This window comes from Mesorhizobium sp. M0618, from assembly GCF_040320765.1.
Taxonomy (GTDB): Bacteria; Pseudomonadota; Alphaproteobacteria; order Rhizobiales; family Rhizobiaceae; genus Mesorhizobium.
This window is the reverse complement of record NZ_JAMYQH010000011.1, coordinates 115,343-173,013: the sequence shown is the minus strand read 5'-3', so window position 1 is coordinate 173,013 and position 57,671 is coordinate 115,343. Positions and strand designations below refer to the sequence as shown.

Below are 57,671 nucleotides of genomic sequence, written 5' to 3'. Positions count from 1 at the left end.
CAAGGAACAGCTTGAGCGCGGCCTTCACATCGCGGTCAGCGACACAATGCGTATCCCTCCAAGATCCATTGACCCTTCCATCAAGAACTACCATTGGCTCGATCTGGTGAAGGGCCTGTTCGATGCCTATGACCGCGGTGCGGAGACGGCCCTGATCGTCGATACCAACGATAACATTGCCGAAGGCCCAGGTTTCAACGTCTTCACCGTCAAGGATGGCCGACTTCGCACGCCGGCCTACGGTGTCCTCCCCGGCATCACGCGCCAGACGGTGATCGATCTTTGCGACCAGCTCGCCCTCCCCGTTAGTGTCGGTGATGTCACGCATCGCGAACTCAAGGCGGCAGACGAAGTCTTTATCACCTCCACTGCTGGCGGGATCATGCCCGTGACCAAGATCGACGACGCCGCTGTCGGGGATAGTAAAGTCGGCGCAGTCACCCGGCAATTGATGGATCTCTATTGGAAGAAGCACGCCGATCCGACCTGGTCCACCGCTGTAACGTACGGCTGATCCCGACCATCGTTGGCTATGTGCTTTGCTGCCTTGGGGATCGCGCCCCGTTCTTCGGGCAATCGCGGTCACGGACAGGCCCTGACGGCGTAGAGCCAATATCACCAGAAGTTCCCCGGGTTGGAGCACTCGCTCCCGTCCGCAAAGACCGGAACGTTCGCATAGAGCGAAAGCCGTCGCCCCGGGGCCGTGTCCAGGGGCTGGCGGGCAGCAGCGCAAATAGACGAGGCAACGTTCGAATCTTCGGGGCATCGTTATGCGGCAATAAAGGCTCTCGCGTTGATTGCCGCGCCGCGCGCGTGAGCGAGGGGCGTAGGGGTGGGTCATTGATGTTATTAGAGAAGACCCACGACGTATCGTCTGAAGATGCTCTCATTCAGATTTCACAAAGAAGTGCGCTTTTTAGGCCAAATGTGTCTGACAGTGAAATGGGGCACGCAGACAGGAGCGTGATTTGCACTACTAGGATCCTGCCCTGGACTAGACTTAGGGCAGACCGTCTGATCGCCGTCCTCACGGACACGGGCCAGCCTACCCGAACCTCATGGCCAGCAGGCGAGCCTGAAGCAGCTTCGAATTGCGCGACCACCGCTAACCCGAAAGAGATCGCCCCAAAGCTACCATCATCGGCATAGTGATAGGGATATTGCCGGTGCTCGAAGCCACCGGATGAGATGCCAGGCGCGCGACTACCATTTCGAGTTGCGGAGCGACATAGAGCAACTGACCGTGCATCCCACGGGCCACAATTGCACCTAGCTCATCATTTGTTACCCACCATTGGCTGCGATAGCCGTATCCACCGGCGTCCTCGCCAGGGGGAAACTTGGACGGGGCCTTCCTGCTTAGCAGGTCCTCTATAAATGAAGGGGGCACAAGCTGTTTTCCGTTCCACTCTCCATGCTGTCGCATAAGCTCGCCGAAACGAGCTAAGTCGCGAGCAGTCGCCGAGAGACCGGCGCCAGCCATCGGCGTTCCTACTGAATCGATGAAGATATACCCATCCTCTTCGCAGCCAAGTGGCGCCCATAAGCGCTCCTGCAGCAGCCGCTCAAACGAAAGTCCAGTTGTACGGCTCATCACCCAGGCCAAGGTGTCGGTCACAACGGTTTTGTAATCAACAAACTCGCCATGCATCCCTTCCTTGCGGATAGTGCGGATGTATTCGCACAAAGTCTGGGGGCCGTCGTATCCAATCGGCCGCGGCCGCCAGCCGCAGGCCCGAGCATGCTGCCAAAAGCTCGAGAGTTTGTCTTCGTAGACCTCATTGTAGGCAATGCCCAACTGCATATCCATCGCCTGCCGCAACGTTGCGTCCTCAAACGCCGTCCCGCTTAGCTCCGGCAGGTAGTGTGCAAGTTCCTTAGATTCATCAAGTACGCCTTCATATACTAGCGTGGCTGCAAGTGTGCCCGTATATGACTTTGTGACCGAGTGCAGTGCATGGGGCAGATGCGGTTGCAGCGCCCCAAAGTAGCGTTCATATACTATGCGCCCCCGATGCAGAACCACTATCCCATCTGTGTAGGTGTCGTGCAAAGCCTGATCGAATGTGCGAACGCTCCCGTTTGCATCGACAAAGGTGATCGCCTCGATATGGGCCCCTGCGGGATTTCCTTCCAACGGCGTTGGCTGGCCCGGTCCGCGCCAGACCGAGACAGTCGGCAAAAGCTCGCGCATGTGGGAGAGCGACCAGCGTAGCTGCGGAAAATTGAGAAACGCATCACTTGCAAAGGTAATGCACTTTTCTGCCGGCGGCGGCGTGCCGCGCATCCAGCCCAATTCATTGGGGTCGGACGCGAGACCGTCGAGATACTCATGTCCCTCGAATTCAAGTGTCCTCATCGATCGAGCTCCAACATGTTTGCATCGTTTCGTGGGTTCATTTAATCAATGCGCAGTGCCCGGTGAGTTATCGCTTATCTCAGTCCTCTGGTTTACCGGCTGTAGGTGGATCCCGCTTACTTCCTAAAAATCGAGTGCTAACTGCTGGCGTCAGTAACCGACCGCCTGGCCGTCCTTCCGCGGGTCGGAGCCGGCGATGTAACACCCGCGCTTGTGGTCGATTACAATCATCTGAGCGCCACCCCACGGTGTCGACGCTGCATGAACGCGGTGCCCCATTAACTTAAGCGTCTCAAGCACCCCGGCACGGATGCCCGCCTCAAACCCGAGGCTCCCGGAATCATCCCAGAAGAGGCGACCGTGATCAATTGCTTCCTGCGGGTCCATGCCATAATCGGCGAAATTCGCAAAGACATGGGCGTGGCCCATCGGCTGGAAGGCACCGCCCATCACGCCGAACGAGACGGATACCTTACCATCTTCCACCGCCATGGCAGGTATGATCGTGTGCATCGGTCGCTTGCCGGGACCGATGGCGTTTGGATGGCCGACCTCCACGCGGAAAGATCCCCCGCGGTTGTGAAGCAAGATGCCTGAACGTGGAGTCGCGATCTGCGAGCCAAACACGCCAGAAATTGAGCTGATTAATGACACGACCTGCCCATCACGGTCTGCCACCGTCAGATAGACCGTATGGGCGCCCGGCAGAGGGGGCAGTTCAAGATCGGGGTTGCGTCGCAACGGATCGATCTTGCCAGCAAGCCTTTCAGCATAGGCTGGACTTGTCAGTTCTTTGACGCTGACCGACATGCAATCAGGATCGGCGAGCATCGTGTCTCGCACCGCGTAAGCTACGCGTGCAGCTTCGATCTCACAATGATAACGATCGGCACTGTCTGGTGGCATCCGCCGTGTTCCCAAAATCTCCAGAAGGTTGAAGAGAATGAGGGCCACCATGCCGGTTCCGTTCGGCGGCAATTCTAAAACCTTCTGGCCTGCATAGTCAGCACCAATCGGCTGGACCCAGTCGGGCCTAACGGAAGCAAGGTCCTCTTCGGTCAAAACTCCCCCTTGTGCCTGCACTACCTCGACGATTTCGGCCGCGACGGAGCCCTCATAGAGTGCCTTCGACCCGAATTTGGCGATCAGACGCAGAGTTGCCGCAAGTGCCGGGAGCCGGATCTTCTCACCTGCGAGCGGCGTTCGACCGTTTAGAAGGTAGTGCTGGCGCGCACCTGCATCACGACCGAGCCTGACAGCCTCTTTCGCCCAGTCGAAAGCCACTCGCGGCGCGACGGGACAGCCATCCTCGGCGTACGCGATGGCATCAGCGAATAGACGTTCAAACGCTATTGAGCCGAACTGCTCGTGGAGCATCTCCCAGGCTCTCAGCGCGCCGGGCACTGTGACGGAATGGGCCGAATGCTGCGGTATTTCGGAGAACCCCGCATCGATGTACCAGTCGAGTTTCGCCCCTGCCGCAGCGCGACCCGATCCATTGAGTCCATGGACTCTCCCGTTCGGTTCGGCAACAATCGCGAAGGAATCGCCGCCGATGCCCGTCATGTGCGGTTCGACCACCGCGAGTGTGGCCATGGCCGCGATCGCCGCGTCGACAGCATTACCGCGTTCGCGCAGCACACTCAGCGCCGTCGCACTTGCCAGGGGATGCGAAGTGGCTGCAATTCCGTTTGCTGCGATCACAGCAGATCGTCCCGGAAGATCGAATCTGCGCATATTTGCTCCTCCAGCTGCTGAAGCCCCAGACTAGCGGTCACACTTGCTCGAATTCATTCAAAACGCGGAGGTCGCTGAAATAGCGATCTCGTAAGGTGCGTGATTTTCATTGTTGAACTGCCGCCAGCGCCATCCGGATCATGCCGTTCTGGCATGGAGAGAGCGGTCCGCCTCACAGCCATGCGCGATCCATCTCGCTTGCGGGGAACCCGATCGATAAGACTGAAAAAGGGCGCCCGGGAACTGGGCGCCCTTCTCATCGACGAAATGCTCGGATTGGAGGTCCGTGATCAAGCAATCCGCCGAAAACCAAATTGAAGGCTATCAGTTACCGCTTCGAACGCGGGACCCGGCCATTCAATCCTCAGAACGAGCGCTGGAAGCGAAGCAGACCGCCGACGCTGTTCTTCTTGTCGGCAGCAGTCCAGTTGCCGAACGGGGTGCCGTCGTTGAAGTGACCAAAGTGATCGTAGTCAACTTCCGCGGTGACCGTGAGGCCGGGGACGACGTCGTAAGCGACGTTAGCCGCCACGCCATAGTTCTTGTCCTGATCACCCGACACCTGGAGGTTGAACGAGGTCTTTTCGTTGAACTTGTAGGTGCCGCCGGCCCACCAAGCCCAGTGACCGCCCCACTGCTTGTAGAAGTCGCGACCGCTGTCGAAGTCGAGCGAATTCTTGTCGGTGCCGTAGCCGAACATGGCGAACAGTGACAGATCGCTGGTCACATTGAAGTCAGCACGAACCTTGCCGGCCCACTCTTCGTAGTTGCTGTCATAGGCGACAACACCGGTGATGGCACCCCACCCCTGCGTGTACTTCACGCCACCGACGACATGCGGAACAAAGCTATCGATTGTGCCCACGTAGAAGACATTGTTGGTGTCCACCGAACCTTCTTCGAGCGAGACCACGGCCGAGAAGCCGTTGCCGGCGTCGAAGTTGTACTGGATGACGTTGGTGTAGAAATCGCCGTACGGAACGATGGTGTCGTTGAGAACGTTGCCGGCATATCCGATGAACGTATCAAATGCCGAATCATCCAAACCGACGCGGAGCCCACCAAGCTGGATCCAAGCTTTATTCAGCGAAGCACCTTTGTTGTGGGCGGGATTACCGTCTTCGCCAGCGTAGTAGGCGCTGTTGCCGAAGTTGAAACGAGTCTCGGTGTAGGTCTTCAACGTGCCGAGCTCGGTCTCCTGGCCGGTCCAGGTCTTCAGCGAGAAGCGGGCATTCTTGTGCCAGGTGCCCTGGTCCTTGCCGTTGAGAACGTCTGTCGAACGTGCGCCATCGAAGCTGCCGACATCGCCAGCGCTGATGTCGTAACGGACATAGCCACCGATGCGCAGGCAGGTTTCGGTGCCGGGGATGTAGAAGTAGCCCGAGCCGTATACGTCGCAGATCTTGACGTATTCGGCCGGTTCCGGCTCGGCGACGACAACCGCGTCGGCGGCGCATGCGCCGGAAACTGCGATCAGGGCCGCAACGGAGCCGAGAAGAAGGCTCTTGATGTTCATAGTTGATCTCCATTCAAAGATTTGAAAAGGGCGAGGACGTCGACAGACGGACCGCTCCCTGTCCCCACGATCGAAAAAGATGCGCATCGCGATGCATCCTTCCCTGCTCGAACGCTATTCATCGGGGGAATTAGTGCAAGTTCAAATTCCGTTAGCCATCCACATAGATAAGTATCAGTTGCTTTTTTATCACTAAATCGGCCGTATTACTTGTACAAATTGGACAACTATACATTTGCTCAAATCGTACAATTGGTACATATGCTGTTTTCGCACATATAGAATGCGCGGACAGCCATCGGCACCCGGCCAAACGTCAGATAGGTCCAATCAGACAAATAGCCTGGGCGGCCGATGCAACGACTTCTTCGTTCATACCCTCTCTGAGCAATTCGATAGGAACGCGACCCTTGAGAAGGGGCGAGGGACTGATCAGCCACAGCCAAGCCAATCTGGGATCGGAGATCGAGGAAAGGACCTGCCTGATTCCGGGCATAGGCCTGCCGTCGATGAACTGAGCCAAGGGAAATACATGCTTGCGGGAGCCTCTCCGAAAGGCAACCACATCATTATGCCGCTGCCACCAATGCAGCGTGGACCGCGGTATTCCAAAACGTCTCTCGAGATGCGTCGACCCCGCAACTGGACCGGCCCACTCTGCAATGCGCGCGCCTTCTCTCGGACAATCTTTCAGAACCGGATGCCCGAGCGGATGATCGGCCGGCCGGAATCGCGAAGCGATCTCGCCCGCCTGGGCGTTTAGCCGTCGCGCTGCTTCGGCCTCGAGCCTACCAAGAAATTCGGCGGCCACGGCGGTCAAATCCTTGGAAGGAGAACCCGAAGGAGCAACAACCGCCTTGTCACCCTGCCTCGCCTCATCGCATTGGGCAAGAATGCGCTGCACCTCCCTCATGACAAAGCTTGAAAGCTCGGTCTGGCGCTTTTCATCCCCAAGATCACTCGACCCCGACATTGGCTTTCCCAGTAGCGTACCCTCAGCAAGCCGCCGAAAGACATGAAGTTTGAAGGACCGCGATACGTCGCTTTTCGGATACTCGTGACTAGCAGCCGTCTCGCGGCTTTAACTTGGGCCTTTCAGCAAGAAAGGGGAGAACATGGATCACTGACGGTCTCTACCCCACGATCGAAAGAGGCACACATCGCCGTGCATCCTTCGCAGCTTGACGCTATCCGCAAAACGGTCTCTGCAAGCTCAACGCTTAGCTTGCCAGCTTATGTAATTTAGACGTTTCTTTCATGCGACTATGTTCTCGGTCTTACTTGGACATACAAGTTTGGGCGACCTGTTCGTTCGACAGCGAATTTGACGCACGATTAGTCTTATCTGCGCCGCACTTCTTATGGCCGGCGGATAAGCTGCCGCGGCGTCAGCGCAGTGGGAGAGCCTTATTGTAGGCCAATTTTCGCCGGCTCCCTCAATCCCGCGCGGGTGATGATACCCGCGCTGATAGCGGCAGGGCGAGAGAGAAACGAATCTCGACCATTGCCATTGCGGCGATGATCGAGACTACTTATCGCAGGACGTAACGTATTTCCCCTCAGCCCTTCTGCATATTCCACATCGGGAGCCAATTGGGCATGCCTATGAGCCCGGTAAGTTCCTTACGACGAGCGATTGGCGTAGTATATACACCCAAGAAAACCCCGCCAACGAAGTTCCAATACAGACGCTGCATCTTCCGAGCTAGGGCCTTGCGCTCGTCGAGCGTTTCCACATCGGCCCACTTAGCCCGAAGCGCCTCGTATTCGTCATTTTTAGGCCAACCAAACCAAGCGTTTTCCCCATTCGCAGTAAACAGGGGTGACTCGAGTGGAGTTCGGTGGCCAAAGTCGCCGTCGCTGGTGATGTGAATACTCCAACCCCCGTCCTCAACGCTGCCTTTGTTCTGCCGGCGTGCTACGACCCCGCCCCAGTCACTCTGGGCGAGCTCGGCATTGACCCCGATCGTCCGAAGCTCAGCCGCCAAAAACTGCGCGGCATTGCTTCCCTCCCGCCAGTCCGTAGCATCCAGAATGACGACCTTCTCGCCAGCATATCCGGCCTGGTTGAAGAGTTGCTTAGCTTTTTCGGGATTGCCTCCCTTTTTGAACCATCCCGTATTTTCGTCATTAGAGTAGGGCGTCCCATTTCCGAAAATAGAAATGATGGTAGCGAAGTATTCTGGATTGCCAAAGGCCGCGCGCATTACCGCCTCCTGATCGATTAGGTGAAGCAAGGCTTGCCGCGCCTTCACGTTGTCGAAGGGCTTTTGCAGACAGTTCATGCGCAGCCACATGTCCCAGCCTCCCTTATCAAGCACTTGGAGCGCAAGATTAGGATCACTTTCGACAATCGGTAAAAGATCAGTGGGCGGCGTATCGAAATAATCAATTTCCCCTTGCTGAAGAGCTGCCAAAGCAGTATGCTGATCGGCAATATTATTCCAAATGACGCGATCGACGTTAACGACCTTGCCGCCAGCGAACCCATCCGGCGGCTCCTCGCGCGGTACATATTTGTCATTGCGGTCCCACGCGAAGCTCGCACCAGGCTTGGCAAGGGCCTCATTGAACTTGAACGGCCCCGATCCGATATTCGAAGTCACCTGCTCGCTTGGCGGACGATTTGCGTCCTTCTCACGCATAATTGCCAAGAAGAAGCCCGACGCTGCTAGTGTATCGACGAGCACCCCAAGCGGTTCTTTTAGGACGATCATAAAAGTCGTATCGTTCTTTCTGGATATATCTTTTGCTCGTGCCATAATCATCTTACCGGCCTCATCCACCGACGCCCAGCGCCGGATTGAGGCGACGCAGTCCGCCGCAGTTACGGGACTCCCGTCATGAAACCCGAGACCGCCCCTCAACTCGAACGTATAGGTCTTCTTATCGTCGGAGACGCCCCATTTGCCGATCATTTGCGGCTGCGGTTTGAACTTAGAATCTATCGCAAAAAGCGTGTCATAGACAGCCATTGCGTGATCAGTGGTTGGATTGGACGTGGTAACGATCGGATCGAAAATTTGGATGAATCCGCCCTTCACCATGCGGACTGTCCGTGTGACGGTGGGCTCAGTGTCTGCCCGAAGCACGGACGGGGTCGATAAAGCGGCCCCGGCTGCTAGACCCGCTTTAATCAAGTTACGTCGAGAGATCGTCATAGCTATCCTCCCTTGTGCCAAGATTCGGTCGGGCAGCGCCGTTTTTTATCATGATGGGACGGCCATCCGGCCACCCGGCCACCCGCGAAACATAGCACCTCCCAAGGATGGTGTGCGCTATTACCGGATGCCTCATGAAATGCAGGGCTCAAACCGTGGAGGAATTTGAAATAAACCGTATACGCGTTAAATTGATATCAAAGGAGTGGAAACTTAGCCCGGCTTTAGGGTCGGATCGTGTTATAGGAAGATGGTAGTGTAGCTGACGGCGTCGGTCGCCACCTCTCGGGCAGGAAGCCGGGGTGATCAGCGGGCCACGGCTGGCAGGCTCAGGTATGCGAACCAGTGGCTGAGCCCGTCTCCAATCGGCTCGTATCCTTGCGCTCCGGTCGTCTCGTGGACCGCCTGCTCCTGGTCTCCCGGTTTTCGGTTATGTGATCCGGCGCTTCGTGATGGCTACTTCCGCCTCTGGCGTTTGGTGCCGGATTGCTGCCGGTCCGCCAGGCAACGAAGATGTCGAAGGGGAGGCAGAGCCAGGTAGGGCCGCCGGATCGCCTGGCGCCAGCCAGATCGGGAGGAAGGCGAAGAGCCCGACATTTCCATCGCTCAGGCCTCCCGCATGTTCTATAGTGCCACTCCCGGCGCTGGAGAACTGACCATATCCAGCAGGGATATACTCCGTGCGAAGGAGGCTAAGGTTCGGCAAAGGAAGACAAACCCGACCTGATCCCACCAGATACGCTGCATCTCGCGGGCCAGTTCCTGCGCTGGTCAAGCGTTTCGACATCTGCCCATTTGGCCCGGAGCGCCTCGTACTCGTCGCTCTGCGGCCAACCGTACCAACCTTTTTCGCCGTCATTTGCAAGAACGCCGCGCTGATTGGGTCGCCGAACGTGAAATCGGAGGCGCCGGAGATGAAGATGCTCCAGCCACCATCTTCCACCGTCTCTTTCTTGCCCCGCCGCACGGCGAGTTCACTCCACGCCATGTGGGCGAGTTCGGCATTGACGCCGGCCTTTTGCAGCACATCCGCAAGCAACTGCGACGCTAGCTCGCCGTCCCGCCAATCCGTCGGATCAAGGATGAGAACCTTCTCGCCGGCATATCCCGACTCCGCGATGAGCTGCTTCGCTTTCTCAAGATCACCTCCCACCTTGAACCATTTGGGATTGGGAGCCAGAAGGCTCTGGAAAGCCTTCTGGTTGATCAAATGCAGCAAAGCCTGGCGCATCTTGATGTCATTAAAGGGCGGCTGCAGATGGTTCATCACCACAAAGAGGTTCGAACCGTCTTTGCCCAGAGTATCGTTTCGATCGCCGGGAAAATGTCAGCGACCGGCTCCAGCCAGAAATCCATTTCACCCGCCTGCAGCGCCGCGAGCGCGGTCTGCGGATCCGAGATGTTTTCCCAGATGACCTGCTCGGCCTTCACGACCTTGCCGCCGGCAGACCCGCTGGCCGGTTCGCCGCGAGGCACATACTGTTCGTTGCGGTCGTAAACGGTACGCGAACCCGGCCGGGTAAGGTTCTGGTTGAACTTGAAGGGCCCCGAGCCATCTTCGCGGTTACCTGCTCCGTTGCAGGGAGCTTGGCGTCCTCCTCGCGCTTGATGTACAGCGCAGACACGGGAGTTGCCAGCAAATCGAGTAGGAGGCCAGGTGGCTCTTTGAGAGTGATCGTGAAAGTCTTGTCCGCTGTTACAGCGATCTTCGCAGCCCGTTCCAGCAGCAGCCGTCCGGACGGTTTAACCTCGCCCCATCGGCGAATCGAGGCCACACAGTCCCCGCCGTGACGGGCGTGCCGTCATGCCAGCTCAGGCCGTCACGGAGTTCAAATGCATAGCCGTTTCCATTTTTTGATGTTGAGATTCATGGCCGCGTAGAACCCCTCGCACCACGGCCGGGGGTCGATGCCGCCGCTGGGCTTGGTGGCGAAACGGGGCGCATAATCCTGTGGTCTGTCGAAGAGCGTCTCGTTGATCCGGTTGTGGATCCTGGCGACGCTGGCAAACACGGCCTGATCGGTTGCAGATCCTTTGGCCAGGACGTCGGGCCGCAACCCCATGAGCGGGGCACATCCAGTCTTGCGGGTCCGCGAACCGCGGCCCGGTGACCGCCGCCGTTACGAAGCCATCCAGCGCCGACATGGTCCGCACCAGCGGGCGGGGGGCGGGTTTGATGGCCATCCAGGCCTCGAGCTCCTCGTCCGACAGCGCCATGTCATCGATTGCGCTCATGCCGCCAAGGAGAGCGGCATCTCTTCGCGGCGCACCCAGGTCCACGGCATCAGCTCATTCCAGCGCGAAGCTGGCCAGTCGTTCTGGATGCGCTCGGTGACATCGGCCATGTAGGCTTCGGCATCGACGCCGCAGAGCTTGCAGGTCTCGATAATGCTGAGCACGACCGCTGACCGCTCCGCCGCGGCGAAGTTGCCCGAGAAAAGCCAATTGCGCCTGCCAGTTGCCATCGCAGTGTCATTCTGCCCATGTCGGGCAGATGGTGGAGTTTCATTATCGCTGGCATCCATATTACGGCGGTCGTTTTCAGCATGAAGGTCGCGAGGACCGGGCCAATGGCGCGATCATCCGGGTAGAGATCAGGCCGGGTGAGATCATCCAGGTGGCGGAGTGGATGCTGGATCGGGCGTTTTGCGCCGACATGGAGATGGGCGAACCGCGTGTTGCGGTGATTGGGCTTGTAGAGCTTCATAGACTGCTTACCGAGCGCGGTTTCAGGCAGACTTCGAGGGGTGGACTCACGGCCATCCAGGAGGCGCGCCATGAAGGCTTTACCACTACCGCCGACATTACCAGTGCTGACCCAGCAGCTGAGCATGCTGTTTGATACGCCGCAGATGCGAGGCCTGAGCGACGGGGAACGAAGCGTCGTTGTGGCCGGGCTGGCGACCCTCCTGATGGCCGCGGCCGGCGTCGCGACGAAGGAGACGAGCGATGACGGGCAATAATCTCCTTCCAGCCACGGTGCTGAAGCGCAAAGCTGTGGTCTACGTTCGACAGTCGACCCCGGGTCAGGTCCAGAACAACCTGGAGAGCCAGCGGCGACAATATGAACTTGTCGATGTCGCGCGACGCTGGGGTTTCCGTGATGTCGATGTGATCGACGATGACCTTGGTCGTACCGCCAGCGGTGCTGTAGACCGCCCTGGTTTCGAACGACTGGTGAGCGGCCTGTGCACGGGCAAAATTGGCGCAGTGCTCTGCCTCGACGCATCGCGTCTTTCTCGCAATGGCCGGGATTGGCACCATCTCCTGGAACTGTGCGGCCTCGTTGAAGCGCGCGTCATAGATCTCGACGGAGTGTACGATCCTTGTCGGCCTAACGATCGGGCATGAATGGCAGTATCAGCGAGTTTGAGCTCGGCATTTTGCGAACGCGCATGCTTGACGCGGCTCGCGCCAAAGCGCGGCGGGGGGAGCTGCGTCTCAGTGTCCCGATCGGTTATATCTGGCACCGCGACTATGGGCTGGGGCTTGATCCCGATTTGCGGGTACAAGAGTCGATCCGCGTCATCTTTTCGCGCTTCCGCGAGCTTGGCAGCGCCCGCCAGGTGCTGATTTCGCTGACGGCTGATAATTTCCATTTTCCTCGCCCTTCTGACGGGCGCAAAACGGTGTCCTTCGACTGGGTGCCGGTTCGCTATCGAAGCGTTATTTCGATCTTGAAGAACCCCTTCTACGCTGGGGTCTATGTCTATGGTAAAAGCGAGAAGCGAACTGAGATTGTCGATGGCAGGGCGCCTAAAAGCTACGGCCACGGCAAACCCTTTGGAACGTGGGACGTGCTGCTCCAGGATCATCACGAAGGCTATATCGATTGGAGTGAGTTTGAGAGGGTCCAGAGCCACATCGCTGTCAATGCCTTCGGCCAGAAAGGCGGCATCAAGTCTGGTCGTGGCGGCCGCGCGTTGCTCGCGGGCTTGCTCACCTGCGGGCGATGCGGAAGGCGGTTGGGCGTTGTCTACTCGGGGCGGCCTCCCGGGCATCCCTATTACCGCTGCGAACGTATCAATCAGATGCTGGCCAAGCCACGATGCATGACTTTTGGCGCATCTCGCATCGACCCTGCTATCGGCAAAGAGATATTGAGGGCCGTGACGCCGATGGCGATCGAGGCCGCAATGGAAGCTGATCGGGCGCATCGGGATAATCTGGAAGAACGACACCGCATGGTGGAGTTGGACTTGCAGCAAGCCCGATACGAGGCCTCTCTCGCTGAACGTCGCTATGCTGCTTGCGACCCTGACAACCGGCTGATCGCTGCCCAACTGGAGAAGAGCTGGGAGGCAGCGCTCACGCGCGTGGAAGCCTGTGAAGCTGGTTTGGCCCAAGCGCCACAAATCGATCTTGTCACCCCAGTCCCCGAATTTGCTGGCATTGCCACCGATCTGGAGGCCGCCTGGCGCGCACCTAACGTCGACATGCGATGTCGTCAGCAACTCCTTCGTGCTCTCGTGACTGATATCATTGCTGACATCGATGAAGAGCAGCGTGACGTCATTTTGACGATCCACTGGAAAGGCGGCCAGCACTCCCAGCTGCGCATTCGCAAACCCAAAGCTGGCGAACATGGCCAGAGTACTCCGGAGGCCGCCCTTGCCGTCATGCGGTCTATGGCGACCCGGTGGTCCGACACAGACATTGCCGCCACTCTCAACCGGATGGGAATGCAGACCGGGCAAGGCAAAACCTGGACTGGGCGCCGTGTCGGGGCACTGCGCACGGTCCATAAAATCCACGGCTACCGATCCGCCGAAAAGAATGGCGAGTGGCTCACATTGACCGAAGCCGCCAAAAAGCTTGGGGTTACTGCCCATCGGGTCCCGTCGATTGATCAAGGAGGGCGTGCTCCCTACCGAGCAGGTGGTACCCGATGCACCGCACCAAATACGAGCTGCGGACCTGGAAAAGGATCAAGTGATCCAGTTTCCGCGTCACAGAGGGGCATCAAAATGGAAAACCAAAAGTCCCTGTTTCCGGACGTTTGAAGAGGAGGTGCAGTATGAATCGGTCATTGTAAATCCCCGAATGGCGCGCTCCGCGATCAGGTTGTCGGGCTCGAGCTGGCCATCGTAGAGGAGCGATTGAACGCGCGCCATCGCCTGGTGCCGTAGGCGAGGCCTTGGCGATATCGGCATGGAGCGACAAACCCTTGCCTTGGCGCATGAGCTGTCGTCGCAGCGCGCGGATCAGTGGTCGGGTCCGCCTTCGTCGTGCGGCCAATCGCTCGGCGGGCGGGAGCCCCCGTATCCATCCTCGATCGGTAGATCCCCTGGATACCAGCCATCGCCGTCGTGTTGAGCTCGGTCGGCTGACTGTCGTGAACGTCGAATATCTTGCGACGCAGATGGGCCAGGCAGGCTGCTTCTCGAATGGCGCCGCCCTTGTAGAGCTGGTTATAGCCGCTGAATCCGTCGGCCTGGAGGGTGCCAGCAAATCCGGCGAGTTCGCTCATCACGCTCTCGCCGGCGCGGCCCATGGTGGCGCGATACCAGGCGATCGGCGGCTCTTTCGAACCCGAGTTGCGGTCGTCGGCGACGTAGACCCAGAGCGCGCCCTTGTGCGTCTTGCCATTGCCGGGCGCCAGGATCGGAAGCCGCGTGTCGTCGGTGTGAATCTTGCTGCGGGTACGGCCGATCTCACGGATGCGGTTGTAGATCGGATCGAGCAAGGCGGCGGCGTAGCCGGCGCTACGCGCAAGCGTGGATCGCTTGATATCGACGCCCTTGGCGGCCATCATCTGTACCTGACGATAGTAGGGCAGATAATAGCCCACTTGGCCATCATGATATGGGCGAGCGCGGCATAGCTGAGCTTGCCGCGTGCAATGGCCTTGGCTGGTGCCGGCGCGCGCAGATCGCCGCCGCCGCCCGGACAGCATGCGCAAGACGGCTCGCGAACGACCCGCTTGCGCGGCAGGTTGGGGTTGAGCTTACGCAGCGGCAACACCCGGACCTTGTCGCTGTCCGCGACGATAGGCAGTTCGAGATCGGGCACGCTGGCGGCGAAATCGGTCTCGAGATCTTCGAGTTCGAGCTGCATCTGGCCGAGCTTCTCGGAGGAGCGGCCGAAGGCCTTGCGGTGAAGCGATCGATCCGCAGCTGCAGGCGCTGGATGCGAAGCGCGGCCTCGGCGCGCTCTCTTCGCAGCTGCTCATCCCGTTCGGCAATGGCGATGTCACGGCCACAAACCGCCGCCTCCAGAGTGGCGATCCGGGCGAGGAAATCAGCGATTGAGAGAGCTTGTTCCGACACGCCTCCGCGACCTCGGTCACCGACGACCCCGCCGCGCTCGCCAGATCGACCAACGCGCGCTTCTCAGTGCAACTCCACAGCCTTCGTTGCCGCACGCGCCCGCGCACCGTTGCAAGATCTTCGGCCGCCGCGGCGCCGCTTAATTCGGCGACCGTATCGCCCCTTGCATGTTCCAATGTCATGGCTCGAAAACTCCATGTTCATCAGCCTATTGCAAGGCGCCTTGGTGCATCGCTTACGTCGTAGTGTTCGACGGGAGCAGTTTTGCGTCAAAACAACTTCGCCAACGCAACGGAATTTGCAGAGTGCGTCCCAAATGCAATATGCGCTAGGCGATACATCCGGCGCCGGAGCATCGTGAGCCACGACCAGTTGCGTGCGTCAAGTTCTGCAAAAATGGCGTGGCGGTAGCTGTGACGTCGGCGTGTCCGCCGCGCAGCTCCCGTGTTTAGCGGAGCGGCGGACACATGACGGTGCTCAGGCGGCCAAGGCCCTCAGGCTCTCCTTCTTGTGCTCACGCAGATGATCCATGTTGAGATAGCGGGTCGCCTCGAGCCAGTTCTCGTGGATCTCGACCGCCAGCGCCCGAACCAGCCGCAGACAACTCTGCGGGTTGGGGAAGATGCGCACGACCAGGGTGCGCCGTTTGATCTCCTGGTTCAGCCGCTCCAGCATGTTGGTCGATTTCATGTGCTTATGGTGAGCAAGCGGCAGCCGATAGAAGCTCAGCGTCTCCTCGATATTGTCCTCCGCCCAGTTGACCAGCTTCGGCTATTTGGCCTGCCATTTGGCAATCCACTGCGCCAGGTCGCGCTTGACCTCGGCAAGGTCGCGGCGGTCGTAGAACCATCTGAGTTCCATCAGGCAGTCGTCGTCGACCTTGCGCGGCACATAGTCGAGCGCGTTTCTGAGGAAGTGCACGTAGCAGCGGCGCCCGGACACGATCGATCTTGTGGATCGGCAAGATCCGTGCGAGGAGCGCCTTATCGGCGACCGGATCGCCATATTCAGGGATGCGCAACAGCTTCCTGTTGGGACGAGTCAATTCAAAGAACGTCTCGAAATTGGCGATGCCGTAGAATTTAATGCCGGCCGTCCAGAGCTCTGGATATTCGGTGAGAGCCGCGAGCACCATGAAACCGCCGTAGGAATAGCCGAAGACCGCGATGCGCGCCTCGTCGATCTCGGGGAAGAGCGACGGCAAGCCCGTCGAAGCTCTCGATTCGCTCCACCGTTGGCTCTATGAAGTCTGCGGTGTCCACGCCGGCCTTGGAGGCCCTGGTGATCTGCTCCACTTTGCGCTTAGCGACGTCGAAGCGCCAGATGTCAGGCGGCGTTGCCGCGCCTTCGAGGGGGAAGATGAGGCCAGTCCCATCGGGCGTCCAAGCAATTGAGGCGATTACACCGGGTGGAAAGCCCATCGCCTCCTGCTCCGCACCGGTGGCGATATCGCGGATGAATATCCGGTTCCAGCCCTCGTCGTTGGCGACATAGGCGAAGCGCGCCTGGTCGGGAGCCAACGCCATCGCCTCCCGCCCTGTCCCTCGCGCTCGACGTTCCAAGTGAGGCTTTCGTGTAACACTCAGAGATTCCAAGCTGGGTCGATATGACATTGATATCGCATGAGTAGAAACGGTTTCCGCCAAAATGGATCGGCTGCTGAAATGTCGACCGCAAGAGGATTGCCCATGGGGGCGGCCCTATGGGCGAGCGCTCCACGCGGCGCTTACTTATCACCCGCGCACGCGTCGCAATCGAGGGGCTGGCGCGTCCCGGCACAATGGCAATGAACTCGTGAACGCCCTTGGGGCGTCTGTCAAAATCGTAAGGGACGCTAATGTCCACAATGCGAATAAGCTAGTGTGCCCAGTTGAGTTTGGAACGCCGCCGTCATCCGCCCTCACCACGCAGGATCATCTCGGCGGCATCAGCGAGCACCTGGCAGCCGAGAACGATGTCCGCGTCCTTGGTGTTTTCGGTCCAATGATGGCTGATACCGCCGATGCTTGGTACGAAAAGCATACCGGCTCTCAGCTTGCGGCCCACAACCTGAGCGTCATGGCTTGCGCCGCTTGGCATCCTCACAAAGGCACCGGGTGCCTGGCGCGCGGCTGCATTCTCTATTACATCCTGGAAGGCGGCATCCATATGCCATGGCTTGCCGGTTGCGGTCCGCTCGGTCTCGGCGCGGCAGCCGGTTTTGATTGCTGTCTCTTCAACCAACTCCCTCAGCACCGCGTCAAGGCGTTCCAGCGCCGGCATCTCCGAGTCCCGAAATTGGAACAGTATCTCTGCTTTGCCCGGGATTATGTTGGGGGCGCCCGGTTCCAGTGTGATACGGCCTGTGGTCCAGACGGACCGCGGACCTGCCACTTCAGGAAAGCGCTCGGCAATGGCGACAGCCAGAGTAGCCGCTGCCACGCCAGCATCCTTTCGGATAGCCATACGCGTCGTGCCGGCATGATTCTGGATACCGTGAAAGATTATTGAATACTGCCAAATCGCGACGATACTCGTAACAATACCAACCCGCTTGCCTGAGGCCTCCAGCGCGTCACCCTGTTCTATGTGTGCTTCCAGGTAGCCGACATAGCGTTCGGTTTGCACAAAGGATCGGGGAATGCCAGCTAGGCCGGCCGCGCGGAGCGAATCCCTGAGTGGCAGTCCGTGATCGACATTGACCGCTCGGTCGATCTTCTCTTCGTCGATGTCGCCGACGAACGAATGACTTCCTAGCAACGGAACGTAGTGGCCCTCTTCATCCGCCCACGCGACTGTGGCGATGGGAAGGCCGGCGCAGTCCGACGCTTCGGCGAAGGCGCGGGCAACTTCCAGGCCGTAGATCACACCAAGCGCCCCGTCGAGCCATCCGGCATGATTCTGCGATTCCGCGTGCGAACCGATCAGCAACGATTTCCGTTGGGATGATGGTATGCCGAATACATTGCCGACTCCATCGACATGAGTTTGGAGCCCGACCGCTTCGTATTGCTGCGCCAACCAGCGGCGACTTTCCATGTCCTGTGGCGAATAGGTCGGGCGATGAACGCCGGTCCGATATGCGCCAAACTGGGCAAGACGCCTAAGATCCGAAAGCAACCGCCCGGCATTAATTTTTGGCATTACAGCACCACCTTCCTGGAGCGCTTTGTTAAAGACTTTCTTTTCTGACTCGCTTCAAGCGGCCTTCAATGTCGAAACATTAGTGACACGCCTTAGATGCGTATCGGACTCGTCGACTTCGCGCTAACGAAGTCACAACTTACCAAGTTCGTGTAATAGCGGCGCACCCGTACGTATCCCACTGAAGAAGCAGTCAAGCGCCAGATTTTCATTCGGCGCATGGTTCGCCTCGTCATATTTCGCGTATGGCGTTTGGAAGGCAGGTACGCCGAGGATCTTGGTGAAGACATAGCAAGGCAGGCTGCCAAAGCCTGCAGGGACCAGCAGCGCTTCCTACCCTTGCGCGACGATGAAGGCACGGCGAAGCGGCCCGGTGAAAGGGGAGGCAATGGGCGTTCTCGACGGGTACATACCAGTCCCGTGCACCACCAACTCAACGTCTGGCGCGTGTTTTCTACGTGGGCGGCAAGCTTGCGAAGGATGTCTTGAGGATCCTGCGCTTCCACGAGTCCTATGTCGCATTTCACGATGGCTTCGCTTGGCAGGACGGTTTTGCTACCGAGCCCGCCATAGCCACCATGGAAGCCGTTGATCGTAAGTGTCGGGCGGAAGCAGAGGCGCTCGTAGAATGTCATGCCCTCCGGCGCGTCAAGTCTGGAAATGCCCAAGTTTTGCATGACAGTCCCGACATCGATCGGCAAGCGCTCGAATGCGTCAAGTTCCTCCTTTGGCGGTGGTGCGATGTCATCGTGGAAACCGTCAATCGTGATTTCACCATTGGCATTCTTCATGGTGCTGAGCAGATGTGACAAAGTCCAGATCGGATTTGGCACAACGCCGCCGTAGTTACCCGAATGCAAGTCGCCGTTAGCGTGGCGGCAACGCAGATCAAAAGACAGAACGCCAGGCGATCCGAACTTAGTCAAAGGTGCGCCGCTCGCATGGCGCGGGCCATCGGCGGTGACGGCGACATCGGCTTTTAGTAGATCCTTGTTGGCGAGCACGAAATCGGCAATATGCGGGCTGCCGATCTCCTCTTCACCTTCCAACAACAATATGTCGTTGCATGGCAACGTGCCATGTATCTTTAAGTGAGACTCAATTGCCAGGATTTGTGCAAAATGCTGGCCCTTGTTATAGCCGGCACCGCGGGCAAAAAGTCGTCCATTGCGTATAGTGGGTTCAAATGGCGGCGAGACCCACTTGCCGATTAGGTCAGGCGGCTGCACGTCGTAATGCCCGTAGAACAGTACCGTTGGCCTACCGGGCGTCTTCTCCCAGCGCGCAAGCACTATAGGGTGCCCTTCGGTTGGCATAAGTACGGTCTCGAGCCCGACCCCGGTGAGCATCTCGACCAGCAGCGCGCCAACTTCGGCGATACCGACATTCTCGGCGCTGGCCGTAGATAATCGATCAGACGGTCGATAAAGCTGATTCGATTGTTTTCGATATGGTCAAAAACTAGCTTCAATGCTTCAGAAGAGGTCATGTCCTTAATGAGAGCGAGAAGCCAGAGGCACAGGCAGTCGTCAGGGAGTGAATGGCTAAGGCTGCTAGAAACGAGGCCGCGCCGCCACGCCTTGCGAACATAAGTCACGATTAACATGGAAAACTGTCTTCGCAGTGGCCTGCCTCCGAATTTCGGCACGGATCGTTAACGATGGTCGCCTTAGGCGCCCGTCAGCCGAATTCTCTAATCAAAGCGAACCCTCTAGTATTTGACGTCGTCGAGGGGCCAAATGGGGCGGCGGACATAGCGATAAACCAACTTAGACATGGCGGCGGATCCCAACAGTCCACCCCCGTCAACCATGAGCACCTCTCGAGCTATCGGCTCGAATGCCGCCCGGAAATGGTGAGAGGACTTCAGCGCGATCGTCTTGCAGCGCAGAGGGTCGATGCCGAGAGAGGTGAGTTGCGCGAGGTCGGTTGCTTGGCCGTTCCTAGAGAGTACTGCAACTTCGAGGCCACCCACACGCAGCATCAGACTGGGCCCGAAGTCGTTCCAGGCCCCGCCGCCATAAGAACCATAGCATCGAAAATGGCCATCAGTTATTGACGCCACCTCTACCTCAACCTCAAGAGGTCCTCCACCCATATCCGGGTCGTGCTTGCCACCCAAAACGATGCGTCCCCGGTTGCCGACTCCAATCGCAATGCCGGCCTGTACGGCCGCCGGATCGAAGATCGCATGGAAGGCCGCATTCTGGAGGTCGGCGGCGAGCATGGCGCGCAGCAGTTCAGTTGTGTCGCCGTAAGCTCCGCCGCCCGGATTATCGCTGGTATCGGCGAGTATCAGAGGCTTTTCGGCCTGAGGCTCGCCGGATTTGGCGTACTCTACTCCTTGGACAGCATTGGCTGATGCCCAAGGCGCGGAGACAAATTCACGTGTCTCCCACGCGTAATCCATAAATTCGTCGGCGATACGCTGCGCCCTAGTGGTGTCGCCATTTGCGGTGACGGTGACGCTAGGTCCAACATCGTGAATGTCGCTGAGTTCAAAGCCGGCGCAGACGCTGACCGCCAGCGCTTCTTCGGAGGCCTCTAACGCGTCGCCTCGACTAATCAGTTCGCACATCGGACCCACTTGAGTCCGCCCGCCATCGAGACCAGAAAGCATTGGGCGTTTGGCGATCACCGTTCGGGGATGAATCTCGCCGCGAAGGGCGCGGTCGAGCAGTTCTGCCCCCTGCCAGGCTCGTTCATAGTAGTCTATGTGAGGATACGTGCGGACGGCGATCAACGCTGAGGCGTTTTCCGCCATCTTGGCTGTGACGTTGGCATGCAGGTCGAGTGTGGCGACAATTGGCGCGTCAGGCCCGAGAGCGGTTCGTAGGCGCGCAAGGATGTCGCCTTCTGGGTCCTCGTACCCCTCAGCGACCATTGCGCCGTGCAATTCAAACAGCGCCCCACTGCAGTCCTTGGCCCCTTCGAGGAACCAATCGCGAAGCTGCTGAAAAGTGTCCGTTCTCAAGCTGCCTCCTGGATTTGCGCGGGCAACGAGGGGATGAGACAGCGTCCAGCCGAATCTCTCCGCCGCTTCGAACGCAGCTCCCAATGTAGTCCGCGTACCGCGAAAAGCCGGCGGAATCTCAGCGCCCCTGAGCAATGCCGCGGCTCGGAAATTTTGGAGCGTGGTCGGTATCTTGTTGAAGCTGTTTGTCTCTTGGCTGATTTGGCCGGTAAGGACGCGGTAGCTCATGAATGCCTCTTCTACGTTTCCGCCAGAAGTTAAGATTCCAGGTCGTTATTTTTAGACAACTGTCCATTGATAGCGCCATGGAGCGGCCGGTTCGAAACAATCTGTATTGGCTGCTGCAATGAAGTCATCGAATTCCGGCGGCTTCTGAAATAAAACGCCCGCTCCGGTGCGAGGCAATCCTAATGTCTCGCCCAACCTACCCTCGCCCGACTGGCCGTTTACGGCGCAAATCTATGGCGAACTCGGCTCAGAAAGATATGTAAGTCATTCAATGTGAGCAGACTAACTGCCAGACTCGGAGCTATCGGCTCCGCCGCTGGAAGCGACCGATGCTCCGGCGATGGCGCCTGAGGACTGGATCGCTGCGCCATCTTGCGACAATTATTGCAATCCCAACCGGCATCAGCTTGCCGTGATGCCCAGCAGCTTTGGGATTCCATTGAAACCGAACAGGTATTCCACCGCGTACAGCTAGGGTCAGGACTCATTGATCCAGAAGATGAAGGCTGCAGCGAAGGCGATCGCCGACAGGAAGGTGTAAGCACATCGGTCGTACCTGGTGTGGATGCGTCGCCAAGTCTTTGAGGCGTGCGAACATGTTCTCGATCCTGTGGCGTTGTCGGTACAGGACAGGATCGTAGCTGTGCTGAACACGACGCTTGGCATGGGGTGGGATGCATGGCGTGATACCGCGCTCGACGAGCGCCTGGCGGAAGCCGCTGAACTGTAGGCCCGATCGGCCAGCAGGGCGTTGGCGGCGGGCAAATCCTCGATCACTGCCGCAGCAGTCGTGTGATCATTGGCCTGCCCTTCGCTCAGATGCAGCAGCCGCGGGCGTCCCTTGCCGTCACAGACCACCTGCAGCTTGGTGGTCGGGCCGCCGCGGCTACGTCCGATACATCGGGGTAGAGCCCCTTTTTGAGCAGGCTCGCCGCCGTGCGATGCGCTTTGAGATGGGTGGCATCGATCATCAGATTGTCCGTTTGACCGCCCTGCGCGGCCAGTTCCGAGCGGTTGAACACACCCAGCCGACTCCAGCGGATGAAGCGGTTATAGATGGTCTTGTGCGGACCGTAGTCGGATGGGACATCGCGCCAGCGAAGGCCATTGCGGATCACGAATAGGATACCGCTCAGCACCCGGCGGTCATCTACACGCGGAATACCATGCGACAAAGGAAAATCTCGATCCGGCGCATCTGCTCCGGCGTCAACATCAGCAAATCACTCAAGGCGGCACCTCCTGCCACCTTGAATCACTCAACAGACATCAACTCAACAAATTAATAGGTCCTGACCCTAGTTGCTCTGGCCGCATATCGTGACCAACACTTCTTCGAGATGACACTTGCCTGGCGAGTTGACCAGCCCTGGGCGGATCGGACCCAAGCTTAAACGTCACACCGGATGCCGCCATCCTTATGTGCTAGATACCGAAATGGGCCGGCCTTCGCGAGCATAGCCAAGTTGTGTGGCTGTCCCTCAGTTTGATGGTGTTGAAACGGAGTCCGAGCGATCGGCTGTCAATGACCACGGAATCGGGACCCTGGTTTTTCGCGCAAAAGGGGGTCTGACGCACAAGTTCGGGATCATACGGCCAAGCGCGTCCGGAACCGGCTCGCCTCAGCCAGGTTGCGCTTTCCCGAAGCCTGCATTGAGGACATCGACTTTGCCGCGCCGCGCGGGCTCGACCGGCGCAGCACCATGGCGCTCGCCCAGGGCGAATGGCTGAAGGCGCATGAGAACCTAATCGTCACCGGCCAGACCGGAACCGGCAAGTCGTGGCTGGCCTGCGCCTTCGGCCGGCAAGCGGCACGGCTCCATCATTCCGTGCTCTATGTGCGCGTGCCGCGCCTGTTCGAGGATTTGGCGCTCGCTCGTCTCGATGGCCGCTTCCCACGCCTCATTGACAAGCTCACCCGCGCGCAACTGTTCATCCTGGATGACTTCGGACCCACTCCCTCACCGACCAACAGCGCTTCCATCTGTTCGAAATCGTCGAGGAACGCTATCGCCGCAAATCCACCCTGATCACCGCCCAGGTCCGGGTGGCCAGATGGCATGACTTGATCGCGGACCCAACGGTCGCCGACGCCATTTTCGATCGGATCGTGCACAACGCCCACCGTATCGTGCTCCATGGCGACAGCATGCGAAAGCAAAAGGCAGCGCCTCTCTTGACCGGCGCCGAAAACAGCGAAATCAATCATCCATGAACGCAACAAGGCACCCGAGCACCGTCGCCGCCAAACTGTCCCGACATTAGCGAAATCGCTGTCCGGGAATTAGCGGAACCCCTGTCCGGCTTTTGCGAAATGCGCACCCAGATGACGCCGTCCTCGGGCTCGAGACCGAGGGTCAGGTTCTGGATGAGCGCTTCGCTTGTCAAACGGCCTCCAAAACTGACCCCCGATCGGCGTCCAATTTTGGGTCTGACTCAATTTGATGATTTTGCATGGCGGCGTGGTGCTGTTTTCTGAGGGGAATCAGCACCATGGTGAGAAATTTGCGTTTGTCGTCCTTGATTCCGGCGGGATTGGTCGTCGAGGCCATCGCTGAGAACGAAGGAGTGATCGTCATTACTGCGCGGTCAGGGACGCCGGCGCGGCCTTGCCCTCTTTGCCGCAGAGTGTCGAGCCGGGTCCACAGCCGCTATGTTCGACGCGTGTCCGATCTTCCCTGTAGTGGGACGAAGGTAGAGCTCCGCCTCGTCGCGCGGCGCTTCGTCTGCGATGCAACATTGTGCCGACGACGAATCTTCGCCGAGCGCTTTGACGACAGTGTTGTCACCGAGCGATCGCGCCGGACCTCGCGATTGGAGTGTATCGTTCATCATCTTGGACTGGCGCTCGGCGGCCGGCCGGCGGCTAGTTTTGCAAAGCGGCTGACGGTTCCGGTCAGCAATGACACATTGCTGCGGGTGGTGCGGCGACGGGCCTGTTTACTTACGAACAGACCCTACCAAGATTGTCGGCATTGATGACTGGGCCTATCGCCGTAACCATCGCTACGGCACGATCGTCTGCGATCTGAAGCGACGGCGGATCGTGACGTTGTTGCCCGATCGTGAAGTTGCCACCGTCGAGGCTTGGCTTGCCGGTCACCCTGAGATCGAAACCGTCTCGCGCGACCGCGGCGGCGGTTACGGCGAAGCCACCGCCAAGGCATTGCCGCATGCGGTTCAGGTCGCCGACCGCTGGCATCTCATGGAGAATGCGAGCGCGGCTTTCCCATCATTCCTGAGCCGTGCCAGAATCCAACGCTCGACGATCAGCACCGCGCCCTCGACCTTGCCCTTGTCGCGCGGCTTCCGGCTTCGGGTCGGCAGGATGGTGGTATGGTAATGCTCGGCCATGGCTGCAAAGGTCGCGTTCAGCGTCGGCTCGAACCACAGCGCCTTGACGACACCGGCCTTCAGGTTGTCGCATACGATCGCTCTGGTGACACCGCCGAAGAAGGCGAGCGCTCGCACCTGGCCCTCGATCCAGTCCGGCAGCTTTTGGCTGGAGCTGGCAAAGGCGAAGGTCAGATTGGAGGCACCCAGCACCGCGACAAAAATCTGCGCCGGGTAAATGGCGCCGGTCGCCGGATCCATCACCGGCACCGTCTGCCCGGCATAGTCCGTCTGCATCACCGCGCCCGCCGCATGCCGGTTGCGGAATGTGGCGCTCGTCCGGCGCTCGAAAGCGGCGAAGTGCTCGCAGAACCAAGTGTAGCCGTAGCCGTCCGGATGGGCGGCGCGATACGCCTGCCACAACAGCGTCAGCGTCACCCCCTTGCGCTTCAACTCCCTGGCGATCAGCGCAAAGTCCGGTTCGCTCAGGTCTTGCGGCGGACGACCGGCACGGCCAAACAGCAGCCGCTCAAGCGTCGCCTCGTCGTGGCCGGGCGGCAGCGGCCAGCATGCCAGCCCGGCCTCCCGCGCCCGCAGCAAATAGGTCGATACCGTCGTCTTGCTGATCTTCAGCCGTTCTGACACCTCACGCACCGAAAGACCCTGCTCATGGGTCAGGCGCAAGATCGCTTGGATATCCCTCACACTCGTTCGTCTCGCTTGCTTCCGTCTCGGCATGGCCCCTCTCAACGTCATCGTGAGAGGCCAAACTGCCAGAACGGCGCAGCCGAGAACCGACCGTTAAATCCGCTCCCGAGAACTGTCCGGGATTTAGCGGAAACGCTGTCCGCGAATTACCGAAATCACTGTCGGGATTTAGCGAAAAGGGTGTCCGGGAATTACCCAAATACGCAATCTGGGTGTACGGCGCCAACGATGACGACGGGATCTTGGCCTTCACCGATGAAGGCATCGAGGAGGTCAAACTCCTCCTCGAAGAATATCATCGCGTCTCTCCATCGAAAGCTTGACCCCAGCACCGCGGTGCTCAAGGCCGCCGGATACGCACGTCTGCGGTCTTCACCGGATGGGTACGAATCATTGGAATACGCACACAGTTCGCCGCGTTCCCCAAAAGCGTTGCTCCGGCCTGAACGCTATTCGCAAGATTTCATGCTGTGGCGCCTGCATTTCGATCCAAGAACTCACCGGTCTTGAGCATCGAATGCGTTATCCGCCAGTTTGCCCGCACCACAGCCCCCGGCTCGTTTGAAGCCAACCCTCTCCCGGCCCTACGTGCGCAGGCTGCTGTCGATCGAGCTGCGTGTCAGGATGACCGCCGCAGCCTCATAGAGAAGTCCCCCGTAAACGTCGATCGCCGCGTCGGGATATATGGCCGTCATAATCGACTTCTCCCGATTGGTAGCGGCGAGTTGTCAGGCCGATCCAAGCGGCAGCAGAGCGGGACTTCTTGGAGTGCCCGGAGACAGTGGCGAAAGAGGTTGCGGTGATGGCGCCGATGCCGGGGATAGACATGAGTATGCGGCATGCTTGGCTTTGACGTGCATCTGCGACAAGCTGGCGCCCAAGCTCGGCGGCACGGATGCGAATGCTGCGCCAGGCTTCCAACATCGGTAGCACGACAGGAGCAAGCTCCGTCTGATCGATAAGAGGCTCCGGAGATTCTTTTCGAATGACCTCCCTTACAGGCGGGAACGAGCAAGCCCAACGTTTTCATGATCCCTCGGATCTGGTTGGATAGCTCGACGGCGATCCAGACCAGCCGGGTGCATGCTGCCGCGAGCGTGCGGGTCAACATACTGTCGAAGCTTTTCACGCGCACCTCGCCAAAGAACCCTGCTTCAGCAAGACGCGCCAAACCATCGGCGTCATTCGCATCCTTTCGCCGCCATATCGAGAGCGGCTTTGGCATAGCCCTCATCGATGCAGATGGCTGGCAATCCCTCGGCGCGCAGCGCATGATAGAACCACACCGACGCGGGCCCGTTTCGAACACGACGCGCTTTGCGGCCGGCGCCCGGTTGCGGACTGCGGCGGTGTGCAAAACGAGGCGGACCGGGTGGCGAGCGGCAGCTGGTGCGGTCGGAGGCGAGCTGGCTCGTGTGCATCTTGATCAGGTTCTCGGCCTGGCCGCGGGCGTAGACGGGCTAACTGCCAGACCCGGAGCGATCGGCTGTGCGGCGCGAAGGCGATTGGTGCTCCGGCTATCATCCCATTGAGGACCGGATCGTGAGCCATCTTGAGACTTTGCGATCCCAATGCTGCATCAGCTGGCCGTGATGCCCAGCAGCTTTGGAATTCCATTGAAACCGAACGTATTCCACCGCGTACAGCTGATTGCTCTGGCGCATATCGTAACCAACACTTCTTCGAAATGCCACTTCCCTGGCGAGTTGACCAGCCTAGGTGGATCGGACACAGGCTTAAACGTCACACCGAATGCCGCGATCCTTATGTGCTAGTTGCCGAATGAAGCTCGCCTTACCTTCACGCCGGTCTCTACGTCGTTTCGGTTGCACATCGACGGCGCGAAGTCCAGTCAATCCTGGCAAGAGATCGAACTCCGATTCATCCAGCCTTTCAAGCGCACACTTAGACCTTCCGGATCTCGCTGTCCTTCGCGACGGGACTAAGCCTCTTCTCCCTGCGGACAAAAGAGCTGCCGCCTTTAAGATGTTGAAGGCCTGATATGCGCTTCCGACTAGCTTCTCCGGGGCAAGCATGGCTGCAGGCGGATCGTTCCGACGCAGTTGTCGATCTCGATTGCCGTGCCGAATGGCTTAGAAAGTTCCTGAATTCTCCTGAGGATTGACTGTCCTTGCGGCGACGGTGCAAGGCGTGGCACACCGCGGTTGGCAAATCTGGCGGTCCGACGGAGCTCAATTGGATAGAGCCGGATCTCGGCCAGCTGGTTTCCCTCGAAACGGCTCACGCTGACGACGCCTTCGTAGAACTCTGCGTCGCGAAGCGGAATAAATCCCTCTGCTGACGGATATCCCACCGCCATTTCGTGAGCGCTTACCTCAGCATCGGTGTCAATTCGAGGATCCTTTTCGTGCGCGTCGAACATGTCGGCACCGACTGGGGACCTTAAGTCCTGATTGAAGAAATTACCGAGGGCATAGAAAATTGGTCGCCCCTTGTAGATTTCGATACCTCTGACGTGATGGGGCCCATGGTTAATATATACATCCGCTCCAGCGTCGATCAGTTTGCGCGCAAATGCTTGTTCGAAGTCAGCCGGTTCTCGGCTGAACTCCCCCGGCTCGTGTCCGTGGTTCGTGGCTATGCAGAAGTCGCTGAACTGCTTGCCCTGGCGCACGTTGCGCAAAATGTCATCGACATCCCTCGCATTTGGTTCAAAGCTGAAACCGGGTTTTTCCCCTGCTTTGAATACTATCTCCCCAAATGGCCACGGAATGACCACACGCGAAGCGTCGTTGGGAGGGGGCGCATACCAGGGAAGCGCCTCTCGCACCTGCCTTAGGTTTGGAAGCATTTCAGGCGAGACGACGATGCTTTTCGCCAAACGAAGTGGATTAAGCCCTGGTCTGCCCGGAGCCTCGCCCGCAGGATCGCAAGCACGAGCCATAGGTTCGAACGTAGCCGCAAAGGAGACTAGCGCCACTCTACCACGTGGGGTTTCAAGGAACCGGGCGGCACCGGCCTGAGCCAGATTGTCGCCAGCTCCTGCATGGACAATCCCGCTCTTATTTAGCGCGCGGCTGGTTTCGCGCATGCCTTCTACACCCCAGTCGAGTGTATGGTTATTCGCACGGCTGACCATATTGAAGCCCATTTCGCGCAGATCGGGTCCCACTTCCGGAACACTGATCAAATAAGCTCCGCCATACTCAGCTTGAGGGCACCCCTTCGACTCAACCTCTAAGATGTTAGTCTCCAGATTTCCAAACACGACGTCCTTCCCATCGAAAATGTTCAAGACTTCGTCCAAGCCCGGATAATAGCCGTTTTTTACAGGGCGTCCGTAAAGAAGATCGCCGACAGCTGCCATTGTGAAGCCATCAGCAACGTTCGTTGCAATTGATCCGACCTCATCGAACGCATCGTCCTGAATAGGATCACGGATGCCATTTTCGCGTGGATCTTTTTCCATAAACTTCTCACCATTGGATGCCGATCAGCGCCCGTTCTGCGTCCGGCCTCTTTATTTCGAGAACGAAGCACGTGTCTCTATGATCGGAGTGCCTCGATCTCTGGCAATTACATTTGACTGTTTCCAAGCATCTGCAGCCGGAGCGCGCACATGACATGCCAAGACGCGCCCGTCCTCCATCGGCACCAAAGGCGGCACTTCGATGCGGCACCGCTCCACCGCGAGTGGGCAACGCGGATGAAACGCGCACCCGCTCGGCGGGTTGATGGGGCTTGGCACCTCGCCTTCGACGGGCGCCTCCAGACGAACCCGTGTCGGATCCGGCACCGGAGCTGCCGCGATCAGCGCCTCGGTGTAGGGATGGACCGGTTTCGCGAAGAGCGCCTCGCTGGGGGCGAGCTCGACGATGCGCCCCAGGTACATAACGGCAACGCGATGCGCGATATGCTCCACGACGCCAAGGTCATGCGAGATGAAGACGAAGGCGATGCCCATCTGCTGCTGCAGATCCAGAAGCAGATTCAAGATCTGCGCCTGCACGGAGACGTCAAGGGCTGACACTGCTTCGTCGGCGATGATGAGAGAGGGGTTGAGCGACAGGGCACGTGCGATGCCGAGCCGCTGCCGCTGACCGCCCGACAGCTCGGACGGGAGCCTTTGCATCATCTCAGGTGACATTCCGACTTTTCGGAGAAGGTCCGCGGCAAGTGCCTGGCGTTGCTTGCGGCTGAGGCGCTCGAAATTCTCCACGGGTTCGGTGATGATCTGTCCGGCGGTAAGCCGAGGATTGAGGGATGAGTAAGGATCCTGAAACACCATCTGCATCCGACGGCGCCAGGCGTGAAGCGCGTCCTTTTTGAGGCCCGCAATATTGGTCCCGTCGATCAGCACGCGGCCAGCCGTCGGCTCGACGAGCCGCATCAAGAGCCGCGCCACGGTGGACTTGCCGCAGCCGGATTCACCGACGATGCAAAGTGTCTCGCCCGCCTCGACCGAAAAGGATACATCCTGCACCGCTCGGATCACCGGGATGGTCTTCTTCAGGAATCCGGCGCCAAGCGGATAATGCTTGGTCAGGTTCTCGACTTTCAGCAAAGGATTCATGCGCCCATCACCTCTTCCGCGCGCCAACAAGCTGCGGCGTGGCCCGCGCTAACATCACGTAGGATGGGTATCTTCTCGCGGCAAATATCAATTGCGAACGGGCAGCGAGGCGCGAAGCTGCACCCAACAATCGGCTCGCGCAAGCTTGGCACGATGCCGGGGATTTCTGGAAGGCGGCGCTGGCGGCCGCGCCGAGGATCCGGCACCGATCGCATCAGGCCTTGAGTGTAGGGATGCGCGGGAGCCGCGAAGAGATCCGTCACCGAGGCCTGCTCGACAATCCGGCCGGCATACATGACGATCACGCGTTGGCATGTCTCGGCTACAACGCCCAGGTCATGCGTGATGAACATGACGGCCGTTCCCGTGCGCTCCTTCAGGTCAACGATGAGCCGCAGGATCTGCGCCTGGATGGTGACGTCGAGCGCAGTCGTCGGCTCATCGGCAATCAACAGTTCCGGCGAGCAAGCAAGAGCCATGGCGATCATGGCGCGCTGACGCATCCCGCCGGACATTTCATGCGGATAGTTGTTGACGCGACGCTCGGGGTCCGCGATGCGGACGAGACGGAGCATTTCCTCGGCCTTTGCCATCGCAACGGACCGCGAGGCCTTGGTGTGGATCTGAACCGCTTCGGCGATCTGATGGCCGACGGTGTACACCGGATTTAAGCTCGTCATTGGCTCCTGGAAGATCATGGCGATCTGGTCACCGCGGATCTTTCGCATCTCCCGATCTGACAGCTCAAGGATATCGCGTCCGTGATAGCGGATCTCGCCACCGACAGTCCTGGCGGTCAGCTTCGGCAGCAGACGCAGAATGGAAAGCGCGGTGACGCTCTTGCCGCATCCCGACTCCCCGACCACGCCGAGCGTTTCACCTTTCTTCACTTGGAAGCTGATGCCGCCTAAGGCGCGGGTGACGCTTTCCTCGCCATAAAAGTGTGTCTCAAGATCGCGAACGTCGAGAAGCACATCATCCTTTGCAGATTCTCTCATCAGCATGCTCAGCGTCTCCCTTTTGAGCGGGGATCGAACATATCGCGCAAACCATCTCCGAGCAGGTTGACGGCAAGGACCGTGACGGCAAGGCAGGTACCGGGGGCAAAGATCGTCAATGGGGCGATGGCGAGATATAGCCGTGAACTGGCGATCATATTGCCCCAACTCGGAATCTCGGGCGGCACGCCTACGCCGAGGAAGCTCAGCCCCGCCTCCGTCAGGATCGCGCTGGCGCAGACTGTGGCGCTTTGGACCATCAGCGCCGGAACTGTGCTCGGCAGGATATGTCGCCACAGCACCTTCGGCAGGCGCGCACCGCCGCAGACCGCAGCCTCCACGTAGGGACGCTCGCGAACACCGAGAACCACCGAACGAACCAGTCGCGCGACGGCGGGCGTCTCTGGGATCGCGATGGCGACAATGAGGATGCCGATCCCGGGCCCTGTCAGAGAGATGAGAGCAATCGCCAGCAGAATCGTCGGTATCGACATCAGGGCATCCATGACCCGCATGACGACGTTGTCGAAGCTTCGGTTGTAGCCGGAGGTGACACCGATCAGAAGCCCGGCAAGAGCCGCGCATGCCGCCGAGAGCAATCCGACCATGAGGGAGATGCGTGCGCCGAAGATCGTTCGGGCAAACACATCGCGGCCCAGACTGTCGCTCCCGAACCACATCTCGGCTGATGGTGGCTGGAGACGCTTGAACGGATCCATGTTCACCGGATCTCCGGCGTAAAGCGGTGCAACGAGCGCCAGAATAATCAGAAGTGCAAGGAGACCACCACCTACCAAGGCCAGCGGGTGTCGCCTTGCCAGACGGGGAAGTTCGGATAACTGCAGCCGCCTCATCGGGACGGCGTCTATTGGTGCGGAAAGGAGGGCCATTTCAATACCGGATGCGTGGATCGATCAGCGTATAGGCAAGATCGACCGTGAGATTGATAAGCACGTACAGACCCGAAGTGAGGATCAGCACGCTCTGAATGATTGGATAGTCGCGGTTGCTGATTGCATCCACGACCAGGCGACCTATACCGGGTATGTTGAACACTGTTTCAGTAAGGACGACGCCACCAATCAGATAGGCGAAGCTTATGCCGATGACAGTCAGGATTGGGACGCCGGCATTCTTCAAGGCATGGTGGAAAAGCATGGCATAGGACGAAGCGCCTTTGGCAGCGGCCGTGCGCATATAGTCTTCCGATAGCACCTCGAGCATGCTCGCACGCGTGATCCGGGCGATAAATGCAATGTAGCCGAGACCTAGCGCCACTGTGGGCAGGACTAGGTGCACAAACCACGGCCCGAGGCCCCCATCGATCGGCACATATCCCTGAACCGGTAGCCAGTGTGTCTTGATAGCAAAAAAGTATATGAGAAAATAGCCGATGACAAAAACCGGGACGGAATAACTGAGTGCCGAAAAAGCCGCGAGGAGGCGATCGACGAACCCGTTGGCTCGCCAGGCGGCAAAGATACCGAATAAGACTCCGACAGATATAGATAGGAGCATCGTCAGGATCGATAGCGAAAGCGTCGGCTCAAGGCGTTGCGAGATCAGCTCGAGCACTGGTCTCCCAGCAAAGATGGAAGTGCCAAAATCACCATTGAGCATGTCGCGGATCCAATGGATGAACTGGACCGCAAGCGAATCGTTGAGCCCCAGCTGTTCACGGATGCCGGCGATCATCTCTTCTGTAGCCGACCTGCCAGCCATCACGGCCGCAGGGTCGCCGGGTGCTAACCTGAGAAGCAGAAAGACGAAAATCCCCACCATCGCCATGACAGCGACGGTGGAGACCATTCTACGTAGGATGTAGACAGCCATTAAGCATTAGCCTTATGCATGTTCCACATAATGATAACATCGGGCATGCCAATTAGTCCGGTGAGCGTTCTTCGGCGCACAATTGGGGCTGCATATTGGCCCAACAAAACCTCAGGCACATAGTCCCAAGCGATTGCCTGCATCTTGCGGGCGAGAACTTTGCGCTCCTCAATTGTTGCAACTTCGGCCCATTTGGCTCTCAGTGCTTCGTATTCGTCACTCTTCGGCCACCCGTACCAAGCTTTGTCGCCGTTCAACGCGAGATCTGGTGTCGCATGCGCCTCGCCACGCGAGAAGTCGGACTCACTTGTTATGAAGATGCTCCAGCCCCCCTCCTCAATCCGTCTTTTATTTGAACGGCGCGCCGCAAGCCCGTTCCAGTCGCTTGGGGCAAGCTGGGCATTGATCCCAATCTTGCGCAAAGCATCTGCGAGAATTTGCGATGTGTTGCTTCCATCCGGCCAATCTGTTGGCTGCAGGATAACGACTGGCTCACCCGCATATCCCGCCTCCTCGAAAAGTTGCCTGGCCTTTTCGGGGTTGCCCCCCTTTCTAAACCAGCCGGTGTTTTTGTCGTTTGATACGGGATTGCCACTCCCAAAAAATGACGTGACGGTATTCGTATATTTGGGATCAGAGGAAAGAACCTGTAAAAATGCTTCTTGATCGACTAGGTGAAGCAATGCTTGGCGCGCCTTTACATTGTCGAATGGCTTCTGTAGGCAATTGATCCTCAGGAAAAAGTCTTGTCCATATAGCGCCTGGAGCTCAAGGTTTGGATCGCCAACAATCGTTGGGAACAGATCCGCAGGCGGGGTCTCATAATAATCAATCTCGCCTGCCTGCAGGGCTGCGATAGCTGTTTGTGGATCGCCAATATTCTCCCAGATTACCCGGTCGACCTTGACGATTTTCCCACCAGCTAGCCCATCAGACGGCTCCTGGCGCGGCACATATCTATCATTGCGGTTGTAAGTGAAACTCGCGCCCGGCTGGGCGAGCTCGTGATCGAACCTGAACGGTCCCGATCCGATGTTAGCCGATACCGCCTCTGTCGCCGACCTACCTGCATCTTTCTCGCGCATTACGTAAAGCCATTTTGCGAGAAGATCGGGAAGGAGCCCTAACGGCTCTTTCAGCGCGATAGTGAAAGTTTTTTCATCCCTTTTCGATATATCCCGGACCCGCGTCATCATAAATTGGCCAGCCGGGTTGACTTGGGCCCAACGCCTAATAGAGGCCACACAATCTGCCGCCGTGACGGGAGTGCCATCGTGCCAGCCCAGGCCATCGCGCAGCTCAAAAGTGTAAGTCTTCTTGTCATCGGAGAGGCCCCAATTTCCCACCATTTGCGGCCTGGATATAAACTTAGAATCAAACGCAAATAGCGTGTCATAGATCGCCATGGCATGATCATAAACTCCGCCGGCGGTCGAAGTGATTGGATCGAAAACACTCGGGATGGCCTTCGCCATTCGTACCGTCCGAGCGCTGTCCGCTGCAGTCTGCGCACGCAGGACGGAAGGCAGCGACAAAGCCGCTCCGGCGGCGATACTCGCTTTGAAGAGATTGCGTCGAGAAATAGTCATTGTTCAGTTCCCCTTCAAACGTGTGATGCGAAACGGCGACTGCACTCGTTAAGCCATTTAGGCCCTCTCTTTTCCATCTAGCGGTGATGTACCTTAAATTAGCACCCGCGCGTAGCAGATCTACGCCAAAATGGTTCCGCTGTTGAAACGCAGACTTCAGAAAGGGCCTGCGGCATGGAATGTTTTAATGCCTTTGGGTGAAGTCGGCACACACGGTACCAGAACAGGAGCCATGTGCGCTCGAATGCACATTAGTCCACCCCCCTATTCAACATCCGCATGAAATGCGCTCATGTCATGTCAATACGGATCGATATAGGCAAAATTGCTCTCTGGGCTGAGAATTTCGCGTTCTGAATGTCATCATTATAGAATATGCCATGAATAGAGTTGCAAAGCGACAGTCCACCTATAAAGCGTTGGCCCATGTTCTCTTGAGCCGCAATTGCAGATAACACCGATACTGCGACGTAGTCTCTTTTCTGCCCGCGCCAAATGGCAGTCTGCTGCACACCCTCGCGTACTTGCAGAAACTACCAGTACATACGTCTTGCAGACGATGCTAGCGAGCTCAACTCTCACGCGCCTGTCATAGTTTGATGTCGTCAAATGGCCAAATCGGACGACGGACGTTACAGAAGCGTGTTGGTTCCAGTCGCAACATACCCCCGCCATCGACCATGATCACACCGCGCGCGATCGGCCCGAATTCCGCACGGAAATGATGGGACGACTTAATTGCGATGGTCGCGCAATGTAGAGGGTCGATTCCGAGAGATGTAAGTTGCGCCATGTCGACGCATTGTCCGTTTCGCGAAATTACCGCGACTTCGATGCCGCCTATGCGCAGAAGCAGGCTCGGCCCAAAGTTGTTCCACGCGCCTCCGCCGATGTAGGAAGGCCCATGGCAGCGAAATTGGCCATTAGTTATCGAGACGATATGCGCATCGACCTCGAGTGGCCCCCCGCCCATCTCAGGGGCCAGCTTGCCACCGAGGGTAATCCGTCCACTGTTCCCAACGCCGATGGCGATGCCGGTCTGAACCGCCGCTGGATCAAAAATAGCATGGAACGCTGCATTTTGGAGGTCGGCCGCGATCATTGCACGCAGCAGGTCGGTTGTGTCGCCGTATGCGCCCCCGCCAGGGTTATCGCTGTTGTCAGCAAGTACCAAAGGTTTTTCCGCACGAAACTCGCCGGCCTTGGCACGTTCTACAGCTTGCGTAATGTTGGCCTCTGCCCAAGGAGCGGAAATGAAGTCTCGCGTTTCCCACGCATAATCCATGAATTCCTCGGCGATATGCTGTCCGGCAGCTGTGTCACCGTCGGTGGTAACCGTAACACTTGGCCCCACATCGTAAATGTCGCTCAGTTCAAATCCTGAGCACACGCTAACGACAAGCGCTTTTCCCGAAGTCTCCAGCGCCTCACTGCGATCGATCAATTCGCACATGGGGCCCACTTGAGTTCGCCCGCCGTCAAGGCCGGATAGCATCGGGCGCTTGGCAATCACAGTCTTGGGATGAATCTCATCGCGAAGGGCACGATCGAGGAGTTCTGCCCCCTGCCACGCGCGTTCATAATAGTCTATGTGAGGATATGTGCGGACAGCAATCAAGGCCGAGGCGTTTGCCGCCATCTTTTCTGTGACGTTGGCGTGCAGATCTAGAGTAACAACTATTGGTGCGTCTGGCCCCATCAAAGTTCGCAGCCGCGCGAGTAGCTCGCCTTCAGCGTCCTCGCAACCCTCGGCGACCATTGCACCGTGCAGCTCAAAGAGCGCTCCATCGCAATGTTTGGCACCCGCGAGGAACCATTCGCAAAGCTGCTCAAAAGCTTGCGCTGTGACCTTGCCCCCCGGGTTCGCTCTAGCCACAAGTGGATGGGAAAGCGTCCAGCCGAATTTCTCCGCCGCCTCAAAAGTCGCGCCCAACATCGTGCGCGTACCACGTTTGGCAGACGGAATTTCGTCGCCTAACAACAATTCCGAGGCCCGGAAATGTTCAAGTGTGGTCGGATTTTTGTTAAAGGTGTTTGTCTCTTGGCTGACGTGGCCGGTTAAAACGCGGTAGCTCATGGGAACCTCCTCGACGCCAGTTGCTGCCGTATTGGCTTTTCTGGATAAGACAAGAATATGACTTCTGTCTTCCTTCTCCTAACCTATTATGCTTGGTTAGGCGCAATAAGTCTCGGATCGAGACTTAGCATTATCAACTCGCCACTCCAACATTTGGCAAAAGCGCGTAAATCCATCGCGACCATACATCTTGGCTGAGTTGCCATAAACTCGCGAAATAGCTGCCCGTCAGCCGCCGCTACATAGCGTTGAGACGCATTCTTCGGGACACCAACGCCGCGAATTGTAGCGTCTTCGCGGCAGCTTACCTCTCTTTTGCGTGTGCTACCGCCACAATCTAGCATTGCCGCATTGCCGCTCATAACGTTGACATTCACCGCATGAGGCAATCGCACATGAGGGAGGATCCGATCATCTCATTTGCAACCACCAGCATGATCGACACGACCGTGGCCTTACGTGTGGTCCCTCGGCACCTTCTTTGTGATCGATCTGGCGAATACCCGCTCGCCATTTTCGTAGGCGTCGAGGTCAGCATGGATGCGATAGTGATCTCTTGCAATCGTCATAGTGCAATGAGCTTTGTGGAGAATTGTCCAGTCTCCTCTACTCCTCTCATATCTGGAGGTTATCTCGCCAGCGGCACTCGTGGGATCGTCGGGATGAACAGACCATGCTTCGCGGCGCCACGAGCCCGTTAAGAGATCGATTTCCTCGATCCGCTCACGGCCCCCATCGGCGATGATCTCAAGCTCCCACCGGCCGGTGCCGGCATCGAAGTGCGCCGTCTGGCGCATGGAGCCCGCTTCCAGCGTGGTCGCAGGACCTGGGGGGGCGGCCTCCGGCTGACCGAACTCCACGCTGCTGTCATCGAGACGAGGTTGGCGCAACGGCAGTGCGATGCTACTGGTGCCCGGTATAAGCGTCAGAGTGAAAGGCTCCGGCGCCGGCCAGACGATTGGGAAATAGTTGGTCGAGATGGCAACCCGAAGGCGATGGCCGGGTAGCACGCTGTAGGCGGTGTCGTTGAGCTTGAAAGTGACGGTGTAGAGGCGGCCGGACTCCAAGGCGACCGGGTTCTCCTGGTCGTGGAGGTGGCAAAGGTTCTTGACGCCCCAGGAGATACGCGTCACGGCCCCGTCCGGGTGAATGTCATTGAGACGTACCACTGCCTGGGCGACCGGCCGATCGACGGAGAACATCAGCGTTGCGACCGGCGCGCCGAGGAACTCCAGCCTCTCGGCCAACGGCTCGCCATCGAAGCAGAGAGAGCCCGCATCCTCAACCCTCTGGTCGGTAGCGAGATCGGTGCCGGTGTCGTGACGACACCATTCGCCCGCGGCGAATCCAATTTGCAGCGGCGAACGGATCGACATGGGACGACTGCCTCGTTCCTGTTGCTTGTCCAGTACACCGCGATCGTTGAGAGAAAAGGTCTCCATCTGGATGCCGCCGTCAGAGACTGGCCAGATCTTTTCGGCGATCCACCGCCCAGGCCAGTTTTCGACCCTGGCGGCAGGTCGCTCGGAATCCATCATGTAGGCCCGCAGCATCGGCTCGGTCATGATTCCGGTTTCCCTATCCTTCAGCCAGTGGTCCCACCAGCGCAAGAATTCCTGCAGTATCCCGACCATTGGGCCTGGACCGCCGTCCTCGAACCCATAAAAATGCGACCACGCCCCGATGAGTCCGAGGCGCGGCACTTTCAGGCCCGCCAGCAATCTTGGTATCGCGTTCTGGTAGCCGTCGTTCCAGCCGCCGATGGCGAAGACCGGGCACTGAATAGCACCGTAGTCTCCACACACCGAACCGTGCTTCCAATAGGCGTCGCGGCGCTGATGAGAAAGCCACGTTTCCAACAGCATGGGCGTCGCCTCGAGCCGCTTCATCCACATCTCGCGCCAGCCGTCGCCGACCACCTCGGGATCGGGCGGCGGCGGACTCACGCGACCGAACAAAGTCGAAGCCCAAGAGAAGTTGTCGCCCAGCACGCAGCCGCCCATATAGTGGATATCGTCGTTGTAGCGGTCGTCGGTCGAACATGAAGTGATGATCGCCTTGAGCGCGGGCGGCCTGAGGGCAGCAACCTGCAGGCTGTTGAAGCCACCCCATGAGATTCCCATCATCCCGACCCGGCCGGTGCACCAGGGCTGGGCGGCGATCCAAGAGATGACCTCCACCGCATCGTTCTGCTCTTGCGGCAAGTATTCGTCAGCGAGCAATCCGTCGCTGTCGCCCGCTCCCCGAAGGTCGACGCGGATCGTTGCGTAACCGTGACCAGCAAAATAGGCGTGCATGGGCTCGTCCCACAGCCGAGTGTAGTCGCGCCGGCGATAGGGCACGTATTCGAGGATCGCCGGCACGGGCGATGTCTCTACACCGACCGGAAGCCAGATACGTGCGGCGAGCCGAGCTCCGTCAGCAAGCGGGATCCAGACTGTTTCGAGGACCTCCACCTGGTGTTCGAAGTTGGTACGAATTCTGAGCGCCATTTTTTGTAGATTCCTCCTCATTAGCCAGCGCAGACGGCGCGGTTGACCCGTGCTCTTTTGAGCCTATAGGCGCCACGGGCGAAGGACTCGTCTGTCGTTTCGACAAACGCCCGCTCGGGCGGCGGCATGTTTGGAAACGGTAGCAGCCGGGAGAGGAGAGTTTGCGCCAAAATGCGTCGACTGCTGAAATTCGGGCTGCATAAAGCGGCATGATATGAAATGCATCCGTTCCAGCGTGAGCTAGGAGCCAGGGGTACAAGTTTCACTTCGTTACGTTGGCTGATTTCCATGCGCTGAACCTGTTAATGTTCAAGCGCGTCCAGGTTGAAAGGAACGGCCAACTCGCAGCACTTGAGGCTACACCGCCATTCGTCACCAGCGCGAGGTCGGAACCGGATGTCGGGTCTAAGTACTGATAAGTGGTTTTCCATGAGCCCAGAAGGAATCTACTGAGCCAGCGCAGTTTCATAGACAAGCGCGGCCACTTCGGCGGCCGCCCTGGCGCCGTATACGTCGCAGATCTTGACGTATTCAGCCGGTTCCGGCTCGGCGACCGTCACCGCGTCGGCGGCGCGAGCACCGGAACTGCGACCAGGGCCGCAGACGCATCCTCGACGGCGGTGGACGAAGCCTCCTGGCATTTAGCATCTAGCCCGGATATCTCACACAGTTGAAGTGCATCGGGGCTCCGAATCAAAGAAATGCTTCTGCGACAAAGACTTACCTTGAGCAGAGGTATTCCCCGATGCAAACAGAGTGTATACCGGAACGATTTGATTTTGCACCTGTTGAAAGGCGGCGCCGTTGTGGCCGCCGTTGTGGCCGGTTTTGACGGTGGAACGATCACCTCCGATGCCGGCGCGCTTCTGCTGGGGCTGACGGACCGGGCGATCGGGCTGGTCGGCCGCTTTGCCCGCTGCTTCGTGGATGTCCGCCGGCCGGCATTGATCGAGCATGAGGTGAAGACGCTGGTCGGTCAGCGCATCTTCGCGCTCGCGCTTGGCTATGAAGATCTGAACGACCATGACGAGTTGCGCCATGATCCGGTGCTGGCGGTGCTGGCCGGCAAGCTCAAGGCGCGCCGTCACAAGAAATGCGCGGCCGTTGCCGGCAAGTCGACGCTCAACCGGCTGGAGCTGAGCCGGTCGCAGCCTTCGCGCTATCACAAGATCAGCCACGATCCGGTGGCGATCGAGGCGCTGTTCGTCGATTTGTTCATGGGTGCGCACGCCGCCCCGCCCGAAGAGATCGTGCTGGATCTGGATGCCACGGACGATCCCCTGCACGGCAACCAGGAGGAGCGGTTCTTCCACGGCTACTACGGCAACTACTGCTACCTGCCGCTCTACATCTTCTGCGGCGATCACGTTTTGTGCGCCAAGCTGCGGCCCGCCAACATCGACGCGGCCGCCGGCGCGGTTCAGGAGATCGAGCGCATCGTGTGCCAGCTGCGTCAGCGTTGGCCCAAGGTCCGCATCGTGCTGCGCGCCGATTCCGGCTTCGCCCGCGAGGAGCTGATGGCCTGGTGCGAAACCAACGCCGTCGACTACCTGTTCGGTCTGGCCCGCAATGTTCGGCTGGTCCGCCACATCGCGGCTGAACTGGAGGCGGCCAAGGCAGAAAGTGCCCTCACCAGCCGGCCCGCCCGCCGCTTCAAGGATTTCCTGTGGACCACGCGCAAGAGCTGGAGCGGCCGGCGCCGGGTCGTGGCCAAGGCCGAGTGGACGCAAGGCGAGGCCAACCCGCGATTTGTCGTCACCTCGCTCGAGGCTGAGGCTTGGCCGGCGCAATGCCTCTACGAGGACCTCTACTGCGCCCGCGGCGAGATGGAGAACCGCATCAAGGAATGCCAGCTCGACCTGTTTGCCGACCGCACCTCTGCCGCCACCCTGCGCGCCAACCAGCTCAGACTCTGGTTCGCCTCGATGGCCTATGTGCTGATCTGCGCGTTGCGCCGCATCGGCCTGGTGGACACACGGCTCGCCAGGGCAAGCTGCGCCACCATCCGTCTCAAGCTGTTCAAGATCGGCGCCCTGGTCAGCGTCTCGGTGCGCCGCATCAAGCTGGCCATGAACTCCGCCTGTCCCTTCCAGCGCGAATGGGCCCTGACCTATGCCCGGCTCTTGGCAGCCGCCGCCTGAGCGGCCCCATCCACCCATCCCGTCAACAGCAAGGAAACAGCGCCGAACCACACCAACCCGCTCCAAGCGGCCGACATCCCTTGCCCGCAGCTCAAGCGCCTGCAAAATCGCTGCCGCCAGCCTCGCGCCGAAAGACTGTGTGAGATATCCGGGCTAGCCTGAAAAATTCACGGCGGGTTGGCGAGTGTGGTGCAAACCGTTGGAATGACGTAGGATTTGGTTGCTAAGGCCGATCCGACTCATTGCCCGGAGACCACACCCGCCATGAATGATCTTACGCTGCCGCTGAGCGGTTTGTCATCTGTCGGCGGCAAGTCCGTCGTCGCCCGTTTCGACGGCGGCATGCTGTCGTCCAACAGCGGCGTTCTGGCTCTGGCCGAGGTGGAGAAGCGGCTGCGTGTGGCCGACCGTCTGGCGCGCTGCATTGATGATCCGCGCTGCCCGGACCAGGTCGTCCACAGCCTGGCCGATATGATCGGCTTCCGCATGAAGATGATTGCCGCCGGTTATGAGGATGGCAATGATGCCAACCGGCTGCGCTCCGATCCGATCTTCAAGATGGCCCAGGATGCGCTGCCTTCGGGTCGGGATCTGGCCTCCCAGTCGACGCTGTGCCGGCTGGAGAACCTGCCCGGCGTGCGGGAACTGGTCGCTATGGGCCGTGCGATGGTCGACCTTTATTGCGCTTCCTTCCGCCAGGTTCCGAAGCGGATCGTGCTCGACATTGACGACACCTTTGACGCCGTGCATGGCGGCCAGCAATTGCGGCTGTTCAATGCCCATTACGACGAATACGGCTTCCAGCCGATCGTGGTGTTCGATGGCGCGGGACGGTTCGTCAGCGCGATCCTGCGACCGGCCAAGCGGCCGAGTGGGGCAGAAGTCCGCCCCCACCTGCGCCGCCTGGTGCGGGCGATCCGGAGCAATTGGCCGACTACCCGGATCCTGATCCGGGCCGACAGCCACTACTGCAGTCCGCAGATCATCGACTGGTGCCGCGCCAACGATATCGATTTCATTTTCGGCCTGGCGCCCACCACCACATTGCGCAAGCATGTCATGGAGCTGGAAGCCAGCACGACGGCGCGCTTCGAAGCGTCGGCGAAGACGGGCAACGTCCGCAGGTTCAAGGAGTTCGTTGACGGCGCCGCCAGCTGGAGCCGCGTCGAGCGCATCATTGCGCGGGTCGAGGTCGGCGCCCAAGGCGCCGATACCCGCTTCATCGTCACCAACCTTGCCGGTGGCAAGGCCAAGGCGCTCTACGAGGATCTCTACTGTCGGCGCGGAGCGGCCGAGAACCACATCAAGTCCTGGAAGACGCATCTCGCCGCCGACCGCACCTCCTGCACAAGAGCGACGGCCAACCAGTTCCGGTTGTTCCTGCATGCTGGCGCCTACTGGCTCATGTGGGGTCTGCGCGCCGCGATGCCGAAACGCTCGAGCTTTGCAGTCGCGCAGTTCGACACCCTGCGTTTGCGCCTCCTCAGAATTGCTGCACGGGTGGTCGAGATGAAGACCCAAATCCGCCTGCACCTGCCGACATCCTGTCCCGACCAGGCCATCTTGCGCATCGTCCTCGACCGCATTCCGCGGCTCGTGACTAGCCGACGGGGCGCAACGCGCCCCGAAACGAACCCGCCGACCGCAACCCGCAAACCCCGCCTTCCATCACGACGGATCACCGCCGGCGCCCCAACCAGCTTGTCAAAAAGAACCGAAACGGCGACCAGATCACCGCCTCAGGCCGCCAAACGTTCAGCGCCGTGCATAAACCCGGCTAGGCGTCGCGCTGCGTCGGCCGCGAATCTGTGGACAAATTCAAAAGCCAGAGCAGTTAATTCGTCAGCAGGAGAAAGTAAATGAGAGACAGCAGTTTGTTCATCTGCAATGCAAGACAAGGTACTACCTGCCGGCGATCATGGCCGCCGGATCGCCCGGCGCCAGCCTGAGAAGCAGGAAGACGAAGATCCCAACCATCGCCATGACGGCGATCGTCGAAACAATTCTGCGAAGGATGTAATCAACCATCTTGCTCAGGCTTCCGCATGATCCACATCGGGACGATCTGCGGCATGCCGATCAGGCCGGTCAGGGTCTTCCGGCGCGCGATCGGCACGATGTATTTTCCCAACCTCACATCGCCGACGAAGTCCCACCAGATTGCTTGCATCTTGCGGGCCAGGGCCTTGCGCTCTTCGAGCGTTTCGATATTTGCCCATTTGGCCCGCAGCGCTTCATATTCGTCATTCTTCGGCCAGCCGTACCAAGCCTGGTCGCCACTCGCGGGTAGGAGGGGGTCTGTGAGCGGATTGCCGAGCGCATAATCAGATTCGGTCGTGATGAAGACGTTCCAGCCGCCGTCCTCGATGGGGCCTTTGTTTTCCCGACGCGTGGAGAGTGCACCCCAGTCCATCGACGCGAGTTCGGCATTGACCCCAATCTTCTGCAGCGCCGAAGCCAATAGTTGCGAGGCGCTGTCTCCCTCGTGCCAGTCCGTTGGATCGAGAATGACGACCTTCCCGCCGGCGTATCCGGCCTCCTTGAAGAGCTGCTTGGCCTTTTCCGGGTCACCACCCTTCTTGTACCATTCAGTGTTTTCGTCGTTCGAACACTTAGGGCGCGTGCGTGCCGATCCGTCTTATTCGGCATCGTCTTCATCGCTGCTTTGGCGTGTCGGGTTTCAATGCAGATGGCCGGCCATCCTTCAGCGCGGATACCATATAAAGCCAGGCCGCCAGCGAGCAGGCTTCCAGTCCGATGCGTTCCAGCGGCAGATCGACTTTCCGAAGGGCATGAAGAAGCGCCTGTGGTTCACTCGCCGCCCGCCCTTCCTTCACAATCCGGCCGCTCTCATCGACGACGCAGATGGCGGTCTCTGCCAAAGATACATCCAGTCCGGTGGCTGCTCCTTCATGATGTTTGTGGCGATCTACATCGACCACGTTCTCACATCCCGACAGGAGCAGCCGCCCTCATTTCAGCTCGGGGCCCACCCCAATCACCCCATCTGTTGAAGAAGTCAGGCTCTTTCGCACACGAAGCCCGAATCGTCGGCGTTGTGGATGTAGAAGTGGCCGACGAGGCGGCCTGCAGTGCCAAAGACAACCCAGCCGCGGCCACAGGCTGGGTCGTTCTCATCAAGCCCCTCCCACGAGAACTCCGCGCAGGCTGAGGTATCGCGGGTGCCATATCGGACATCGAGGAAGCCCTTGAGTGCGCCGAAGGCGATCTCGCCATCCGCCGAACCCTTGAATGTCAGATGCGCTTCCTCAACGAGATCGAGGAAGTCGTTATCCCAAACATCCATCTCGACGATGCGCCAGCGTCCGGCAAAGGCCTTGGCGAAGCCAGGGAACCTTGGCCATCAGCTGCGCGCCAGCGCCACCTTGGCCTTCTTCATCCCGGCCCGCCGGGCGATCCGCATCGCTCAGCTTTTCAGCTCCGTGCATCCCTTGAGCGGCTTCACCAGCATGATGTGGGCGGGCCTCATAGAGCGCCGTGCGCACTGCAGCATCCCGATCTTGCTGATGCGGCCGCTATAGTCCGTCTCGCCGGATTGATACCTCTTCGGCGTCAGGCCGAAATGCGCGCCCGCCCGCTTCGACGAGCGAAAGCGCCGGGGTCGTCGATCGCAGCGGCATAAGTGAGCGCCACGATCGGACCGACTCCCGGCGTCGACATCAACCGCCTGGCCCTGGCGTCAAGGCGCACCAGCGCGCGAACCTTTTTCTCGAGAGCCTGGAACTCGCGCAGTAGCACGGCGTGCACAGAAAGCAGCACCGTGGCCACCGTCTTCAGGTTCGGATGGCCAGCCACCAGGTCACGGATGTGGCAAGCAAAGTCGCGCGTTGTTGTCTTGCCGACCTGAGCCCGAAGCCGCGCAAAATGCCACGCACACTGTTTTCTCTACATCCCCTCAGCTTCGATTGAATGAGCTTGCGCGCCGTCAATGTTGCGTCTCCAGCAGCTCGACCGACAGTCCCGCCTGCCGCATCGCCGCAAAGAGCCATTGCGACAGCGGCCCGGCTTCCAGCCCGACCCGCGCCAGAGAAAGGCCGAGCGAGGCAAAAAGGCAATCAATGCCTCCGGCTCGCTCGCCACCCTGGTTCGCGAACGATCTTGCCGCTTGCATCGACAACGCACACGCTCGAGTATTCCAATGACACGTCGATCCCTGCATAATGCTCCATGGTCGTCTCTCCTTGATGCTTGGAGCGGGCCTGCCCGACTCCGTTAACACCATCAGTGTGAGGGACGACCACCTCATCGCCAAGCAAGCCGCGAGCGGAGCGCGCCACTCAAGCGCCGTAGCGAAGTGAGCGGCCCGCTTGGCGGCACGTTACCCCATCTAGCGAATACCGATCCCGAAATACCGCGTGTGAGCGACATCGAGGATGCGATTGATCAAGCTCGAAGAGCTGTATCCGGCGGTGGTGGCGGCTGAGGCATAAGCACTGGTCACACCGAGTCCCGGCATGGTGTTGATCTCCAGAACAAACGGCTGCCCGCAACGGTCGATCCGGAAGTCGACGCGGGCGTAATCCCGGCACTGGCAGGCGCCGAAAGTCGCAACCGAAATATCCCGCAGCATCGTCGCAAGTTTACTTCCGATCTGAGCGGGGCAAATCTTTGGCGGCGCCGCGAGCGCCATGTGCTTCGCTTCCCAAGTCACAAGACGCGTTTCGCGGTCGCCGAAGTCCTGCTCCACAAGAGGCAACACCTCGAGCTCTCGGTTTCCCAGCAGCGCGACCCAAATTTCTCGCCCCTCGATGTACTCTTCCACAAGCGCATCCTGCGCAAATTGCATGACGATCACTTCTACGGCCTGCCTCAACTGAGCGGCATCATGTACGAGCTGCACTCCGCAGCTGTCCGATTCGTGACGCGGCTTCACCACCATTGGGAATCGCAGGTCCCCAGTACTCTCGGTGCCGCGACGCATCACGCGAAAATTCGGCGTCGGCACGCCGCGATCGCGGATGAGCCTTTTGGTGACAATCTTGTCGAGCGCCACCCCATGCCCGAGCGGGCTCGATCCGGTATATGGGATGCCCGCCATCTCAAGCATGGCCGGAACGTGGGTGAGACGGCACTCGCCCTGAATTCCGTATGCCATATTGAAAACGAATCCCGAGGGGTTGCCTTGGGACCCGGGTGGCATGAACCGCTCGAGCGTAGCGAGCATCCTTTTATCGCCTTCGCACAGCAGCGTCTCGTGGCCGCCCAATTGCAGTGCCGCCGCGACACTTTCGATGGTCTCGCGGCCGTATACCTCCGGACAGGGCTGACCGAACCGGTTGATCACGCCCGTATCGTCATCGTTCCACACGACAGCTATTCGCATGAGATACTCCCTGGGGCCATTCGAATTTATTGATCGAAGACGAAGCTCGTCTGGGCGCCGCGTGTGCCCCGCCGGTGCGACCGTCCAAGCGGCGAGCGGGCTTGCTTCCTCCAACTGGGGAAACCGAGACACTTGTCTCCCACTATTTCCCGGCCATTAGTGGCGAACCGCATGGCAACTCGTGCGGAACTGCGGTCCGCCAGGAGCACCAACAGGAGGATTGCAAGACCGAGGGAAAGCCAATAATTTGCAACGCCACCACTATCAAGAAGCCGATCAGCCAATCGATCTCGGGCAGCGCGGTTGCCCTCTGTGTGCCGAATGACCAGCTCGTTGCCAGAACGAGTGCCCAGCCCACCAGCAGAGTCACGACAAGCGTCGTCCCATAATGCCGATCGGTGCGTCGAGTTGCGTGGTCAGCGGCTCGTGCAACACGAACTCGATAACTGCCGCTGTAATCCTGCCGCGCCGCGCGCGGCCAACCGGGACACCAGTACTCCGACGGGCCATTCACCTCGCCTGCCAGCTGAGGGCGCTGCCAAAGGGTGTAATTCGCATGCAGCACCGGCAGCGGCGTCAGCCGATCCGCGCGGTCTTCCCGGGCCAGAGCGCAGAGCTCGCGCGTCAGCACTTTCCGGGCCCAGTCGTCCAAGAACATGTAGTTCATGGTGATCAGCAGCGCATTATCGTCCGCCGCCAGCCGCACCAGCCGTCCGCGTATCCGTGGGCTGCCTTCCTGGCCCAATGCTGCCTCCGCTTCAGGGCGCGGCAAATCCACGCATGTAGCCTCCACATCAGCCGTGGCCAGAACGCTCTGTTTCAGCGGCAGGCCGACGTCCGCCGGCCCGATCCGCTGGAACGGCTCGCCGTCATGTACCCGGAAGATGGTGCGCACCTTACGAAGGGTCCAACCCCTCCGAGGCCAACTGCAGGGCCGCCACACCTTGAATGTGACTGCCTTCGATGCCACCCTCAGACGGGATAGGAACCAAAGCCGCTGCTGAAAGAATGACAGCGGCAGTAACGGACGCGGCAGAGCATCAAATGGCGGTACCGCATTCAGTGCAGGGCCTATTGCTTTGATTTGGATCGTTCCATGAAGCTTCATTTTAAATCTCCTCGGCCGGAAATTCGAGATCGCTTTGGTCGAAGCGAATCCTTTGCAATGTCCGTGCAATCGGCGTGCCACCAGAGAGGTGTGCGACCAAGAGGTGCAAAACCACATGTTTCGCGTGGAACGGCGGATTGTGGCATGTTCCGAACATAGACGCCTTCAACAGTATCTGGTTGACCACGGCAGCGAATGACGAGGATCGCCTGCCGGAGATTGGGAATGCAGGGGGGCTCGTTGGCATCTTGGCGATCGAGTGGATCGGATCCGGCGCTTTTTGAGTCGATGATCCTGTTCGATCCGATTGTTAAGATCGGCCTTTGCCGATGATCGGCTTCAAAGTTCGACCGATCTCGCACGTAGCTCTCGGCATCCCAGGCAATGATTACCTCGTGATTCCTCAGGCTGCCGTCGATGACGATCGTTCCGGTCTCCCATGACGCTTAAACGCCTTTCGCGGAAAACGTGCGGGCCGCCAACAGATCATGGCACTCGATGAAGAAGAACTCGACGGTATCGCTGACGCTGTCGATGGCTCCCTGCCTCGGATTTTGATATAGGTTTCGTCCATGTGCCATTCGCCGCCCGCGACACGCATGCGTCGATCGGATCGTTCCACGAGCAACTTCTGGCAACACATACGACCATGCCGCCGCGCGATAAGCTGGCAACGGAAGCAGTGCCACCAGCAGGATCGGGACTGTTCAAGTTCAATCACGCTCTCGCCAGGCCGGGCGCAAGCTTCACTTACGACCGCAGTGATAAATATGCGCCACGCCAGGAGCGATCCCGCGGCCGTAATCGCGGGCCAGTCAACCACGGCGGAAATGATCGCAAGGCGCTGTCACATGATTGAGCGGTAAGGAAATTGAGGTAGTAGCGCGCCAGGTGATTGTGAGTGCACCGGCCTACACGAACCACTCTATCCGATCGAAATCGTGGCCCCGTGCTGTCTGGCTCTACTCCGCTTCAATCTGAACTGCGCGATGTCGAGGAAATGCTGCTCGATCGCGGGATCGTTGTTTCCTACGAGACCTCCGCCGATGGTGCCGAAAGCACGGCCCTGATTATGCGCGCCACATACGCCGCAAGGCGCCGACGAAAAGACGATGTCTGGCACCTCGATGAAGTCGTGCGCATCAACGGTCAGAAATGCTGGTTGTGGAGAGCGGGTGATTTGGACGGATATGTGCTCGACGAGATCGTCAGACGCGCCAACACAAGGCCGCCAGGCGCCTGCTGACGTGACTTCTGAAGAAGCAGGGTCTGCCGCCAAAGCGTATGATCACCGACAAATTACGCTCCTACGGGGCCAAACGCCAGGTCATGCCGAACGTGGAACACCGCTCCCATAAGGGCTTGAACAACGGGCGGAGAATTCTCCCCGGCTGTTCCGAAAACGGGAGCGAACGCGACAGGTTTTCCGGCCGGTCGGCTCATTGCAGCATTTCGTGTCGATCTTCTCCGCCGCCCGAAACCTCTTCCTCCCGTCCCAGAGCAACCGTTCCGCACAAATTCGAACCCATCGACGCCAAGCCATGGCCGTGTGGGAAGCCGTGAGTGCACGCCCTGCCCGAAAAGCGCGGTGTCGGCACCACGCGGCTACAATCAAACAACGTGACAACGCCCCGTTCCACATATGCCATTCGGGCGGTTCCACATAGTGAGTCAGAGCCCTTTTCACCCGTAGAAAGCGATGACCATCTATTGCCCTAAACTCCTACTTACTTATGCGCGACAACCACGAGTCGCGGGCCATAGGACGTAAACTCTCCGCCTTCAGCTCCATAGGCTTCAACAGTCTCGAACCCCGCGCTAGGCAACATGCGAGCATATTCAACAAATCCATAGTATCTGATAGAAATTCGCGATCGTCTAACGCATCCATTGCGGACGACGATCCTTTCGAGGTTTCTACGATCGGTTAGCGGATCCGGGTTTATTAAATGAATTCTTAGATCATCGTTACGCTGCACGACGATAGGAGACTGGTCGCGTAGCAAATCGAAGCGATTGTCCTGATCGATTAACAGACGCCCGCCATTCCGAAGTGAAGAGGCGGCTTCATGAAGAACTCTTTCATTATCCGCTTCATCAAAGTAGCCAAACGACGTGTTCCACAGAAAAGCCGCGTCAAACCGATCTCGCCAAGGAAGTGAGCGCATATCGCCAAGAACATACTCAACATCTACCCGGCGCTCAGCCGCATCCGCTTCGGCTTTTTTTAGCAAGATCCCTGAGATATCCAGTCCGGTTACCCGCGCCCCTTTTTCCGCCAATCGGTTGGCTATCCGCCCATAACCGCATCCGAGTTCGAGAACTGAGCTGCCTTGTTTCAGCGAAAGAAGGTCCCAAATTGCTGCTGCTTCCCTGTCACTTTTTTCCGGCGGATTGATCACCTCGCTAAAGTGCAAGTAGTCTTCGCTGAAGTGGGATTCAAGCTCGAAAGGGGGACTGCTCATCTCGTAAGTCATTTGCTTTTCCATGTTCATTCGCTGATTGCCCTAAGTGCAGAGGTCGATTTTACGGAGAGAGAGCGCTTTTTAAAGAAGAGATTTGTGAATATTTTTCATCACTTATTTAAACGTTTGGTAACGGTCATTGCGGGTTCCGTCGTGAAGCCCGCGGTTCGTGACGCCACTCTTTTCGGCCATCACGCGATAGCCGCCATAGCTGTCGACCTGCAAGATCCCGGTCAAGCCTGCGAGATGAGCGATCGGACGCTCGGCCGTTCGATCCGGCGCATAGACATAGGCGACGCCCGCCGGGTCGCCGCCATTCCATGGTCGGTCACCGCCGGCAGAGTTGGCCTGTCTTCGTCTTGCCGCGGCCGGGATCGAGCACCGGCGCGGTCGTCTCGTCGGCGAAGAGTTTTGTCGAGGACTTCAGCTTGCCGCTGCGCCCTGATCCGGCCATGATGTGCGGCGCGGCGTCGTTCAATCCCGATACAATCAGGTCGGGTCACGCTCTGGTCGGCAACCCCTGTCCGGCCTCAGAACCCGTCAGACTATGTCCATATACTTCAAGTCGATATGATATTTATCAATGTGTTCTTTCACCTTCTGTTTGCGATGCATCTCAGCGCGCGCCCAGCGCTCACGTATGTCCTCGCATTTGAGCTGCATGTCCCGAAACAGCGCTTTTGCTACAGAGACCTGGCTATCGGTTGATCTTTTTCCAGGCCCTCCTCCAAACTGCAGAGCGTCCCTGCACTCTTCAAGACTCGCCGGCAACACATCGGCCAAGTGGCTGGCCAGCTCGCTTCGGCGCTCCGCGACGCAGCCATCCTGTGACAGTCGTTCCGCGATCTCGCCAATTAGAGTGTGGGCCTTCCTGAAAGGAACGCCTCGCGACGCCATCCGTTCGGCGGCGACGGCCGTCATTGATGACCCGTCTGCCAGATGTTCGCGCATAGACTTCGCGCTGAACGACATGTATTTCACGATAAGCGATGTGAGGATGATGGCCCTCTTCACGGCCTCCTCTGAAAGCTTAAGGGGAGAGCAGCCGTAGTTGCTTGCTTCAATCGAGTTGCTGAAAGGCGCTTTGCAGGTTGCAGCTGCTGCAGAAACGTATGCGCCAATCACGGTGCTTGCCGAGCCCTTGATGTGTTCAAGCAGAAACGGGTTCTTCTTTTGGGGCAGCATGGAAGAGCCGCCAGCAAGATTGTCAGGGACGTCGATAAGCGCGAACTCCCGCGTCGTCCACACCTGCAGGTCCTGGGCCACACGGCTGAGCAAAATCGAAACACCAGCGAAGAGCGAAAGCGCTTGTAGGTGATGGTCACGGCTTGCAACAGCATCAAGTGAGTTGAATGACGGCAGTTCGAAACCCAGAAGATTTGCTGTCTTTGTGGGATCTATGGGCATGCTGGTGCCTCCGCCGGCACCAGCCCCCATAGGGCAGTTCCTGATGTCCTCCAGGAGCCAATGGAGGCGCTGGCGCTCGCGCGACAAAGCGAAGAAGACACCAAGCAGGTAGTGCCCCGGCGATCCGGGAAGTGCGATCTGGTACTGACTGTACAACGGAGCCACAAGTCTCGATGCTTCCTCAACCCGCCGAAGTAGGGCATCTTGTGCAGCACCTATCTGTTGCGAGATGGAATAAGCAGCTTCCCGAAGCATCAGGAGAGAAATGGAGGCGTTCAAGTCATTGCGGGATCTCGCAAGGTGCAGCCAGCCGGCCTTTTCAGGACCAGCTCTCGCGGCAAGTTCTGCCTCATAGGCAAGGTAGAGGCCACGCGGAGCATCACGGCCCTCCAAACACTGAAAGCCCTCGTCCTGAAGGGCCAAAATGTGCTTGAGCAGATCGGCAGCCACTGCTTGGCTGACCAACCCCTGGTCCGCGAGCATGACCAGATGTGCTTCGTCTATGGACGCCTGGTGCCGCAGAAGGCGACCGTCACGCGCGATTTCGATTGGCTGAGCGAGCAACTTCATCGCTTCGGGATGCAGGTTCCACTTGCTCTGGCTTGACCCAGCGACTTTGTCGTTGTTCGATTCGCAAGCAGCTGCCTCAATATCAATCACGATGGAATCGATCTTCCGTTCAGCTGCCAAGGCTGCGGCATTGAGTTCATCAGCAATGCCTATGGCGTAGGCTACCCGGTCTCTAAAATCGCCGTTTATTCGAACCTCCTCGCCCTCAGATTTCAGAACACCCGCCTCAGGTACTGTCGCGTCTGGACTTCGAGAAAAGCTCAGGTGTTTGAGCTTGCCGGGCTTATCAGCAAGGCGGAAGCGGATGGCTCCCGCCCTTGTGCTCGCTCGGAGGGGCGTGAATGCTTCCCCGGCGTAAAGTTTGATCACCGTATCCAGGACTGACGTACCCAAGGCGTGCGAAAGCATGACTGGAATCATTCCTCCAGCCAGCCTGGGATTGACCTCGATGATGACGGGGCCTGACGCCGTTATCACGAACTCTACATGAGCCGGTCCGAACTCCAAGCCCAGAGCCGATACCGCGCCCGCGGCAAAAGAAGCAAGTTCCTTGAGGGACCATTCCGGGAGCGGGGCCGGGAAGTCGTGCCCCACCTCAACGAAGCAGGGAGGCGGGCCTTTGTGCTTGGCGAGAATTCCAAGGCAGTGCAGCGTCCCATCATACGCAATTATCTCTGCGGAGTATTCCTTACCCTCCACATATTGCTGGATCAGGATGTCGGGACTGGCCAGATCCACTTGATCCACCAATACGTCCTTTGCACTCTTAAACGCCTCGATCGCGGCTGCTGCACTATCGCACAGCCGCACGCCGCTACTACCGCTTCCGCAGACTGGTTTCACGACGACTGGCAGAGTGACTTGGGTAAGAATGTCTTCGACGTCTGTGATGGATGTGGCCAGCCGAGTTGCAGGAATCGCGATTGATTGTCGCTGCAACTGGAGTGCTTGCTTCCATTTATTTCGGCATATGACCACAGCCTCTGGATTCGCTGCTGGTAGTCCCATTGCAGTCGCGGCACGTGACGCAGTTTCCACAAAATAATCGGACGATGAGTATATTCCCTTCAGCCTTCCTATTTTGCTGGCCACCCCGATAACGTCATCCGGATTGCGCGTTTCAGCTTCGATTACTTGAGGCACCGCGGAGTCTTTTAAAAACGGATAGCGCGCTCGATTGCGTACAACGAGATACGGTTCGAAGCCCAGGGCTCGGGCCCGCTTCAACAATAGTTCGCCAGTGCCCGTCGTGTTGCTCTCTACGAAAAGGAAGCTACCTCGGCTCATCAAACTTGCTCCAAACGCTTAAGACAGCTTCCCGGGCTTTCCGCTTCCAAAGATATCGGTTCCATGGTGGGAGAGCCGTCGACGGATGGTTTTCGGTCGCCGGCGCATCCAGCACACCGGCTTCATTTAGAGGTCCGTTCTGCTTGAGCCACTCGCGGTCGTAGACAGCTTCGACGTAGCGGTGGCCTTCATCCGGGCAAATGACGACTACGGTTTCTTCTGGATACTGCCGAGCGCGCCACCGCCCCACGATGTAGCTCGCTCCGGACGTCGGACCGGCGAAGACGGCGTGCCGCTCGTGGAGGAGTCGCGTTGCAGTCAATGCGAGCGAAGCCGAGATGAGATGCACCTCGTCATACAGTTCGTGCTTCACGTTCTCGGGGACAAGACTGTTCCCCAGCCCCCGCAGTGTGCGTTCGCCATCCGGCTGGCCAAAAATCACGCTATTGAAGGTGTCCACTCCGATCAGGCGTGCGCTAGGCGCTTTTTGGCGGAGTCGCTCTATCGTTCCGCAAGTAGAACCGCCCGACCCTACAGACCCGACCAACGTTACGTCCGGGCCCAACATCTCCGCTATTTGGTCGGCGAAGAGCCTATAGGCTGCTGGGTTGTCGGGTGTTTCGTACTGCCGGGGCCAAAAACAAGAGTGGCCCAACTGTCTCATCCTAGCGTCTAACGCATCGAGACGGCTTCTTTGATAGCCACCCTGCTTCGCCTTTTCAGTTATTGTGCAGACCTCGGCTCCCAAGGAATTCAACCGGTTTTCCAGGGCTTTGTCCATCACTGGGTCTGTGAAGATTTCAAGTTGGAATCCATATTCGCGGCAAATTACTGCTAAACCCAGCGCGAAGGTTCCGCTTGAAGTCTCGAGAACTTTCATGCCGTGCGTCAGATTCCCCTTGGCCATCGCTTGTTCAATGATGTACTTCGCGGGAAGAAGCTTCATGAACGCAAACTGCGCAACATAAAGATTTGTCTCACACCGTATGATGCTTGGAAGAACATAGGCATCAGAGTATCTGGAGAAGGGCAAGCGTTTGCCGAGAGCGTTCATCCTGCTACCTCACTGACAACCAGTCACATAGTCAGAAATATTTTTGGCGAGTCGTTGAACCCAGATACATGAGCGAGCACGGACCGAAGCTTCCATGGAAAGTCCGCCGTCATTCGATCGAGCAGGATTCCACTCATTGTGCCGCTGTGCGCGACTATGACCCCGAGAGCGTCAGTAGCCTCGGATGCTTTCAGCATCGAGTTCAGGTGCTCCTTTGGAGCCCGCCCCTGATGCAGGAGCGCGCTGGCCGTACCTATTTTGCCTATTGTGACCGTGTCACCATGCGGGATCGCTGTCCGTGCGCGGTCGAGTAATTCGTGATATTCTGCCCGTTGGCTAGCGGAGATCTCACCTCGCCGTTGATCATAATCAACGGTTTCCACCGTTCCTCCTTCATCGATGCCCACGATTGCAAGCGGCGGCATTTGTCCGAGGAAGGAGAGAAGGCGACATGCTCGCTGCTGATATGCGACCACCCCTGGGTACATCACTCCGTCGGATGGCTCGATCTCCGCCATTAGTTTCTCGATCAATGACGTGCGGATTCTGCGCTTGAAGCAGCGCGCGATTGACCGTGCAGCCGCAACAAGATCCGCAGACGAACTTGCCAGTCCTTTGCCTTCGGGGAGTTCCGATTGCAAAAGCAGAATTCCTCCTGAGGCGCCGAGCGCACTCACGAGATTCTCAGCTAGCTGTTTTGCTTTGAGTTTGTGAGAAGGATAGACAGTCACGGATCGTGTGCCCGGGATCGGCGTGAAATGAGCCCTCGCAAAGAGCGCGATCGGCATCGTGACGAGGAAGTGAGAATCCCGGGGAAAGGAGCCCGCCGGCAACTGGCCTTGCAGCAACTCGCCGAATGTACCGCAGCAAAGAGCGCCGCTGGAGTGAGTCCTTGGCTCCTGCCCATCCTCGGCTATGTTCTGGGCCGCGTCTGCGCCATCGAACATCTGGTGGTACATGTACGGTTTCCAAACTTCATGGGCGGCCGCTTGGAGAAGTTCTCTCGTTGACGCGCTCGGGTTGCTTCCGGAAAGTGCGGGATACGTGGACTTTTGGGCTGCCATATTACTTTCTCTCAGATGCATTGTGCTTTTAGCAAGGCACGGCCGCTATTCGTCAGAATTGGCTTGCCTGTCGGATGGGATTACTTTCGAGTAGCCTGGGTTGCCTGAAATCCTCGGTGAAAGTAGCATTGGCAGCGACTTTTGTTCGCAAAGCTTCTGTGAAAAGAATTGTAGGATCTGTTGCGCTGGTGATTGCGTCATTTAGCCGTGCGAGGGAGGCGCCGCTTTAAAACACTCAGTGATGCCAGTTTTGCCCTTAATCTGATCGGCAGCGACCGAACGAGCTCTCAACCTGGCCGCCGCCGAAGCTCGCTGCTGTTCTGCCTCTCTAGGTGCAGTCCTGCCTCCCCTCGCCCGAAGGAGCAGGTATCGGGGGCGGCCGCTGAAAAGACTCCAGGAGCTGCCCCGGATTACGTCACCGCGCGCTCGGTCGCGTCGGCAAGGTGAAGCGGTCACTTTGCTCATCCCAGGCGATTGGTCGGGTTGGCGATGCGTGCATTCTTACGTCAGCGCAGTCTGGCGAAAGTTATAGTGTGGAACGTGGATCGATTTTGACACAGTCAAGAGCGATCATGCTCTTAAATTTCCGCACGTTCGAATCGGTATTTAGCTTCGTCTTCACAAACGCCTTGAAGGCTTCGAGATCATCCACAGCCAGAACTAGTACGAAATCGGCGCTGCCCGTGGTCCGGTAGCACACAGTTACCTCCGTGGCAGCTTGCATCATGCACTCGAACCTTTCGACGAGCTCGAGACGTATTCGATCAAGCTCAACTAGCACTATCACCGTGATCACTTGCAACCAACCCTTTCGATCTAGGAGCAGATCTTGCTGATGTCAGGGCCACATTGAGTAACGCTCGAACGATCGAGGCCGCCGCAACGCCTCAATTGGCTCAAGCTGTGTCGGGCACGGCAGACCCTTGATCCATTCGACACATCAAATCGGAGGCTGCTCACTTGATGCTTCTCCCAGTTAGAGGCGCACCGCTGTTGGCAGCACGCGTAAATAGCGAATGGGCCGGTTTCCGGCTCCCTGCGGCGCTGCGAGAGCATACGCAAGCGCCATGCCGAGCCGAACACTTCGTGTATTTCTCCTTGGGTAGAACTCGAAGCAACAGTCTTGGTGCGTTCTCTGACAATGCTGTCGAACTCCGGACAATGGCTGATTGGCTGCAGCGCAAACACCCAGGTCTTTGCCGAGATCCGTCGGCCTGCCGCCAACACCTAACGGCCATCTGCGCAGGGTTCGACACGCGCTTCCAAGGAAAGAAGGAAGACGGCTATGTCATCCAAACCGATCCGCGACGACGGCATGAGGCGGGGCACAAAGAGGGGGGCGAGCCCGACGTCGCCGATCGCCAGGCTCGCCGCCAACCCGCTGACTTCAACTCATTCGTCCACACGACCATGGCCTAGGAGGACGCGCCGGCGGTCACGGTCCAGCGTGCTGCAGATTGATGGCGAGCGCCCGCAACAGGGCTGGCCTCGGGACAGGCGGCGGCGAAGGCCAGGCCGACGCGCGAGACAGTGGATGACGCGGGCGCCGAGCTTGAGGAGCCTGAGCCGCAACGTGGCGAACTCGGCTTTGCCGGGATGATCGGATGTGGGCACCGCTTGGCGCAGGGGTGAGCATCAGCCAGTATGCGGCCGTGTGCAGGGCGAGGCGGACCTGGTTGGCGATGGGCGAACGGCAGTTGGTGCGGTCGGAGGCAAGTTGGCTCTTGTGGATCTTGTTCAGGTTCTCGGCCTGGCCGCGGGCGCATTTGATCACGTCGTAGAGGTGCTCGGCCGAGCCACTGTCGAGAATGGTGACGACGACGCGGTCGTCGAGGCCATCGCAGTTGCCTCGATGCGGGCGCAGACGCGACTCTCTTGCCTTCAGGAGTTCGCCTTGTAGTGGGTCTCGGCATAGCCGCGCAGCATAGGTTTGCGCTCGAGCGCCGCGGGTGCGGACGTTGTCGGCGCTCTCATCGACAAGCGGCCGGAGACCCGTCTTGCCCGTCAGTCCGAAGATGTAGTCGATGCCGTTCTCCTCACACCTGGCCATTACTTGCGCCCGGCCGTAATGGCCATCGCCGCGCACCAGGATAAGTCGAGTGGCTTTGAGTGTCCGGAGGAACGAGCGGTCGATTGTGCTCCCAAGAGCCAAGAACATTTCAGACCACGTAGCTTTGTGCAGTCCTTATTTCAACTGAGGAAACATTTTGACGCGGTCTCGCAAAACGCGGGTGCTAAGTATCCCGTGATAATTCCACCCGCTCAGAGGACGCAGATACTGGACGGTGCGGGCGGCACGA

General features: G+C 58.7%; 40 protein-coding genes and 18 pseudogenes (1 of these 58 cut by a window edge). 11 read left to right on the top strand and 47 right to left on the bottom strand.

Going from position 1 to position 57,671, the window contains the following annotated elements:
• Window positions 1-514, top strand: partial view of an aminotransferase class IV gene (locus NKJ04_RS14530; RefSeq protein ID WP_352675834.1) — the 3' portion only. The gene continues 446 nt to the left of window position 1, outside the view; only the last 514 of its 960 coding nucleotides appear in the window; its start codon lies beyond the left edge, outside the window; it ends in the stop codon at window positions 512-514.
• A 591-nt stretch (window positions 515-1,105) separates the two neighbouring features.
• Here the strand turns inward: NKJ04_RS14530 and NKJ04_RS14525 are convergent.
• From NKJ04_RS14525 to NKJ04_RS14485, 9 genes and pseudogenes are all read right to left on the bottom strand, one after another.
• Window positions 1,106-2,359 (bottom strand): serine hydrolase domain-containing protein, encoded by a 1,254-nt coding sequence (locus NKJ04_RS14525; RefSeq protein WP_352675832.1) that lies wholly within the window; start codon window positions 2,357-2,359, stop codon window positions 1,106-1,108.
• 150 nt (window positions 2,360-2,509) lie between these two features.
• Window positions 2,510-4,096, bottom strand: a complete 1,587-nt coding sequence (locus tag NKJ04_RS14520) for a gamma-glutamyltransferase family protein (RefSeq protein ID WP_352675829.1) — start codon at window positions 4,094-4,096, stop codon at window positions 2,510-2,512.
• Between the two features lie 364 nt (window positions 4,097-4,460).
• Complete coding sequence (locus NKJ04_RS14515; RefSeq protein ID WP_352675827.1) at window positions 4,461-5,612, bottom strand: porin; 1,152 nt, start codon at window positions 5,610-5,612, stop codon at window positions 4,461-4,463.
• A 316-nt stretch (window positions 5,613-5,928) separates the two neighbouring features.
• Window positions 5,929-6,585: an antitoxin Xre/MbcA/ParS-like domain-containing protein gene (locus tag NKJ04_RS14510; RefSeq protein ID WP_352675825.1), complete on the bottom strand. Its 657-nt coding sequence runs from the start codon at window positions 6,583-6,585 to the stop codon at window positions 5,929-5,931.
• A 586-nt stretch (window positions 6,586-7,171) separates the two neighbouring features.
• Window positions 7,172-8,773: an ABC transporter substrate-binding protein gene (locus NKJ04_RS14505; RefSeq protein WP_352675823.1), complete on the bottom strand. Its 1,602-nt coding sequence runs from the start codon at window positions 8,771-8,773 to the stop codon at window positions 7,172-7,174.
• 430 nt (window positions 8,774-9,203) lie between these two features.
• The gene (locus NKJ04_RS14500; protein WP_352675821.1) at window positions 9,204-10,040 is read right to left on the bottom strand and encodes an ABC transporter substrate-binding protein; all 837 of its coding nucleotides are present in this window, start codon (window positions 10,038-10,040) and stop codon (window positions 9,204-9,206) included.
• Window positions 10,040-10,267 (bottom strand): annotated as a pseudogene (locus NKJ04_RS14495) (hypothetical protein); the annotation flags it as partial. The pseudogene NKJ04_RS14495 and the gene NKJ04_RS14500, both read right to left, overlap by 1 nt.
• Before the next feature lie 335 nt (window positions 10,268-10,602).
• Entirely contained in the window at window positions 10,603-10,836 is a 234-nt protein-coding gene (locus NKJ04_RS14490) for a UPF0149 family protein (protein ID WP_352675819.1), read from the bottom strand.
• 168 nt (window positions 10,837-11,004) lie between these two features.
• Complete coding sequence (locus NKJ04_RS14485) at window positions 11,005-11,238, bottom strand: transposase domain-containing protein (RefSeq protein WP_352675817.1); 234 nt, start codon at window positions 11,236-11,238, stop codon at window positions 11,005-11,007.
• A gap of 29 nt (window positions 11,239-11,267) precedes the next feature.
• On the opposite strand from NKJ04_RS14485, the gene NKJ04_RS14480 reads away from it, so the two are divergent.
• Both NKJ04_RS14480 and NKJ04_RS14475 read left to right on the top strand, forming a co-directional pair.
• Complete coding sequence (locus NKJ04_RS14480; protein WP_352675815.1) at window positions 11,268-11,615, top strand: hypothetical protein; 348 nt, start codon at window positions 11,268-11,270, stop codon at window positions 11,613-11,615.
• 107 nt (window positions 11,616-11,722) lie between these two features.
• A pseudogene (locus NKJ04_RS14475) lies at window positions 11,723-13,708 on the top strand (recombinase family protein); the annotation flags it as partial.
• A gap of 124 nt (window positions 13,709-13,832) precedes the next feature.
• Here NKJ04_RS14475 and NKJ04_RS14470 read toward each other — a convergent pair.
• The 9 genes and pseudogenes from NKJ04_RS14470 to NKJ04_RS14430 form a co-directional block, all read right to left on the bottom strand.
• On the bottom strand, window positions 13,833-14,564 hold the full coding sequence (locus NKJ04_RS14470) for an IS66 family transposase (RefSeq protein ID WP_352675813.1): 732 nt from the start codon (window positions 14,562-14,564) through the stop codon (window positions 13,833-13,835).
• Entirely contained in the window at window positions 14,525-14,830 is a 306-nt protein-coding gene (locus tag NKJ04_RS14465; RefSeq protein ID WP_352675811.1) for a hypothetical protein, read from the bottom strand. Before NKJ04_RS14465 ends, NKJ04_RS14470 begins: the two co-directional genes overlap by 40 nt.
• A gap of 689 nt (window positions 14,831-15,519) precedes the next feature.
• A pseudogene (locus NKJ04_RS14460) lies at window positions 15,520-15,975 on the bottom strand (transposase); the annotation flags it as partial.
• A gap of 52 nt (window positions 15,976-16,027) precedes the next feature.
• Window positions 16,028-16,177 (bottom strand): annotated as a pseudogene (locus tag NKJ04_RS14455) (hypothetical protein); the annotation flags it as partial.
• Window positions 16,125-16,568 carry a TolB family protein gene (locus tag NKJ04_RS14450; RefSeq protein WP_352675892.1) on the bottom strand — a complete coding sequence of 148 codons (444 nt, stop codon included), beginning with the start codon at window positions 16,566-16,568 and terminating at the stop codon, window positions 16,125-16,127. The pseudogene NKJ04_RS14455 and the gene NKJ04_RS14450, both read right to left, overlap by 53 nt.
• Before the next feature lie 364 nt (window positions 16,569-16,932).
• Window positions 16,933-18,165: a hydantoinase/carbamoylase family amidase gene (locus tag NKJ04_RS14445; protein ID WP_352675809.1), complete on the bottom strand. Its 1,233-nt coding sequence runs from the start codon at window positions 18,163-18,165 to the stop codon at window positions 16,933-16,935.
• Window positions 18,166-18,257: 92 nt separating this feature from the next.
• Window positions 18,258-19,457 (bottom strand): M20/M25/M40 family metallo-hydrolase, encoded by a 1,200-nt coding sequence (locus NKJ04_RS14440; RefSeq protein WP_352675807.1) that lies wholly within the window; start codon window positions 19,455-19,457, stop codon window positions 18,258-18,260.
• A gap of 419 nt (window positions 19,458-19,876) precedes the next feature.
• The gene (locus NKJ04_RS14435; protein ID WP_352675805.1) at window positions 19,877-21,367 is read right to left on the bottom strand and encodes a M81 family metallopeptidase; all 1,491 of its coding nucleotides are present in this window, start codon (window positions 21,365-21,367) and stop codon (window positions 19,877-19,879) included.
• Window positions 21,368-21,844: 477 nt separating this feature from the next.
• Window positions 21,845-22,598: pseudogene (locus NKJ04_RS14430) on the bottom strand (IS5 family transposase).
• 400 nt (window positions 22,599-22,998) lie between these two features.
• On the opposite strand from NKJ04_RS14430, the gene NKJ04_RS14425 reads away from it, so the two are divergent.
• Both NKJ04_RS14425 and NKJ04_RS33695 read left to right on the top strand, forming a co-directional pair.
• The gene (locus NKJ04_RS14425) at window positions 22,999-23,397 is read left to right on the top strand and encodes an ATP-binding protein (RefSeq protein WP_502897922.1); all 399 of its coding nucleotides are present in this window, start codon (window positions 22,999-23,001) and stop codon (window positions 23,395-23,397) included.
• Entirely contained in the window at window positions 23,352-23,582 is a 231-nt protein-coding gene (locus tag NKJ04_RS33695; RefSeq protein WP_502897927.1) for an ATP-binding protein, read from the top strand. The genes NKJ04_RS14425 and NKJ04_RS33695 overlap by 46 nt, the downstream gene beginning before the upstream one ends.
• A gap of 169 nt (window positions 23,583-23,751) precedes the next feature.
• Here the strand turns inward: NKJ04_RS33695 and NKJ04_RS14420 are convergent, their stop codons facing one another.
• On the bottom strand, window positions 23,752-23,946 hold the full coding sequence (locus tag NKJ04_RS14420) for a hypothetical protein (RefSeq protein WP_352675889.1): 195 nt from the start codon (window positions 23,944-23,946) through the stop codon (window positions 23,752-23,754).
• Between NKJ04_RS14420 and NKJ04_RS14415 the strand changes: the two are divergent.
• A pseudogene (locus tag NKJ04_RS14415) lies at window positions 23,861-24,596 on the top strand (ISL3 family transposase); the annotation flags it as partial. The gene NKJ04_RS14420 and the pseudogene NKJ04_RS14415 sit on opposite strands and share 86 nt — an antisense overlap.
• 5 nt (window positions 24,597-24,601) lie before the next feature.
• Here the strand turns inward: NKJ04_RS14415 and istA are convergent.
• From istA to NKJ04_RS14365, 11 genes and pseudogenes are all read right to left on the bottom strand, one after another.
• Window positions 24,602-25,438, bottom strand: a pseudogene (istA, locus tag NKJ04_RS14410) (IS21 family transposase); the annotation flags it as partial.
• Window positions 25,439-26,047: 609 nt separating this feature from the next.
• Window positions 26,048-26,236 (bottom strand): transposase, encoded by a 189-nt coding sequence (locus NKJ04_RS33690; RefSeq protein ID WP_502897926.1) that lies wholly within the window; start codon window positions 26,234-26,236, stop codon window positions 26,048-26,050.
• Between the two features lie 481 nt (window positions 26,237-26,717).
• Window positions 26,718-26,859: pseudogene (locus tag NKJ04_RS33685) on the bottom strand (IS1380 family transposase); the annotation flags it as partial.
• Between the two features lie 563 nt (window positions 26,860-27,422).
• The gene (locus NKJ04_RS14400) at window positions 27,423-28,838 is read right to left on the bottom strand and encodes a CapA family protein (protein WP_352675802.1); all 1,416 of its coding nucleotides are present in this window, start codon (window positions 28,836-28,838) and stop codon (window positions 27,423-27,425) included.
• 51 nt (window positions 28,839-28,889) lie between these two features.
• Window positions 28,890-29,942 carry an ABC transporter ATP-binding protein gene (locus NKJ04_RS14395; RefSeq protein ID WP_352675800.1) on the bottom strand — a complete coding sequence of 351 codons (1,053 nt, stop codon included), beginning with the start codon at window positions 29,940-29,942 and terminating at the stop codon, window positions 28,890-28,892.
• Entirely contained in the window at window positions 29,939-30,940 is a 1,002-nt protein-coding gene (locus NKJ04_RS14390) for an ABC transporter ATP-binding protein (protein WP_502897925.1), read from the bottom strand. The genes NKJ04_RS14395 and NKJ04_RS14390 overlap by 4 nt, the downstream gene beginning before the upstream one ends.
• A gap of 8 nt (window positions 30,941-30,948) precedes the next feature.
• Entirely contained in the window at window positions 30,949-31,830 is an 882-nt protein-coding gene (locus NKJ04_RS14385; protein ID WP_352675794.1) for an ABC transporter permease, read from the bottom strand.
• A gap of 1 nt (window position 31,831) precedes the next feature.
• Complete coding sequence (locus NKJ04_RS14380) at window positions 31,832-32,773, bottom strand: ABC transporter permease (protein WP_352675791.1); 942 nt, start codon at window positions 32,771-32,773, stop codon at window positions 31,832-31,834.
• On the bottom strand, window positions 32,773-34,362 hold the full coding sequence (locus NKJ04_RS14375; protein ID WP_352675788.1) for an ABC transporter substrate-binding protein: 1,590 nt from the start codon (window positions 34,360-34,362) through the stop codon (window positions 32,773-32,775). Before NKJ04_RS14375 ends, NKJ04_RS14380 begins: the two co-directional genes overlap by 1 nt.
• A 589-nt stretch (window positions 34,363-34,951) precedes the next feature.
• The gene (locus NKJ04_RS14370; RefSeq protein ID WP_352675785.1) at window positions 34,952-36,439 is read right to left on the bottom strand and encodes a M81 family metallopeptidase; all 1,488 of its coding nucleotides are present in this window, start codon (window positions 36,437-36,439) and stop codon (window positions 34,952-34,954) included.
• A gap of 455 nt (window positions 36,440-36,894) precedes the next feature.
• On the bottom strand, window positions 36,895-38,931 hold the full coding sequence (locus tag NKJ04_RS14365) for a CocE/NonD family hydrolase (RefSeq protein ID WP_352675782.1): 2,037 nt from the start codon (window positions 38,929-38,931) through the stop codon (window positions 36,895-36,897).
• Window positions 38,932-39,159: 228 nt separating this feature from the next.
• Here NKJ04_RS14365 and NKJ04_RS14360 point away from each other — a divergent pair.
• A pseudogene (locus tag NKJ04_RS14360) lies at window positions 39,160-39,328 on the top strand (isocitrate lyase); the annotation flags it as partial.
• Window positions 39,329-39,431: 103 nt separating this feature from the next.
• Here the strand turns inward: NKJ04_RS14360 and NKJ04_RS14355 are convergent.
• Window positions 39,432-39,572: pseudogene (locus tag NKJ04_RS14355) on the bottom strand (porin); the annotation flags it as partial.
• A gap of 104 nt (window positions 39,573-39,676) precedes the next feature.
• On the opposite strand from NKJ04_RS14355, the pseudogene NKJ04_RS14350 reads away from it, so the two are divergent.
• A pseudogene (locus tag NKJ04_RS14350) lies at window positions 39,677-41,072 on the top strand (IS1380 family transposase).
• Between the two features lie 264 nt (window positions 41,073-41,336).
• Window positions 41,337-42,671, top strand: a pseudogene (locus NKJ04_RS14345) (IS1380 family transposase); the annotation flags it as partial.
• Window positions 42,672-42,977: 306 nt separating this feature from the next.
• Here the strand turns inward: NKJ04_RS14345 and NKJ04_RS14340 are convergent.
• The 4 genes and pseudogenes from NKJ04_RS14340 to NKJ04_RS14325 all read right to left on the bottom strand — a co-directional run.
• Window positions 42,978-43,100 (bottom strand): annotated as a pseudogene (locus tag NKJ04_RS14340) (ABC transporter permease); the annotation flags it as partial.
• Window positions 43,093-43,680, bottom strand: a pseudogene (locus NKJ04_RS14335) (ABC transporter substrate-binding protein); the annotation flags it as partial. The pseudogenes NKJ04_RS14335 and NKJ04_RS14340, both read right to left, overlap by 8 nt.
• Before the next feature lie 2 nt (window positions 43,681-43,682).
• Window positions 43,683-44,014, bottom strand: a pseudogene (locus NKJ04_RS14330) (hypothetical protein); the annotation flags it as partial.
• Between the two features lie 77 nt (window positions 44,015-44,091).
• Window positions 44,092-44,379, bottom strand: a complete 288-nt coding sequence (locus NKJ04_RS14325; protein WP_352675779.1) for a hypothetical protein — start codon at window positions 44,377-44,379, stop codon at window positions 44,092-44,094.
• A 31-nt stretch (window positions 44,380-44,410) separates the two neighbouring features.
• On the opposite strand from NKJ04_RS14325, the gene NKJ04_RS14320 reads away from it, so the two are divergent.
• Window positions 44,411-44,614, top strand: a complete 204-nt coding sequence (locus tag NKJ04_RS14320) for a hypothetical protein (protein ID WP_352675777.1) — start codon at window positions 44,411-44,413, stop codon at window positions 44,612-44,614.
• 31 nt (window positions 44,615-44,645) lie between these two features.
• Here NKJ04_RS14320 and NKJ04_RS14315 read toward each other — a convergent pair whose 3' ends face one another.
• The 5 genes and pseudogenes from NKJ04_RS14315 to NKJ04_RS14295 form a co-directional block, all read right to left on the bottom strand.
• Window positions 44,646-44,888 carry a transposase gene (locus tag NKJ04_RS14315; protein WP_352675774.1) on the bottom strand — a complete coding sequence of 81 codons (243 nt, stop codon included), beginning with the start codon at window positions 44,886-44,888 and terminating at the stop codon, window positions 44,646-44,648.
• Window positions 44,889-45,018: 130 nt separating this feature from the next.
• The gene (locus NKJ04_RS14310) at window positions 45,019-45,210 is read right to left on the bottom strand and encodes a hypothetical protein (protein ID WP_352675772.1); all 192 of its coding nucleotides are present in this window, start codon (window positions 45,208-45,210) and stop codon (window positions 45,019-45,021) included.
• A gap of 210 nt (window positions 45,211-45,420) precedes the next feature.
• Window positions 45,421-46,416 carry a D-alanine--D-alanine ligase family protein gene (locus NKJ04_RS14305; protein ID WP_352675770.1) on the bottom strand — a complete coding sequence of 332 codons (996 nt, stop codon included), beginning with the start codon at window positions 46,414-46,416 and terminating at the stop codon, window positions 45,421-45,423.
• Window positions 46,417-46,558: 142 nt separating this feature from the next.
• Entirely contained in the window at window positions 46,559-47,311 is a 753-nt protein-coding gene (locus NKJ04_RS14300; protein ID WP_352675767.1) for a hypothetical protein, read from the bottom strand.
• A gap of 477 nt (window positions 47,312-47,788) precedes the next feature.
• Window positions 47,789-48,152: pseudogene (locus NKJ04_RS14295) on the bottom strand (DDE-type integrase/transposase/recombinase); the annotation flags it as partial.
• A gap of 263 nt (window positions 48,153-48,415) precedes the next feature.
• Between NKJ04_RS14295 and NKJ04_RS14290 the strand changes: the two are divergent.
• Window positions 48,416-49,101 (top strand): annotated as a pseudogene (locus NKJ04_RS14290) (IS6 family transposase); the annotation flags it as partial.
• Between the two features lie 150 nt (window positions 49,102-49,251).
• Here NKJ04_RS14290 and NKJ04_RS14285 read toward each other — a convergent pair.
• The 7 genes and pseudogenes from NKJ04_RS14285 to NKJ04_RS14255 all read right to left on the bottom strand — a co-directional run bounded on the left by NKJ04_RS14285 (window position 49,252) and on the right by NKJ04_RS14255 (window position 57,529).
• Window positions 49,252-50,019, bottom strand: coding sequence for a class I SAM-dependent methyltransferase (locus NKJ04_RS14285; RefSeq protein WP_352675764.1), 768 nt, complete (start codon window positions 50,017-50,019; stop codon window positions 49,252-49,254).
• Window positions 50,020-50,160: 141 nt separating this feature from the next.
• Window positions 50,161-50,416: pseudogene (locus NKJ04_RS14280) on the bottom strand (IS66 family transposase); the annotation flags it as partial.
• Between the two features lie 113 nt (window positions 50,417-50,529).
• Entirely contained in the window at window positions 50,530-53,253 is a 2,724-nt protein-coding gene (locus NKJ04_RS14275) for a lyase family protein (protein WP_352675761.1), read from the bottom strand.
• The gene (locus NKJ04_RS14270) at window positions 53,240-54,199 is read right to left on the bottom strand and encodes a cysteine synthase family protein (RefSeq protein WP_352675758.1); all 960 of its coding nucleotides are present in this window, start codon (window positions 54,197-54,199) and stop codon (window positions 53,240-53,242) included. The genes NKJ04_RS14275 and NKJ04_RS14270 overlap by 14 nt, the downstream gene beginning before the upstream one ends.
• 131 nt (window positions 54,200-54,330) lie before the next feature.
• Window positions 54,331-55,266: a GHMP family kinase ATP-binding protein gene (locus NKJ04_RS14265; protein WP_352675755.1), complete on the bottom strand. Its 936-nt coding sequence runs from the start codon at window positions 55,264-55,266 to the stop codon at window positions 54,331-54,333.
• Window positions 55,267-55,897: 631 nt separating this feature from the next.
• Entirely contained in the window at window positions 55,898-56,152 is a 255-nt protein-coding gene (locus NKJ04_RS14260; RefSeq protein ID WP_352675886.1) for an Lrp/AsnC ligand binding domain-containing protein, read from the bottom strand.
• Between the two features lie 654 nt (window positions 56,153-56,806).
• Entirely contained in the window at window positions 56,807-57,529 is a 723-nt protein-coding gene (locus tag NKJ04_RS14255; RefSeq protein WP_352675753.1) for a transposase, read from the bottom strand.
• Between the last annotated feature and the right edge of the window lie 142 nt (window positions 57,530-57,671).

Excerpts from the sequence above, each read along its gene's own strand:
- NKJ04_RS14515 (WP_352675827.1), bottom strand. The coding sequence starts at position 5,612 with ATGAACATCAAGAGCCTTCTTCTCGGCTCCGTTGCGGCCCTGATCGCA.
- NKJ04_RS14505 (WP_352675823.1), bottom strand. The coding sequence starts at position 8,773 with ATGACGATCTCTCGACGTAACTTGATTAAAGCGGGTCTAGCAGCCGGG.
- NKJ04_RS14270 (WP_352675758.1), bottom strand. The coding sequence starts at position 54,199 with ATGAAGCTTCTTCCCGCGAAGTACATCATTGAACAAGCGATGGCCAAG.
- NKJ04_RS14520 (WP_352675829.1), bottom strand. The coding sequence starts at position 4,096 with ATGCGCAGATTCGATCTTCCGGGACGATCTGCTGTGATCGCAGCAAAC.
- NKJ04_RS14370 (WP_352675785.1), bottom strand. The coding sequence starts at position 36,439 with ATGAGCTACCGCGTTTTAACCGGCCACGTCAGCCAAGAGACAAACACC.
- NKJ04_RS14285 (WP_352675764.1), bottom strand. The coding sequence starts at position 50,019 with ATGAACATGGAAAAGCAAATGACTTACGAGATGAGCAGTCCCCCTTTC.
- NKJ04_RS14395 (WP_352675800.1), bottom strand. The coding sequence starts at position 29,942 with ATGAATCCTTTGCTGAAAGTCGAGAACCTGACCAAGCATTATCCGCTT.
- NKJ04_RS14465 (WP_352675811.1), bottom strand. The coding sequence starts at position 14,830 with ATGCAGCTCGAACTCGAAGATCTCGAGACCGATTTCGCCGCCAGCGTG.
- NKJ04_RS14490 (WP_352675819.1), bottom strand. The coding sequence starts at position 10,836 with ATGGGGTTGCGGCCCGACGTCCTGGCCAAAGGATCTGCAACCGATCAG.
- NKJ04_RS14450 (WP_352675892.1), bottom strand. The coding sequence starts at position 16,568 with ATGGCGTTGGCTCCCGACCAGGCGCGCTTCGCCTATGTCGCCAACGAC.
- NKJ04_RS14325 (WP_352675779.1), bottom strand. The coding sequence starts at position 44,379 with ATGGATGTTTGGGATAACGACTTCCTCGATCTCGTTGAGGAAGCGCAT.
- NKJ04_RS14305 (WP_352675770.1), bottom strand. The coding sequence starts at position 46,416 with ATGCGAATAGCTGTCGTGTGGAACGATGACGATACGGGCGTGATCAAC.
- NKJ04_RS14365 (WP_352675782.1), bottom strand. The coding sequence starts at position 38,931 with ATGGCGCTCAGAATTCGTACCAACTTCGAACACCAGGTGGAGGTCCTC.
- NKJ04_RS14400 (WP_352675802.1), bottom strand. The coding sequence starts at position 28,838 with ATGGAAAAAGATCCACGCGAAAATGGCATCCGTGATCCTATTCAGGAC.
- NKJ04_RS14500 (WP_352675821.1), bottom strand. The coding sequence starts at position 10,040 with ATGAACCATCTGCAGCCGCCCTTTAATGACATCAAGATGCGCCAGGCT.
- NKJ04_RS14265 (WP_352675755.1), bottom strand. The coding sequence starts at position 55,266 with ATGTACCACCAGATGTTCGATGGCGCAGACGCGGCCCAGAACATAGCC.
- NKJ04_RS33690 (WP_502897926.1), bottom strand. The coding sequence starts at position 26,236 with ATGTCTATCCCCGGCATCGGCGCCATCACCGCAACCTCTTTCGCCACT.
- NKJ04_RS14445 (WP_352675809.1), bottom strand. The coding sequence starts at position 18,165 with ATGCCAAAAATTAATGCCGGGCGGTTGCTTTCGGATCTTAGGCGTCTT.
- NKJ04_RS14390 (WP_502897925.1), bottom strand. The coding sequence starts at position 30,940 with ATGAGAGAATCTGCAAAGGATGATGTGCTTCTCGACGTTCGCGATCTT.
- NKJ04_RS14420 (WP_352675889.1), bottom strand. The coding sequence starts at position 23,946 with ATGACGATCACTCCTTCGTTCTCAGCGATGGCCTCGACGACCAATCCC.
- NKJ04_RS14275 (WP_352675761.1), bottom strand. The coding sequence starts at position 53,253 with ATGAGCCGAGGTAGCTTCCTTTTCGTAGAGAGCAACACGACGGGCACT.
- NKJ04_RS14510 (WP_352675825.1), bottom strand. The coding sequence starts at position 6,585 with ATGTCGGGGTCGAGTGATCTTGGGGATGAAAAGCGCCAGACCGAGCTT.
- NKJ04_RS14485 (WP_352675817.1), bottom strand. The coding sequence starts at position 11,238 with ATGGCAACTGGCAGGCGCAATTGGCTTTTCTCGGGCAACTTCGCCGCG.
- NKJ04_RS14385 (WP_352675794.1), bottom strand. The coding sequence starts at position 31,830 with ATGGCCCTCCTTTCCGCACCAATAGACGCCGTCCCGATGAGGCGGCTG.
- NKJ04_RS14380 (WP_352675791.1), bottom strand. The coding sequence starts at position 32,773 with ATGGCTGTCTACATCCTACGTAGAATGGTCTCCACCGTCGCTGTCATG.
- NKJ04_RS14375 (WP_352675788.1), bottom strand. The coding sequence starts at position 34,362 with ATGACTATTTCTCGACGCAATCTCTTCAAAGCGAGTATCGCCGCCGGA.
- NKJ04_RS14525 (WP_352675832.1), bottom strand. The coding sequence starts at position 2,359 with ATGAGGACACTTGAATTCGAGGGACATGAGTATCTCGACGGTCTCGCG.
- NKJ04_RS14435 (WP_352675805.1), bottom strand. The coding sequence starts at position 21,367 with ATGAGCTACCGCGTCCTTACCGGCCAAATCAGCCAAGAGACAAACAGC.
- NKJ04_RS14480 (WP_352675815.1), top strand. The coding sequence starts at position 11,268 with ATGGTGGAGTTTCATTATCGCTGGCATCCATATTACGGCGGTCGTTTT.
- NKJ04_RS14255 (WP_352675753.1), bottom strand. The coding sequence starts at position 57,529 with ATGTTCTTGGCTCTTGGGAGCACAATCGACCGCTCGTTCCTCCGGACA.